50 protein-coding genes and 5 pseudogenes are annotated in these 52,249 nt (G+C 39.2%); 17 read left to right on the forward strand and 38 right to left on the reverse strand.

The features are described from left to right. The 10 genes from tnpA to NSQ44_RS18680 all read right to left on the reverse strand — a co-directional run. The coding region (gene tnpA / locus NSQ44_RS18635) for an IS200/IS605 family transposase (protein ID WP_340858407.1) at positions 1-291 on the reverse strand (291 nt) is incomplete at its 3' end. A gap of 256 nt (positions 292-547) precedes the next feature. Next, on the reverse strand, positions 548-1,462 hold the full coding sequence (locus tag NSQ44_RS18640; RefSeq protein WP_340858351.1) for a tetratricopeptide repeat protein: 915 nt from the start codon (positions 1,460-1,462) through the stop codon (positions 548-550). A gap of 151 nt (positions 1,463-1,613) precedes the next feature. Next, complete coding sequence (locus NSQ44_RS18645) at positions 1,614-2,342, reverse strand: glycerophosphodiester phosphodiesterase (RefSeq protein WP_340858352.1); 729 nt, start codon at positions 2,340-2,342, stop codon at positions 1,614-1,616. 19 nt (positions 2,343-2,361) lie between these two features. Then, complete coding sequence (locus tag NSQ44_RS18650; RefSeq protein WP_340858353.1) at positions 2,362-3,186, reverse strand: inositol monophosphatase family protein; 825 nt, start codon at positions 3,184-3,186, stop codon at positions 2,362-2,364. 24 nt (positions 3,187-3,210) lie between these two features. Continuing rightward, on the reverse strand, positions 3,211-4,320 hold the full coding sequence (locus NSQ44_RS18655) for an ABC transporter ATP-binding protein (RefSeq protein WP_340858354.1): 1,110 nt from the start codon (positions 4,318-4,320) through the stop codon (positions 3,211-3,213). Next, complete coding sequence (locus NSQ44_RS18660) at positions 4,317-5,213, reverse strand: carbohydrate ABC transporter permease (protein WP_340858356.1); 897 nt, start codon at positions 5,211-5,213, stop codon at positions 4,317-4,319. Before NSQ44_RS18660 ends, NSQ44_RS18655 begins: the two co-directional genes overlap by 4 nt. A 16-nt stretch (positions 5,214-5,229) precedes the next feature. Further along, positions 5,230-6,126, reverse strand: a complete 897-nt coding sequence (locus tag NSQ44_RS18665) for a carbohydrate ABC transporter permease (RefSeq protein ID WP_340858357.1) — start codon at positions 6,124-6,126, stop codon at positions 5,230-5,232. 60 nt (positions 6,127-6,186) lie between these two features. Then, the gene (locus tag NSQ44_RS18670; protein ID WP_340858358.1) at positions 6,187-7,578 is read right to left on the reverse strand and encodes a sugar ABC transporter substrate-binding protein; all 1,392 of its coding nucleotides are present in this window, start codon (positions 7,576-7,578) and stop codon (positions 6,187-6,189) included. Positions 7,579-8,020: 442 nt separating this feature from the next. Continuing rightward, positions 8,021-9,046 (reverse strand): LacI family DNA-binding transcriptional regulator, encoded by a 1,026-nt coding sequence (locus tag NSQ44_RS18675; RefSeq protein WP_340858359.1) that lies wholly within the window; start codon positions 9,044-9,046, stop codon positions 8,021-8,023. Between the two features lie 188 nt (positions 9,047-9,234). Further along, positions 9,235-9,369: a hypothetical protein gene (locus tag NSQ44_RS18680; RefSeq protein ID WP_264467635.1), complete on the reverse strand. Its 135-nt coding sequence runs from the start codon at positions 9,367-9,369 to the stop codon at positions 9,235-9,237. 86 nt (positions 9,370-9,455) lie between these two features. On the opposite strand from NSQ44_RS18680, the gene tnpB (NSQ44_RS18685) reads away from it, so the two are divergent. Beyond that, positions 9,456-10,574, forward strand: coding sequence for an IS200/IS605 family element RNA-guided endonuclease TnpB (gene tnpB, locus NSQ44_RS18685; RefSeq protein ID WP_340858360.1), 1,119 nt, complete (start codon positions 9,456-9,458; stop codon positions 10,572-10,574). Positions 10,575-10,889: 315 nt separating this feature from the next. On the opposite strand, the gene NSQ44_RS18690 is transcribed toward tnpB (NSQ44_RS18685), so the two are convergent. Beyond that, positions 10,890-11,408, reverse strand: a complete 519-nt coding sequence (locus NSQ44_RS18690) for a hypothetical protein (protein ID WP_340858361.1) — start codon at positions 11,406-11,408, stop codon at positions 10,890-10,892. A gap of 164 nt (positions 11,409-11,572) precedes the next feature. On the opposite strand from NSQ44_RS18690, the gene NSQ44_RS18695 reads away from it, so the two are divergent. The 9 genes and pseudogenes from NSQ44_RS18695 to NSQ44_RS18735 all read left to right on the forward strand — a co-directional run bounded on the left by NSQ44_RS18695 (position 11,573) and on the right by NSQ44_RS18735 (position 19,663). Continuing rightward, positions 11,573-11,767: a hypothetical protein gene (locus NSQ44_RS18695; protein ID WP_340858362.1), complete on the forward strand. Its 195-nt coding sequence runs from the start codon at positions 11,573-11,575 to the stop codon at positions 11,765-11,767. Between the two features lie 583 nt (positions 11,768-12,350). After that, on the forward strand, positions 12,351-13,319 hold the full coding sequence (locus NSQ44_RS18700; protein ID WP_340858363.1) for a hypothetical protein: 969 nt from the start codon (positions 12,351-12,353) through the stop codon (positions 13,317-13,319). Positions 13,320-13,449: 130 nt separating this feature from the next. Continuing rightward, positions 13,450-13,809 (forward strand): MerR family transcriptional regulator, encoded by a 360-nt coding sequence (locus NSQ44_RS19145; RefSeq protein ID WP_445659545.1) that lies wholly within the window; start codon positions 13,450-13,452, stop codon positions 13,807-13,809. Beyond that, positions 13,793-14,065, forward strand: a pseudogene (locus NSQ44_RS18710) (RNA-guided endonuclease InsQ/TnpB family protein); the annotation flags it as partial. The gene NSQ44_RS19145 and the pseudogene NSQ44_RS18710, both read left to right, overlap by 17 nt. A 1,044-nt stretch (positions 14,066-15,109) precedes the next feature. Then, entirely contained in the window at positions 15,110-16,234 is a 1,125-nt protein-coding gene (gene tnpB, locus NSQ44_RS18715) for an IS200/IS605 family element RNA-guided endonuclease TnpB (protein ID WP_340858364.1), read from the forward strand. A gap of 91 nt (positions 16,235-16,325) precedes the next feature. Further along, positions 16,326-16,580 (forward strand): annotated as a pseudogene (locus NSQ44_RS18720) (M23 family metallopeptidase); the annotation flags it as partial. Positions 16,581-17,088: 508 nt separating this feature from the next. After that, on the forward strand, positions 17,089-18,393 hold the full coding sequence (gene iscB / locus NSQ44_RS18725; protein ID WP_340858365.1) for an RNA-guided endonuclease IscB: 1,305 nt from the start codon (positions 17,089-17,091) through the stop codon (positions 18,391-18,393). A gap of 33 nt (positions 18,394-18,426) precedes the next feature. Continuing rightward, complete coding sequence (locus NSQ44_RS18730; RefSeq protein WP_340858366.1) at positions 18,427-18,969, forward strand: hypothetical protein; 543 nt, start codon at positions 18,427-18,429, stop codon at positions 18,967-18,969. 277 nt (positions 18,970-19,246) lie between these two features. Next, positions 19,247-19,663, forward strand: a complete 417-nt coding sequence (locus NSQ44_RS18735; protein WP_340858367.1) for a replication-relaxation family protein — start codon at positions 19,247-19,249, stop codon at positions 19,661-19,663. Here NSQ44_RS18735 and NSQ44_RS18740 read toward each other — a convergent pair. From NSQ44_RS18740 to NSQ44_RS18760, 5 genes are all read right to left on the reverse strand, one after another. Next, positions 19,658-20,947, reverse strand: a complete 1,290-nt coding sequence (locus NSQ44_RS18740) for an acetamidase/formamidase family protein (protein WP_340858368.1) — start codon at positions 20,945-20,947, stop codon at positions 19,658-19,660. The genes NSQ44_RS18735 and NSQ44_RS18740 overlap by 6 nt on opposite strands. Before the next feature lie 1,038 nt (positions 20,948-21,985). Continuing rightward, positions 21,986-22,786: an ExeA family protein gene (locus NSQ44_RS18745; RefSeq protein ID WP_340856983.1), complete on the reverse strand. Its 801-nt coding sequence runs from the start codon at positions 22,784-22,786 to the stop codon at positions 21,986-21,988. Beyond that, a complete protein-coding gene (locus NSQ44_RS18750; RefSeq protein ID WP_340858369.1) occupies positions 22,779-24,032 on the reverse strand; it encodes an IS481 family transposase in 1,254 nt (417 codons plus the stop codon). Before NSQ44_RS18750 ends, NSQ44_RS18745 begins: the two co-directional genes overlap by 8 nt. 140 nt (positions 24,033-24,172) lie before the next feature. Further along, positions 24,173-24,730 (reverse strand): DUF6431 domain-containing protein, encoded by a 558-nt coding sequence (locus NSQ44_RS18755; protein ID WP_042412494.1) that lies wholly within the window; start codon positions 24,728-24,730, stop codon positions 24,173-24,175. 73 nt (positions 24,731-24,803) lie between these two features. After that, the gene (locus tag NSQ44_RS18760; protein WP_340858370.1) at positions 24,804-25,568 is read right to left on the reverse strand and encodes a HAMP domain-containing protein; all 765 of its coding nucleotides are present in this window, start codon (positions 25,566-25,568) and stop codon (positions 24,804-24,806) included. 115 nt (positions 25,569-25,683) lie between these two features. Here NSQ44_RS18760 and NSQ44_RS18765 point away from each other — a divergent pair, with 115 nt between their 5' ends. Then, positions 25,684-26,886 carry a transposase gene (locus NSQ44_RS18765; protein WP_063210481.1) on the forward strand — a complete coding sequence of 401 codons (1,203 nt, stop codon included), beginning with the start codon at positions 25,684-25,686 and terminating at the stop codon, positions 26,884-26,886. 313 nt (positions 26,887-27,199) lie between these two features. Here NSQ44_RS18765 and NSQ44_RS18770 read toward each other — a convergent pair whose 3' ends face one another. Continuing rightward, entirely contained in the window at positions 27,200-28,426 is a 1,227-nt protein-coding gene (locus NSQ44_RS18770; RefSeq protein WP_340856590.1) for an IS110 family transposase, read from the reverse strand. A 729-nt stretch (positions 28,427-29,155) separates the two neighbouring features. Between NSQ44_RS18770 and NSQ44_RS18775 the strand changes: the two genes are divergently transcribed. The 3 genes from NSQ44_RS18775 (at position 29,156) to NSQ44_RS18785 (ending at position 33,354) form a co-directional block, all read left to right on the forward strand. Continuing rightward, positions 29,156-31,237, forward strand: a complete 2,082-nt coding sequence (locus NSQ44_RS18775; RefSeq protein WP_377701635.1) for a copper-translocating P-type ATPase — start codon at positions 29,156-29,158, stop codon at positions 31,235-31,237. A gap of 384 nt (positions 31,238-31,621) precedes the next feature. Next, on the forward strand, positions 31,622-32,437 hold the full coding sequence (locus NSQ44_RS18780) for a ZIP family metal transporter (protein WP_041844919.1): 816 nt from the start codon (positions 31,622-31,624) through the stop codon (positions 32,435-32,437). Positions 32,438-32,736: 299 nt separating this feature from the next. Continuing rightward, positions 32,737-33,354 carry a YdhK family protein gene (locus NSQ44_RS18785; protein WP_108898150.1) on the forward strand — a complete coding sequence of 206 codons (618 nt, stop codon included), beginning with the start codon at positions 32,737-32,739 and terminating at the stop codon, positions 33,352-33,354. Between the two features lie 87 nt (positions 33,355-33,441). On the opposite strand, the pseudogene NSQ44_RS18790 reads toward NSQ44_RS18785, so the two are convergent. From NSQ44_RS18790 to NSQ44_RS18825, 8 genes and pseudogenes are all read right to left on the reverse strand, one after another. Further along, positions 33,442-33,969 (reverse strand): annotated as a pseudogene (locus NSQ44_RS18790) (response regulator transcription factor); the annotation flags it as partial. A gap of 61 nt (positions 33,970-34,030) precedes the next feature. Further along, entirely contained in the window at positions 34,031-35,212 is a 1,182-nt protein-coding gene (locus tag NSQ44_RS18795; protein ID WP_340856192.1) for an IS701 family transposase, read from the reverse strand. A 243-nt stretch (positions 35,213-35,455) separates the two neighbouring features. Beyond that, a complete protein-coding gene (locus NSQ44_RS18800) occupies positions 35,456-35,800 on the reverse strand; it encodes a DMT family transporter (RefSeq protein ID WP_340858371.1) in 345 nt (114 codons plus the stop codon). A 25-nt stretch (positions 35,801-35,825) separates the two neighbouring features. After that, the gene (locus NSQ44_RS18805) at positions 35,826-36,092 is read right to left on the reverse strand and encodes a DMT family transporter (RefSeq protein WP_425439780.1); all 267 of its coding nucleotides are present in this window, start codon (positions 36,090-36,092) and stop codon (positions 35,826-35,828) included. A gap of 68 nt (positions 36,093-36,160) precedes the next feature. Then, on the reverse strand, positions 36,161-36,700 hold the full coding sequence (locus NSQ44_RS18810) for a TetR/AcrR family transcriptional regulator (RefSeq protein ID WP_340858373.1): 540 nt from the start codon (positions 36,698-36,700) through the stop codon (positions 36,161-36,163). Positions 36,701-36,861: 161 nt separating this feature from the next. Next, positions 36,862-37,083, reverse strand: a pseudogene (locus tag NSQ44_RS18815) (GNAT family N-acetyltransferase); the annotation flags it as partial. 81 nt (positions 37,084-37,164) lie between these two features. Next, a complete protein-coding gene (locus tag NSQ44_RS18820; protein WP_041846675.1) occupies positions 37,165-38,487 on the reverse strand; it encodes an ISL3 family transposase in 1,323 nt (440 codons plus the stop codon). Positions 38,488-38,764: 277 nt separating this feature from the next. Beyond that, positions 38,765-39,109, reverse strand: a complete 345-nt coding sequence (locus NSQ44_RS18825; protein WP_041846673.1) for an ArsR/SmtB family transcription factor — start codon at positions 39,107-39,109, stop codon at positions 38,765-38,767. A gap of 359 nt (positions 39,110-39,468) precedes the next feature. Here NSQ44_RS18825 and NSQ44_RS18830 point away from each other — a divergent pair, with 359 nt between their 5' ends. After that, entirely contained in the window at positions 39,469-40,179 is a 711-nt protein-coding gene (locus NSQ44_RS18830) for a hypothetical protein (RefSeq protein ID WP_340858376.1), read from the forward strand. 847 nt (positions 40,180-41,026) lie between these two features. Here NSQ44_RS18830 and NSQ44_RS19150 read toward each other — a convergent pair. The 12 genes and pseudogenes from NSQ44_RS19150 to NSQ44_RS18885 form a co-directional block, all read right to left on the reverse strand. Then, positions 41,027-41,359 carry a type I restriction enzyme subunit R domain-containing protein gene (locus NSQ44_RS19150; protein ID WP_445659546.1) on the reverse strand — a complete coding sequence of 111 codons (333 nt, stop codon included), beginning with the start codon at positions 41,357-41,359 and terminating at the stop codon, positions 41,027-41,029. Between the two features lie 289 nt (positions 41,360-41,648). Beyond that, positions 41,649-41,867, reverse strand: a complete 219-nt coding sequence (locus tag NSQ44_RS18835; protein ID WP_340858410.1) for a hypothetical protein — start codon at positions 41,865-41,867, stop codon at positions 41,649-41,651. 7 nt (positions 41,868-41,874) lie between these two features. Next, positions 41,875-42,243, reverse strand: a complete 369-nt coding sequence (locus NSQ44_RS18840) for a hypothetical protein (protein WP_052660098.1) — start codon at positions 42,241-42,243, stop codon at positions 41,875-41,877. Between the two features lie 120 nt (positions 42,244-42,363). Then, on the reverse strand, positions 42,364-42,891 hold the full coding sequence (locus tag NSQ44_RS18845; protein WP_340858379.1) for an EVE domain-containing protein: 528 nt from the start codon (positions 42,889-42,891) through the stop codon (positions 42,364-42,366). A 68-nt stretch (positions 42,892-42,959) separates the two neighbouring features. Beyond that, positions 42,960-43,193 (reverse strand): annotated as a pseudogene (locus tag NSQ44_RS18850) (tyrosine-type recombinase/integrase); the annotation flags it as partial. Positions 43,194-43,207: 14 nt separating this feature from the next. Beyond that, a complete protein-coding gene (locus tag NSQ44_RS18855) occupies positions 43,208-43,471 on the reverse strand; it encodes a hypothetical protein (RefSeq protein WP_340858383.1) in 264 nt (87 codons plus the stop codon). Positions 43,472-43,503: 32 nt separating this feature from the next. Continuing rightward, positions 43,504-44,418, reverse strand: coding sequence for a tyrosine-type recombinase/integrase (locus tag NSQ44_RS18860; protein WP_340858386.1), 915 nt, complete (start codon positions 44,416-44,418; stop codon positions 43,504-43,506). Between the two features lie 571 nt (positions 44,419-44,989). Continuing rightward, positions 44,990-45,748 (reverse strand): hypothetical protein, encoded by a 759-nt coding sequence (locus tag NSQ44_RS18865; protein ID WP_340858390.1) that lies wholly within the window; start codon positions 45,746-45,748, stop codon positions 44,990-44,992. Positions 45,749-47,553: 1,805 nt separating this feature from the next. Beyond that, positions 47,554-48,387, reverse strand: a complete 834-nt coding sequence (locus NSQ44_RS18870; protein ID WP_340858391.1) for a DUF3800 domain-containing protein — start codon at positions 48,385-48,387, stop codon at positions 47,554-47,556. A gap of 239 nt (positions 48,388-48,626) precedes the next feature. Continuing rightward, positions 48,627-48,911 (reverse strand): hypothetical protein, encoded by a 285-nt coding sequence (locus NSQ44_RS18875; RefSeq protein ID WP_340858392.1) that lies wholly within the window; start codon positions 48,909-48,911, stop codon positions 48,627-48,629. After that, positions 48,895-49,692 carry a ParA family protein gene (locus NSQ44_RS18880; RefSeq protein WP_340858396.1) on the reverse strand — a complete coding sequence of 266 codons (798 nt, stop codon included), beginning with the start codon at positions 49,690-49,692 and terminating at the stop codon, positions 48,895-48,897. Before NSQ44_RS18880 ends, NSQ44_RS18875 begins: the two co-directional genes overlap by 17 nt. Positions 49,693-49,824: 132 nt before the next feature. After that, the gene (locus tag NSQ44_RS18885; protein WP_052660337.1) at positions 49,825-50,232 is read right to left on the reverse strand and encodes a ribbon-helix-helix protein, CopG family; all 408 of its coding nucleotides are present in this window, start codon (positions 50,230-50,232) and stop codon (positions 49,825-49,827) included. Positions 50,233-50,596: 364 nt separating this feature from the next. On the opposite strand from NSQ44_RS18885, the gene NSQ44_RS18890 reads away from it, so the two are divergent. Next, complete coding sequence (locus tag NSQ44_RS18890) at positions 50,597-51,001, forward strand: hypothetical protein (RefSeq protein WP_044899714.1); 405 nt, start codon at positions 50,597-50,599, stop codon at positions 50,999-51,001. Between the two features lie 26 nt (positions 51,002-51,027). Next, complete coding sequence (locus tag NSQ44_RS18895; RefSeq protein ID WP_340858405.1) at positions 51,028-51,648, forward strand: hypothetical protein; 621 nt, start codon at positions 51,028-51,030, stop codon at positions 51,646-51,648. A gap of 53 nt (positions 51,649-51,701) precedes the next feature. Here the strand turns inward: NSQ44_RS18895 and NSQ44_RS18900 are convergent. Then, positions 51,702-52,249 (reverse strand): hypothetical protein (locus tag NSQ44_RS18900; protein WP_340858406.1); only part of this gene is annotated, 548 nt, incomplete at its 5' end.

The following is a 52,249-nucleotide window of genomic DNA, read 5'->3' on the forward strand; positions in this document are numbered from 1 at the left end:
CCAAAAATGTTGAGAAAGATATTCGTTATGCTTTTGCCATATTCGATAGGTTGTAAGTTGCTTCAATAATCTAACGATTTCAAGAATGCTCCATTTCGGAGAATAACGAATCAAAATATGAATATGGTCTTGGTCTATTTCTTGCTCGATAATTTGCCAACCATAACGATTAGATATAGATTCGATTTCGGTTTTAATATCATCACCAACTTTTAATAATAACTTTTTTCGATACTTACAAACAAATATCAAATGGCACAAAAGTAAATGCTTACTGTGATTTTCAGAAATGTATTCTTAAGCAGAAAATGCTATAACACACTAATGAAAATATCCTTTCATCAGTTAGCTCCTTTATGATTCTAAAATGATAGGTTTTCGCACATTTCTACGAAACGATATTTTTTGTATAACTGCCCGGCGCAGCTTCTTCCCTGCATCTTTCATCTCATCTATTTAGATCCCCCTGTTCCACAATCAAAAGACACAATGTCAGATGGCAAAAATCTTCTTTGAATATCGTTAACGGAAACATAAATGCGCCTTGTCACGCTATAGACTGAAAGAAACGGTCAGGCCATTCCATTTTAGGATGGAAATTATAGCGCAAGCATTCTGTAAATATTACGGCATTTACCCATCTGGTTTTATACATAAGCGGTTTTTTATTCAGCCATTCTAATGGATCTACCTCGACTGAAAAATCGGTATATTCCTCAAAAGTGCCTTCAAACCCTTTGGGCCAAAATCTCTTTAATGGGTGGGAAGGTACACGGCCTCCGTTTTTTACATGTTCATAAGTTTCTTTAAGCCAATGAGGCAATGTAACGCCTGTTAGTGGCTCTTTCATGTTTTCCCATCCACAAAAAAGCGAACCATGCTTTCCCCATTCAATTCTAATAATGGCTCTCTGCTGATTACTATGTGCTTCTTTCACAGCATCCTCCGACTTTAAAACACGGGAGTGGAACCAGCACATAACATTGGTCACGACTTCTGTTTTCTGATCATATTCAATCCAAATCTCTTCGTGATCGCACGGTTCATAATCATCAGGAAAATCATAGTCATCTTCCCAAAACAGATGATAGCCGATTATAGGCTTAGTCGGATGATGTACTGCAACAACGTCTTTTAGCGGAAAACATTCTTTTGGATTCATCAACAATATTGGACAAAATTTTTGAATCAGCCGTTCTTCCATTTCAGTAAGCGGGAGCAGCGGATCCATCTCTAATACTTTACGGTACTGTTCTCCTGCTTTGCGTACATGACCATCTAAATGTAAGAACTCTGCCAGCTGTGACACATAACTAACATTATTAGGATCTGCCTTGATTAAAAACTCCAGCTGAGAAATCGCCAATTGATAAAAATCAGCGCCAGAAATCCTTTCCCCCTTAACTAACTCTGTGATTTCCCCATTTCTTTTCTTCCATTCATACAAAAACGTATCTATCAAATGAATGCCCCCCTAAAATTCCTTAGATATAAATGCAACTTAATATTTCGTCTTTTGCACTTTTTATCAAAAGATTTTTCGACTGACGAAGGCAAGTCGATGATTTACCGACAGTCGAAAAAATGGATTACAAGAAGTAGAATTTTCAAATTTAACTTATATATTGCTGATCCCTTAACTCCACTAGTGCGCTTACTTCATTGCTCGTAATGGAATGGACGCCCATCCCTAAAAACCTTTCCATTGCATGAGAATCATCGATCGTCCATACTAAAACGGGAAGACAGCGAAACATAGCATAATCGATTAATTCTTCCCGACATAAGTGATAATTGATGTTTATTCCACAGCACGAGGCAGCAATAGCATCCTGGCAAGTTTCCTTGATAAACGACTCATAATCCCCCTTATAAGTTTCATACAGGCTCACACTTGCATTTAACAAAACTTGATACGGACGGTGACGTTTCTTCAAATGAAACGCTCTTTCCTTGTCGCAGCCGGTTATGATCGTATAATCCCTCATATTATGCTTTTCAACCATTTCAATCATTGGATCGATAACTTTATCTTCTTTTACGTCCAGATTAATTACCCGGTGATATTCTTTGACAATCGGCAAAACCTCCTCCAGCCGAATGATCTCGTTACATTTGGCTAGATGATTCAGTTCCTCAAATAATAAATCTTGAACCCGTCTCATTCCCCTTGGAGTCATGACTTCTTCATCGTGCAAAAGAACAACCACCCCATCCTTTGTAGACCGAACATCCACTTCAATGATATCTGCTCCCGCCTTTAATCCTTCCAATACAGAATGAATGGAATTGGGCGGTGTATTCATGCAGCCGGTATGAGCAGTAATTAACGGTTTTTTCAAAATTATCACACCCGTTTTTTCATAGCTTGATTGTTTTCATTAATTCATCGTGGATTTTTCCGTTGGAAGCGATAAGAGAATCATGAAAAAGTTGATAAGGATTCCCATCTTTATCCGTGACCTGTCCCCCGGCTTCTGCCAGAACTAAAATCCCTGCAGCTGTATCCCACGGATTGAGGCCTTCATGCCAGAATCCAGTAATCTTTCCCGATGCAACCAAACATAAATCCAAGCTTGCCGCACCGAACATGCGAATGTTGCGGCTCTTCCCTGCTAACTTATCGATTTGCTGAATGACCCGAGATCCTGATTGAAAATCACTGGCCTGAAACCCTGTTGCTACAACTGCTTCAGCCAATGTTGACTCTTCTCCAACTCGGATAGGGCGTCCGTTCAAATAAGCCCCAAATGACTTTCTTGCCGCATAAAGATCGCCAGTGATCGGATTGAATACAACACCAATTATAGGTTTTCCGTCCTTTACGACTCCGAGCGAAACGGAGAAATGAGGAATGTTGTGAATGAAATTGGTCGTGCCATCAATCGGATCGATGATCCAGCCATAACCCGAATCATGATTTTTCAGCACTTCATATGCATTGTCCTGACCACAATTCTCCTCCGATAAAATCCAATGGTCAGGATAATCTTCTTGAATTTTTCCACGCAGAAAATCCTCACTCAACTTATCAACCTCAGTCACAAGGTCGAAAGCATTCTTTTTTGGCTTAATTTTCCCTTTGTTTCCTAAGTGGCACTTGATCAATCGACCGGCTTGCAATGCATATTCAATCGCTGCGTCATACAAAGCTTGTTCCGAATCCTGTTTCATTTTTATTGCCATTTTTCTTTCATCCTTCACTCCTGACTATGAAACGAATTCCTTGACTTGTTCTTGATTCGCATGTTCATTTTTCAAACTTCTTCCTGTCGCCGCATCAAACAAATGAATGGCTGAAATATCGGCTGATATTTCGATTTCACGGCCATATTCCATTCTAGTGTTTGGTTCAACAAAAAAGCGAACCTGTTCATTGCCGATTTTTACATTGACGATTTGTGAATGGCCGATCGGCTCAACCATATTTACTGTACCTTTAAAACGGATATCCCCGCTGTTTCCCAATTTTAAATCGTGCGGACGAATTCCAACATTTACGTCTGTTTCTCCACCATGAAAATGGAGGAACTCGCGATCTAATTCAATGGTCATGTTTTGTAAATGAAGCCGTCTGTTCGATAGTTTTCCTTTCAGAAAGTTCATCGGAGGCGTTCCGATAAACTGAGCGACAAAATAATCTTTCGGATGCTTATATAATTCCATCGGCGTACTGTACTGAATGATTTTCCCCTCTTTCATGACCGCTATACGGTCAGCCATCGTCATCGCTTCTTCCTGGTCATGGGTAACCAAAATGGTGGTGATGCCCAATTGTTTTTGGATGCGGGAAATTTCCTCTCTCATTTCAATTTTTAATCTGGCATCAAGATTGGACATCGGCTCATCCAACAACAGCACCTTTGGTTTTTTCACGATGGCCCGCGCCAAAGCAACACGCTGCTGCTGACCTCCAGATAATTCGCTTGGCTTTCGATCTAATAAATGCCCAAGCTGCACCATTTCAGCCGCCTGTTTCGCCCGCTTGATCCGTTCTTCTTTTGGAACTTTCTGTTGTTTCAATGGAAATGCGATATTATCTAAAACCGTCATATGCGGATATAAGGCATAACTTTGGAATACCATGCCGATATTTCGATCCTTTGGCTCTAAATCATTGACAAGCTGGCCGTCAAAATAAATTTCACCGCTGTCTGGTTTATAAATTCCAGCAATCATAAGCATCGTTGTAGACTTTCCGCAGCCGCTCGGTCCAAGGAGAGCAACAAACTCCCCGTCTTCAATCGTCAAACTCAAATTATCAATCGTATTCGTTTTTTTATTGAATGATTTACAAATATTTTTTAACTCGATTTTCATACTCTCTTCCCTCCTCCAACACTTACCTGCATCAATGATTTTTGCGTAAAAATGAAAAACAGTAAGACCGGCAACATATAAAATAGCGATACAGCACTTAATAGCCCGTAATTAACCAAATTTGGATCACTGATTAATCTTTGGAGATAAGAGGACAAAGTGACATTTTCATCACTTAAAATAAACGTGTATAATAGCAAAAATTCAGACCAACCAGATAAAAACGAAAAGATGCTAACCGCGGCAATTCCAGGCTTAATCAACGGAAGCACAATGGTAAACCAAACCTTCAAACGGCTGCACCCATCAATCAGTCCAGCCCACTCTACATCCCATGGCACATCATCAAAAAATCCTTTTACAATCCACGCTGTCATAGGAATTTGCAGGGCTGTTTTCACTAATACAACTCCAAAAAGGGAATCAAACAACCCCATAAAATTCAAAATATAATACACCGCAATAAGCAAAGCGATACTCGGAAAAGCATGCAACAGCAACGTAGTCTTCATTAATGCCTGACGTCCCGGGAATTCGATGCGAGCTAAAGCATATCCGGCCATGACGCCGATGATGACTTCCAAGATAGTAAGGGTGCCTGAAAAAACGAAGGAATTCCAAGTTGCCGTCCAGATACTTGGGAGCGGGCTTCCTCCATGCTCCACGCTCGACCATAAAAACCGCCAGTTTTCTAATGTGAAATGAACAGGGATAAAACCGTATTTCATTTGTTCAAAAAAAGACCTTAACAAAAGCCACAAATACATTAAAATGACTGGCAGTGTAGTCAACCCTAAAACGCCATAAGCAATGATGTAAGGAATGCGCTTCTTCCATTTGGAAACAGGTGTAAGCACACGTTCTGTTTCCGTACGGTAACTGGTTGCTTCCATTTCAACAACCCCCTTCTTATTCGATTCTTGAAGAGCCCATCATTTTTTTCATGCCGAACAATTTCCACATGACAAATGAAAAGATCAATGCAACCAAAACAAGAACGAGCGAAATAGCAGAACCATAGCCAAATTCGAAATTCCGAAAAGCTTTATGATACGAATACAAAGCTAGTACTTCGCTCTCAAATAAAGGCCCACCGTTTGTAAGCAAGAGAATATATTCATAGGATGTAAGCAAAGACAAAAACTGCCATAGTGTCACAGACATTAGCGGCCAACGCACAGCCGGGATAATAATATCTTTAATGATCGACCATTGAGAAGCTCCATCTACGTTTGCGGCGTAGAACAAATCTTTTGGTATGGACTTAATGGCAGAGGAAAAAATAATCATCCCAAACGAAGCTCCAATTAATCCATTGGCTAAAATAACAGCAACCATCGGGTGAGTTGTCAGCCACTCCTTAGGCGGCATATGAAAGAGAGCTCGCAAACTATTTAACACTCCATATTCACTTGGATCAAAAAACCATAACCAAAGAAGCACATACACGACTGGCGGGGAAATTCGCGGCAGCATCCAAATCGTCCGAAAAAACAGACCAACGGATTCTTTTTGAATAAAGTAGGTTGTCAAAATGCCTAAAACCAGACCAAAAAACACATTAATCAATAATGTGAAACCGACGTAAATGACAGTGTTTTTTACAATCAACAAGATATTCGGATCGGTCACAAGCTTTTGAAAGTTCGCCAATCCGTTAAAATCCCACCTCATGGCAGAATCCATACTGGTAAATGCCAATATGGCTATTAATACAACAGGGAGAAAAAAGAAAAGGAAGATCAGAACGATAAATGGACCAAGCATAATGGCGGGCAACTTCCACTTTTTTAAAACAGATCCCACTTTTCTAACCTCCTTTAAAGATGATACCTGGCAAGCATACGCCAGGTACCACCCACCTTTTTATTCAACAATCTTTAACTGATCGCCAAGGTCGTTTTTCAACTGTACTTCTAAATCTTTTAACGCTTCTTTCGGCGTTTTCTTTCCAAGCTCTACTGCTTGAATGGCATCAAATACTGCTTTGGAATACTTAGGGAATCCTTCATGGTTCGGAAGGAATGTCGTATATTCAAGCATGTATGTTACATTTCCCAATGTTTCATTTGCTTTAAAGTCCGGGTGTTCTGCAGCGCTTTTTGTGACAGGAAGATGGAACGTCTTTACATCATGCTCCGCTTGAAGTGCAGAATCAGCCACAAGTTCCAACAAACGTTTCACTAATTCAGGATGTTCTGTTTGCGATGAAACGGTATATACGAATGGGTGAGAAAGAGTAATTGGTTTTCCGCCTTTTTCTGCTGCAGGAATAAGCATCATGCCAAAGTGCTCATTGACCCATTTTTCATCCACTTTGCCCAATTTTTCGTGGAAATTGTCTTGACCCCAGTTAAATACGTTCCAAATGCCGCCGTAGTAGAACAACGCCTTCCCGTTTACTACCGTCTTGTGAATATTGCTCCATTCCATTTGAGTAAGATTGTCAGGTATTAATTTTTTCTGCGCAATTTCATAGTAATAATTCAACTGTTTTTCAACGGCTTTTTTATCTAATACAACTTTATTTTCTTCAGGGTCATATAATTTTCCGCCAAAATTGTAAACCATCACATGAAAATCAGGACCATCTACTGGACGGTGGATAATGCCAAATTGCACCAATCCTTTTGCTTTCGCTTCTTCAGCCAATTTTGTCGTATCATCCAGTGTAAATTCGCCGTTCTTTACTTTTTCCGGAAGATTATTAATTTGTTCTTCGCTCCAGCCAAGCTTTCTCAAAACATCCTTATTGTAGAAAACAGGACGTGCTTCCGTATCTTGCAAAGCCCCCCAAATATGACCTTTATATGTTACAGAATCCCATAGAGTTGGAAATACATCAGAATATTCTTTAGATTTTTTTAGTTCATCTAAAGGAAGTATATAATTTCCATCCGCTAACCAACCGATGTTTTCATGCACTGTCGCATAAATATCAGGCTCTTTTTTGGCCTTGAAAGCTAACATAAATTGTTTGGCATATTCTTCCCAACTTCCTTCAAATAAGTTTGTTTTGACTTTTACTCGAATATCTTTTCCTTGTTGTTTTAATTCTTCATTTAATTTTTCAGCCGCTTTTTCCAGATTTTCAACTCGAGTTATTTCTGGCGCAGCTGTTTGAGCTTCGATCGTTACTACTTTAGGCTTATCCGCATTTGACTCACTTCCAGCGGACTGATCAGTCTTTTCACAGCCAGAAAGAATTCCCATTGCAAGAATGAGCGTAGATAAGACACTTGCTGTAATTTTTTTCATCTTTTTCTCACCTCACACATGTTATTAATTAGGAAAATTCCTATTTAAAGCAGGGGAGTTGAGTATAAACCTATTACCTTATGGGAACGTTCCCACATAATAATCATTAATTTTCACTCTGGAATATAAGTTAAGTTAGTCTGGGAACGTTCCCACATAACATTTATTCCTTTCCATTAAACTAGCTTGTACCCCTTTACACTTTGATTATAAAGTGAAAATATTAAGCCTCTTTTATCAAAATGTTAAAATACTGCAAAAATATTTTAAGATGAATTAACAATTTACTATATCAACGTAAAAAATTCCCCTTACCGAACTTTATGGTTATAATCGATCCAAAACCAAAAAGTTCATGTCGGGGAATAACAATAACTAAGCTTGGAAAAGCGATATGTTACCTAGTAACTATCCTTATCCTTTTTCCAATTTCAGTCTTGATTTACTTGTGGGAAGATCCATTGGTCGATTCCCTTATAACGAGTTTCGGCTCATATTCGATCTTTAGCGGCTGTACATCCTTCTCTTTTTTTATTAATTGATCCAATAAAACAACCGCATCTTCACCCATTTTAACCTTATCAATATGAACCGTGGTCAATGATGGATGGAACATGTTCGAATAATCGATATTATCAAAACCTGCAACAGCTATATCATTAGGTATTTTCAGCCCTTTTTCCAATAGAAACTTCATGGCACCCATAGCCAGCATATCGTTTGTGGCAAAAAGAGCGGTTGGCTTTCTAGCTAGGAAGCGATCCCAAATATCAGACAGCCCTTTATAACCGTCATCGAATGTTGATGTCGGTGAAAAATAAATATCACTCATCGTAATTTCTCCGCCAAGCTCCCTAATACGCTGGCTAAAACCTTTAAAACGCAAGCTATGACTGCGATGATCCTGTGGTCCAGCAATCACGAAGATCCTCCGATGGCCTAATTGATACAAATGGTCGGCAACAAGACTTCCGCCTTTTCTATCATGATTGACAATCTGAATCACATCATCCTTTTCCATTGTTCCATTTACAATCACGTAAGGAACGTTAAACTTGTCGATATAACCAACTACTTCTTGATTAAGCCTGCTGATTAGAATAAGCCCGTCCACTCGTTTTTCCAGCATAAAATCTGCTGATTTTAAAGACACTTCCTTATCCGTTGTGACAAACACGGAATAGTGAAGATTTTTCGCTTTCATAAGAATGGCATCGAGGATTTTTCCATAGAAAGGGTGGGAAGCAATCGGATAGTGCTGCCGGTAGATGATGACCCCAATATTGTTAGTCCGTTGAGAAACCATTGCTCTTGCTACTGCGTTTGGTTTGTACTGCAGCTCCTCAATAGCTTTTAATACCTTCTCTCGTGCTTCCTGGCTTGCAAATCCTTTCCCCGAGATTACCCGCGAAACCGTTGACTTGGAAACTCCAGCCCGTGAAGCAATGTCTAAAATAGTGTAACTCAACGAAACAGCCCTCCATCTGTATATTATATTTTATTTGCGATGGCGTTACAAATTTAATGCATCACTCACCGTGTTACATGTAAGTGTACAGAGTTGGCATGCAATATCTTGTCTACCTTAGATTGTTTGGCACTGTAAAATTTTCAAGACGGACTCGATTTTTTATGTTCATTGATGCATGTATTCCATTATTTTTCTAAACCTTTACGAATTAATTCGTAAACTGCAACTGAAAAATTTTTAATATTGTTCTTTTTTTTGTACTCTTCGATTCTTGTTACTAAATCGACAGGAAATTTAATTAATTTTGGTATACGTTCCATTTTACAATCCTCCTCGGTATATACTATTGACATATATTTTAATTAAGTATATACTTTTAGTATATATTAAAGGAGGTGAAAAATCAATGGTTGTAAATAAAGCATATAAGTTTCGGCTCTATCCGAACAAAGAACAAGAAATATTAATTAATAAAACCTTTGGGTGCTGTCGATTTGTATTTAATCATTTTTTAGCAAAATGGGATAATACTTATAAAGAGGCAGGAAAAGGTTTGACTTATAATTCTTGTTCTGCTCAGTTAACACAATTAAAAAAAGAATTAACTTGGCTAAAAGAAGTGGATAGTATTGCACTTCAATCGTCATTAAAAAATCTTGCTGACGCTTATTCCCGTTTCTTCAAGAAACAAAACGATAAACCACGTTTTAAGTCCAAGAAAAATCCTATTCAGTCTTACACGACAAAGTATACAAATGGCAATATTGCTATTAATGGTAATAAAATCAAATTACCTAAACTTGGATGGATTCGTTTTGCAAAGAGTCGTGAAGTAGAAGGTCGCATTCTCAATGCAACAATTAGACGTAATCCAAGTGGAAAATATTTTGTATCCATTCTTGTAGAAACAGAAGTTCAGGAATTACCTAAAACTGACTCTGCTGTTGGCATAGATGTCGGCTTGAAAGAATTTGCTATTCTTTCAGATGGAACGATTTACTCTAATCCTAAGTTTTTTCGAAGATTAGAAGAAAAATTAGCAAAAGCACAACGGATTCTATCAAGACGTAAAAAAGGTGGCTCTAATTGGAATAAACAACGAATTAAAGTTGCTCGTATTCATGAAAAAATCACAAACGCTAGAAACGATTACTTGCATAAAATCTCCACCTATATTGTCAAAAACCACGACATTATCGGGATGGAAGATTTGTCTGTAAGTAATATGTTAAAAAATAACAATCTTGCTAAAGCAATTAGCGAAGTATCATGGTCACAATTTAGAACGATGTTAGAATACAAAGCGAAATGGTACGGAAAGCAAGTTGTTACCGTATCGAAAAATTTTCCATCCAGCCAGCTTTGTTCGTGCTGTGGCTACAAAAACAAAGACGTTAAAAATCTTGCATTGCGTGAATGGGTGTGTCCTAATTGTCATACCCATCATAACCGAGATATTAACGCAAGTTTAAATATTCGCAAGGAAGCCTTGCGATTAACCGTAGGAACTACGGGGATAGCCTAATCAATTAGAGTTCGGTAGAACTCTGTACTTAGGAATCCACTACGGCTTTAGCCTAGTGGTAGTTCAATTATTGAGTACAAAGCCGTGAAAAAAAGAAAAAGAGAAAAAGCCGGGGATTCGAACGAAAACCCGTTTCCTGAAAATCAGGATACGGAAACAACGAATACGGAAAATAAGGATAATAATAATACTAAAACTAATAATCCTAAGAAGAAAGTAAATAATAATATATATAAAGATTATATTGATGATGATAAGCGAACTTCTTCTAACGAAGGAATTTCGCCTATTTCTCATAACGATGATATGATTAATTTAAATTCCGTCAAACCATATATTGTATGTGTCAACAAACGGTTCAATTGCTTTTCCAGATTCAACACGGACTAACCATTTGGAATGGTCATATTCTTTTGTAGCCATCTGTACTAAAGAGATTTCTTTATGCGAAGGTAAGTAATCACAAGCGTTTAAAAGTATAACACCTAATGATGCCAGATACTCTTGAACGGAATCAATTTCTTTTCCGACAGGGACGGAAAAAGAGATTTCTCCATTGGAAAATTCAATAAGACCTTCTTTAACCTGAACATGAAAGGTTTTATCCATAAAAGAAGTGATCCATTTCATCATGTTAGGTGTTATTTCTAATTTTTCATTACAAAATGGACATGTATAGTGATCTATGAATAATTGACCGAGATCTTCTTTTGCATATGATGTACGGACAGGAAACATTAAATGGTAGTCACCGTTAACTCCAAGAAAATAACCACTTTTTTTCTTCAATTCATTTTCACACGAATTACAACCAATTAGCAATTTTGATTTCAAAAAATCACCACTCCATTTTAATTTTATTTTTTAGATCGACTGGTTGCAAATGGATTTTTAGCCATCCTATCCATAAACTTGACATTTCCAACATTTTTTCCCTAGCAACCTTTCGGGAAAAATGCCTTTATTCAGTTTTCATCTGAGAGGTTCTACAATCGACCTTGAATGAAATTGTGCAGGGTAGATCAAAAAATCCAACCATAGAGACATTGAATAAAATTGCAAATGGATTTGGTATGACATTAGCCGAATTCTTTAAAGATGATGTTTTTCAAAAGGTTATTGAAGAAGAAACTACACCACTTAAACAGACTAGAAAATATGAATTTAAGAACTATATACCCCGAATTATTTGAAGAAAAATATCGAAATTAATAAAAATAACGAAAATTAAATAGATAAAAACACCCAATACACGTGTATTGGGTTCTATTAAAAAGTTTAGGATGATTTATCCATGAAAATTATACCAATTTAATTTTTTTATTTCAAGAACATATGTTCTTTTTTTAATTTTAAAAAATGTTTTATAATATTATCTAGGTACATACAGATCCCGAAAACAAAAAAAGAAGCTCCTTGAAAGGAGCTAATATTGCAAAAAAGTTTTTAAATTTTTGATTGTACATTTCATTTAATAGAGTTAAAATAAAAAATAACTTAATAATGTTCGGGAAAAGAAAAAGAGCCTTAAAGCGTGTATAAAGATGCTGCCAACATCTTTATACCGTTCGTCGTGTCACCCCCACGACAAACACTTGCCTCAAGACTCTTTTGAAATTACTTTCATTCTATTCTTTAATTTTAATACATAGATGAAAGTATTTCAAGAGGTTGAATATTGTCATTTTATGTATTTTGAGCGCTTGTTTGTCGTACCCAAAACACGACAGGCAGGCGCTTTTTCCTTTCCTAAAAAATCAGGGAGGATGATACATAATGACAAAAGTTAGAAAGCTGAAGCGTGTGATCATTAAAGAAGAACTGGTAGCATTAACTGGCAAAGTGGAACATGCTATTGTTTTAAACCAATTCATTTATTGGTCGGAAAGAATCAAAGATGTCGATAATTATCTTAAAGAAGAGATGGAACGGGTTAGAAAATTTAGTGATGGAAGTATTGAAAATACTGAGGAAATAAAAGAAACCCTTTCTAATGGTTGGATATATAAAACAGCTGAAGAAATGAAAGATGAATGTATGTTTGAAAAATCAGTAACCACCATGGAAAGAATCATTAAAGATTTAGTCGACAAGGGATGGATCGACAGAAGAAGAAACCCAAAATATAAATGGGATAAAACATATCAATATAGAGTAAACATAGTCAAAATCCAACATGATTTGCTCCAATTGGGCTATTCGTTAGAGGGTTATAGTTTAGGAGATTTCCTAGAGGATACACATGACGATTCGAAACTTCAAAATGAAGGTTCGAACCTGCAAAATGATGATTCGAAACTTCAAAATGACGATTCGAAACTTCAAAATGAAGCATCAAAGCTTCAAAATGAAGGAGCAATACCAGAGATTACTACAGAGACTACTTCAGATAATATTGTTTCAATTGTTAACAAGGAAACTATGAAATATGTCTTTGAAAATATTTGCCATAAATTCTATCCAGAGTTTGCTCCTGGTCGATGGACTAAAAAACAGTGGATGAAATTGGTTGATAAATTCACAGACGAGCTAATACAAAATAAAGTTTACGAGATAGTTCCAAAAGAAAGATGGGAAAATTACATATTAGGAGCATTGAGAAAGATGGCTCATCACGTTGATTTTAGAAATCCTGAATATAGAGCCAATCTTTTCAATAACATGCCTACAACAAATCATGTTCCTCTTTATAACTGGCTTGATGAAAGAGATATGATCGAAGATGAAGACGATGAACCGTATTGATCTAGACAAATCTTTTTTGTTCTGATTTGTCGTTATTTGTATAAAGGATATCCAGTAATCAATGCTGAATAAGTAATTAATAGCAGTGAATAACTAACCTGTAGTATGTGATGAAATGAGGTGGTGAGTGGTGAAGAAATATTTAACTATAGCAGAGTTGGCGGAACAGGTAGATATTCCAAATAGTACCTGTAGAAGGTATTTAGCTAACTTTGAAACGTTTTTTGTAGCAAAAGGCGGAAACAGAGTAAAAAAATACGAAGAAACAGCTGTCCATATACTAAAACGGATTAAAGCTCTGTATGATGAAGGGCTGGAAACAAACGAAGTTCACAACGTACTTGTGAACGAATTTCCATTGGTGATAAGCACTGATGAATACCAGGGAAACCAACAAATTCCTAAAACTCCCAAGTTAGTAACCAGTGAAGATATAGCCGAAATTATGAACGTTCTTATACAACAAAAACAATTTAAATGTAACCATTAGACGAAATCCAAGTGGTAAATACTTTGTATCTATTTTAGTTGAAACAGAAGTTCAAGAATTATCTAAAACTAATTCTGCTATTGGAATTGATGTAGGATTAAAGGATTTCGCTATTTTGTCTAATGGAACGACTTATGCAAATCCTAAATTCTTCCGTAAATTAGAAGAAAAATTAGCAAAAGCACAACGTATTCTTTCTAGACGTACAAAAGGTAGTTCTAATTGGAATAAACAACGAATTAAAGTTGCTCGTATTCAAATATCTAATAGCTTATTAAATGACAATAAAGTTACCCTCGAAGCAAAAGCACTTTTAACCATCTTTCTGTCGAATAAAGAAAATTGGAAGATACAAATGAAAGAGATCATTAAGCGTTCAAAAAATGGGCGTGACGCTCATTATCGTGCATTAGATGAACTGATAGAACATGGTTATGTTGCCAGAGTAGAGATTAGAAATAAAAGTGGAGTAATTGAAAAAAGAGAATATATATTCTCTGACGATAAAGATGAAGTAAAACAAGAACTTAAAGAAATAAAACATTGGGCTGAAGAAAATGAAAAACAACTGATCGTTACATACTGTGTAAAAAAGGAAAAGAAAAAAAGAACTCGAAAAAAAGATAATGATCCAATTCCTGAAAATCAGGATATGGGGGTTCAACCATTTCCTGAAAATCCGAATCAGGTAAAACAGGATTCGGAAAATCCGAATACGGAAAATTCTAATCTGGGAAATCAGTACATTAAAAATAAAGAATTAAACAATACTAATTTAGATAATACTAATTTAGATAATACTATTTTTAATAATTCTTCTTCTTCTTTTGATAGAAAAAATAATATAGAAGAAACAGAAGAAGAAGAAAAAGAATTAATAATATCCTTGTGTAAAGAAAACATTGCTTATCAAGTTTTATTTGATCACTTACATAGAAAAGGGTTAGAAAAAGATACAATCGCCAATATTATATTAAATTGCCATAAAAACGGTTTAGATATATTCCATATATCTGACGTTGAAGCACAATATGAGTCTATGATGGAAAAAATACTACTAGGGGAAACTATATATGATTTTGCTGTGTACTTTGTAAATGGGCTAAAAAAACGTACTGAACAAGCTAATATTAGTAGAAAATATCAAATGAAAAAATTAGAAGAATATAAGATTGCTATTGATAAAAACATGCGAAGAGAGCCAATTTTTTATAATTGGTTAGAAGAATAATATAGATAAAAACCCCCTTTTTTAATTAAGTATATACTTTTAGTATATATTAAAGGAGGTGAAAAATCAATGATTGTAAATAAAGCATATAAGTTTCGGCTCTATCCGAACAAAGAACAAGAAATATTAATTAATAAAACCTTTGGGTGCTGTCGATTTGTATTTAATCATTTTTTAGCAAAATGGGATAATACTTATAAAGAGGCAGGAAAAGGTTTGACTTATAATTCTTGTTCTGCTCAGTTAACACAATTAAAAAAAGAATTAACTTGGCTAAAAGAAGTGGATAGTATTGCACTTCAATCGTCATTAAAAAATCTTGCTGACGCTTATTCCCGTTTCTTCAAGAAACAAAACGATAAACCACGTTTTAAGTCCAAGAAAAATCCTGTTCAGTCTTACACGACAAAGTATACAAATGACAATATTGCTATTGATGATAATAAAATCAAGCTGCCTAAACTTGGATGGATTCGTTTTGCAAAGAGTCATGAAGTAGAAGGTCGCATTCTCAATGCAACAATTAGACGTAATCTAAGTGGAAAATATTTTGTATCCATTCTTGTAGAAACAGAAGTTCAGGAATTACCTAAAACTGACTCTGCTGTTGGCATAGATGTCGGCTTGAAAGAATTTGCTATTCTTTCAGATGGAACGATTTACTCTAATCCTAAGTTTTTTCGAAGATTAGAAGAAAAATTAGCAAAAGCACAACGGATTCTATCAAGACGTAAAAAAGGTGGTTCTAATTGGAACAAACAACGAATTAAAGTTGCTCGTATTCATGAAAAAATCACAAACGCTAGAAACGATTACTTGCATAAAATCTCCACCTATATTGTCAAAAACCACGACATTATCGGGATGGAAGATTTGTCTGTAAGTAATATGTTAAAAAATAACAATCTTGCTAAAGCAATTAGCGAAGTATCATGGTCACAATTTAGAACGATGTTAGAATACAAAGCGAAATGGTACGGAAAGCAAGTTGTCACAGTAGCAAAAAACTTTCCATCCAGTCAGCTTTGTTCATGTTGTGGCTATAAAAATAAAGACGTTAAAAATCTTGGATTGCGTGAATGGGAGTGTCCTAATTGTCATACCCGTCATGACCGAGATATTAACGCAAGTATCAATATCAAAAATGAAGCCATAAGGCTTCTAACCGTAGGGACTACGGGGTTAGCCTACTAAATATCTGTTCGATAGAACGGAGTTCGTAGGAATCCCCCACTTCAAACAACCCGTAAGGGTGTTAAGTGGTGGGTAGTTCAAGGATGGAAAGGTTATATATTCCCAATACAACAACGGGGGATATGGTTATTTGGTGATTATTCAACATGAGAACAATATGAAAACTTATTACGCTCATTTACAAAAACAAGGAATTAGCAAAGGAACAAAGGTTAGAGCTGGACAAGTTATTGGATACATGGGATCAACAGGACGATCAACAGGGGTTCACCTTCATTTTGAGATTAGAATAAACGATCAACCAGTGAATCCGAGACCATATTTAAAAGAATGGATAGGAGAATAAGATTTGTAAACAAAAAATAAGTGGATCAAATCCTTGTCACATAAGCATTTATAAAGCTTGAAATACAGTTCGTGTAAACAGTTTTGTAAACACTTAAAAGCGTTGAAATATAAGCGTTTTTAAGTGTTTTTTCTAACTTTTTGTATACATTCTATCATTTGCAAGCTGTTTTCCTAGTTTAATTGTAAACATTTTATTTTAGTTTGATCTAAAAGATATTGAAATAATAACAATTTTACATGCTTACAAAACAATAGAAAGGACTGGGTCAACAACCCAACGACTAAAGTCGTGGGCTTGTAAGCCCCGTGTTGACCAGACCAAGGCTTGAAACAGAGTCTACGTTATAGATGTCATGACACGGTGGGGTGCTTCTCCAGCCCTATCCTCTGTCGTGCAAGGTTAAACAAGTGCGGTGGGTAGCACTAGTGCCTTGCACATGACAAGCATCTATAACTTGGTCGAGGAGAATATTACCTGCTTTATGCAGAGGAAAGGGGAAAACCCTATGGTTTTTGTATTAGACACAAACAAACGCCCGCTTGCTCCTTGTCACGAAGCGGTTGCAAGAAAGCTGTTGAAACAAGGGAAAGCGGCGATTTACAAACGGTTTCCATTCACCATCATTTTGAAAAAATCGGTGGATGTGTCAGAAATCAAAACAACATATCGATTGAAAATCGACTACGGAAGTAGACATACAGGATTAGCGATTGTACGAGGGCAGGAAGTAGTATGGTTAGGACAGCTTGACCATCGTACAGACATTAAGGAAAAAATGGATAAAAGACGTGCTTTTCGTCGAGCGAGACGAAATCGAAAAACGAGATATAGGGAGCCACGTTTTCTTAACCGCAGAAGAAAAGATGGGTGGTTTCCACCATCGTTAGAGAGTCGTGTGCAAAATATTCAAACATGGGTAGAGCGTTTAAGAAAGATATGTCCGATTGGATATATCTCGTACGAGAACGTAAAGTTTGATACGCAACTCATGCGAAATCCTGAAATCAGCGGCATTGAGTACCAGCAAGGAACGCTTCAAGGATACGAAGTAAGGGAATACTTGCTTGAAAAGTTTGGGAGAAAATGCTGTTATTGCGGAAAAGAAGGCATTCCGCTTGAAGTCGAGCATATCAATCCAAAATCAAGAGGCGGAACAGACCGAGTAGATAACCTTTGTCTTGCGTGTCGGGATTGCAATGAAAGAAAAGGAAAACAAACCGCAGAAGAGTTTGGATATCCACATATTCAAGAAATGGTTAAAGAAACGTTAAAAGACGCAAGCGCAGTAAATGCCACTCGATGGAAAGTATATGAAGTGTTAAAACAGAGTGGATGCGAAGTAGAGTGTGGAACAGGCGCAAGAACAAAAATGAACCGAATACGATTAGGGCTGCCGAAAACTCACTATTTTGATGCTTGTTGCGTAGGCAAGAGCACACCACTCCAATTGTATTTCAAAACAAAAGAAGTATTGTTTATCAAAGCAAAAGGACGTGGCAGTCGTTCTCGCACAAACCTAGACAAATATGGTTTCCCAAGGGGGTATCTCGCAAGACAAAAATTTTTCTTTGGTTTTCAAACAGGAGACATGGTTAAGGCGGTTGTTTCAAAAGGGAAATACAAAGGAGTGTGGTTTGGCGAAGTGGCATGTAGAAAAAGTGGAAGTTTTGATATCAAAGGCAAAGATGGGAAGCGCATCGCACAAGGAATCAGTTATAAACATATTCAAATTATTCAGCGATTTGATGGATATACTTATAGAAAGGAGGGAACGCAACTTGCGCAAGGTGCAATTCCTCTCCATGCCTAAAGGCAGGAGCTTCCTTGCAAAAGTTTCGTGAAGGTGAAAAAAGAATACTATGTAGCACATACCGTGGAACATAACGGAATCAAGATTCCATACTATCATTTCGTTTATTCTGGGGATTTTCATAGAATTCTTCTGAAACGAAACAGAAAGCATTGTCTCCGTGACGGAACAGATATAAGGGAATTTTTCAATAAGATTTCCTATCATCAATATGATTTCAGTGGAAACTATACCGTTTTTGAAAAAGCAGTTTTGATTACTATTCATAACTTTGAAAACAATATCGAAAGAGATCTCGATAATTTGAATTACAAACCATTAATCGACGGAATTAGAAAGACAGGAATCATAAAAGATGATAGCTGGCAACACTTATCCCTTATGCATTTTGGAAATTTGATTCCAGATGAAGATGAAGATGAACGAATTGAAGTGTACGTTATCCCTCAAAGTTTTTTAGTGGATTTTCTTTTAACAGGAAAAATTACAATTAATCTTTCTGAAAAACATTTTTTCGAAATAACAAATAGGGAAGAAGTAGATTTGATGAAAAAAGAGAGTTTGGGCTTTTGGTAAACACACTTAGAATGGTCTAAATAGTAGAAAAAAATATGGTCAAAATAAGGGTAAAAAAACCTAAAGATCGTTTTCTGAATTTTGACCTTAAAATCAGACAACAATTTTAACCTAAAATGAAGCGTAAAATCGTTGATTTATCAATGTTTTCAACAGTTTTATGTCTTTAAAAAAAGATCAATTTTTGAATGCAGTTTAGTGTAAGGATTCCGAAAAATGAGGAATCTGAAACACTAAACAGACCCACGGAGAGAAGGCATCAAAGAGGAGGAAAAAAATGAGTGAATACAAGTACTATGAGCAATTGAATGACCGAAAAATTAATATACTAGAAGATTTATATAATTATCGAGCCATGACAACGGATCAGATAAAGAGGATATACTTTCCGAATTCAAAGTTCTATGTCAATAAGGTTCTATACCAATTGAGAAAGAGCAAATACATTGCAAGTAACACGCTGAAAGGGAGTAGGAAGAACAAAAAGGGGATCACCTATCACCGATTGACCGAAACGGGAATGGAATGTCTGTTAAGACATGGAGTGAGCGTTGAAGGTCAAGTCCAAAACATGTACGTGAAACCGTCACAACTGCATTATTTATTCTATCATAGAAAATTACGTATTTTCGTTCTTTTATCAAAAAAGCCAGCACCTTTTGACAAGGTACTGGCTTTTGTTGGCGATTTATGAATACTGCTCCTTCACGATTTCCAGTATTCCTTTTTTCATTAAGTATTTTTCTGGCGCCAGGAAGGTGACGGTGACGACACCAGGATGACGGCCGATTTCGATTGATCCAGTAATTGTCGCTCTATTCATCACTTCCGGAACGGAGATATCAAAAAATTTTGCCGCCCGTTCCATTCCGTTCGTTGTCGCTTCATTCAGATTCGCACCGGTTCCGATGAAGGAAATCGGGAGTGATTCCTCAATTTCTGCAACGCCCCACTGCTTTGCAAGTTTCTTTGCTTTCTCTTTTTCTTCACGACTAAATGGTTTGGCTAGATAAGGCAGGTCTTCTTCAACGGGAAGTAATATTGGTCCTTCAATTTGGAGATTTTTAATGACATCCACCTTCAATGTGACGATCCCGGCAACATCGGTCGTATGTCCCGCAATTTCACCATCCCCCTGCATGGCGTGCATGTCGCCCAGGTATACACCGCCACCGGGGACTTTTACTGGACAGATAACGACCGCTCCTTCCCGCACCCGATTAATGTCCATATGACCATCGGTTCGGTCTGCTAATTGTTCTTTTGTGATACCGAATTCATGAGGAGCCTCGATTAGCGCCTGTCCAAAATCACCTGCATTGTGCGAGTCGGGCATCGGTCTTACCGGCATTGTTCCGAGCTGACCGAGAAATGGTCGAATTCTGGCGATCGTGCCAACCATATCGTGGGGCGCAAAGGTGACGATTGGGTTTTGAATAGAGTTTTCCGGTGTGCACATATATGTTCGTCCATCCTGAGCTACCTTTTCCGCAGCTTCCTTGTGTAATGTCACCCCGAGCGTTTTTTCATCATTAAAGACCATTGTGTACGCATGGGTAAACGTGAACGGTGTGATTTCAGCATCGCAGTTTTTACAGTGGATCGCCTTTTCGCCAATGCCTTTAATGACTGTCTCCGGGTTAACGGTTTCGCAATTCGGACATTGGGCCGCGACAAACGGATCGCCTAGAAATCTTCCTTCCACGGGTTTGTCGTTTCCCGATGCAGTGACGATCGATGTGAAGCGAATCGTCTCAATTTTTATGGCAATCGCATCACCCACTTCCGCACCTTCTACATAGACAGGCTTTGTTACCTCATGTCCTCCCTTTAAAGCCGGAGTAATCATCGGTCCCCAGCAACCGGGCGTTGTATTGGCGACAATATACCCACCGTCTTTGACGGCATATTCCATTTTTTCATTCGGGTCTAAAACGCCGTCCGTAAATGTATTGACATATACCGTTTGTTTGACCATGAAATCACTCCCCCTTTTTTTAAGAAATATTTTAATAATAATCCACCCTTGATTGTCGGCTTATGGGTGGATTATGAATTATTCACCTATTCAGTTTGCCGATCCCCTTTGAAGGGATTCGTTCTATTACTTAATACCCTCGAAAGTGTTGCCCGCACTTTCGGGGGTTTGTTATTTCCTATCTATATTATACACATTTATTTATTTTTTATTTTTTTATTCAACTAAATCGAGTAGGAGGGAGCGATTAACTCCCGACCTCTCACACCACCGTACGCACCGTTCGGTATACGGCGGTTCAATTAAGATGATTGACGCAAGTCTTTATAACTTCCGTGAATAGCTGTTCTCTTTATGCCAGTGGTCACTCCACCCTCCAAGAGATCTCCCACGGGATTCACCGCTTCCTCCCTCAAGTGAGGTACTACGTTTTCTGTGTTCATCATGACTCACTGAATGCCAAGGGCTATTCTCTCTTAATTGTTCGGTCCTTCTTAGTAGTTCTAAACCAACTAATACTATGACCTCTGCTGACTTCTGACGGTTCAGCTACTTATCACTAAGTAGGTTATGAAGCGTATTTCACCTATCCGCCAGACCTCCCCGGGTAAGTACATGCACTTTCACACCATCTATCCGCCTCATTTACTCGATATGACCTTCGACAGAAAGAGCTTTGTTTTGTTTGGCAAACTCACTCAATCATACCTAGCCTTATATGAGGTTCGTGTTCCTCGGACCGGTGTTTTGCCTCCAGCTTCCTTCAGATTCCGCGTCACCACGGACACCCTTTCGTTGAGCTAACCTCTACTTCTGTCTTCGGGGTTCGGGTGTAAACTAGCACATTATTTCAGAATCCCTTTTTCAAATTATTTCAGGCGGATTCGGAAATAATGTGCAAAATTTTTGCGGATTGTTCCGGATTTTGCACATTCTTTCGGAACGTTTGCACGCTCTTTCAGATGAAGATTTCCAGCGCGCCTGATGGACCGATGGAAAAGAGAAAGCACAAAAGAGGCCGATTCGGCCCCTTTCGTGCTAATACCCCATTTCCTCTGCGGCCATGCGCACCACTTCTTCGTCAATGGCGTCCTTTTTCAGCTGATACCCGTATAACAGGCACGTCGTGGCCAACGTGTTGATCACCCGAGGCCATCCCCGCGACTGCAGGGCAATCGCCTCTAACGCCGATGGGGTGAAGATCGGGTGCTTCGCCCCGGCCTGTTTCATCCGATGCTTGATGTAGCCCGCCACCTCTTCCTTCTCCAGCGGCCCCATCCGGTATCGCATGATGATCCGCTGGTCGAGAGGGCGGTGCTGATTGAGCCGCAGCTTCCCCTGTAAATGGGGCAGCCCGGCCAAAATCAAGACAAATGGGTTGGTCGAATCCATCTCAAAGTTGAACAAGATCGCGATGTCCTGTAAAAATGCATCCTTCGCTAAATGCATCTCGTCCAAAATGAACACCGGCGTGATCCGCCGTTCATGATACAATCGCTCGATCGCCTGCTGGATTTGGCGGAAGAGGTCTACCTTGCGGTACTTCGGTTCCTCTCCTAATCCCAAGGCCAAACCACGGTAAAAATCCATCACGCCTCCGGTGGATAACGGAAAGTAGACGACATAATACAATGATGGATTCAATGATTCTTTCAGCGCCCGAAGGGCGAACGTCTTGCCCGCCCCCGGCTCTCCGATCAACAGCCCGATCCCCCGGGTTCGTTTCACGTACTCCATCGCCCGCAACGCTTCCTGAAACGGCGCCCCTTGATACGCCTCGGACGGGTCTGTTTCTTTCGCAAACGGCTCCCGCGAAAGGGAGTAAAACGATTTATACACCGTGTTCTCCCTCCTTCGCCGGAATCGCCGCAAACGGGGACCGATGGCGTTTTACATAGGCGTTGTCCTCCAAACGAACCCGAACGGCCTCCGCCACCTTCCTTCCATCTTCGTACACATAGACGCCCCGTTCGTCATAGCGGAGTTCAATCGATTGCCCAATGAACCGGGGCGGCACTTCATACAGCTGCTTGTTCAAGGTGATCGTTCCATCGGCTTTGACCTTGCGGTGCTCCCGCTTCAGAAAAATCGCATCCAGCCAATCGCTATCTTCGATGAACGACACGAGATGCACTTGCGATTGAAACACCTCATGCGGCGTTTTTCCGTCCAGCGAGGCGTGCGGTTTTCGATGATACTCCTCTTCAAGCCACCTCCAAAAGCGCTCGTTCAGCTCTTCGAGCGACTTCGGGGGATCCAACTCCAGCAGCGGATAAAACCGCGTCTGTACGGTGCGGAAGAACCGTTCGATTTTCCCTTTGCTTTGCGGGTCATACGGCTGGGTGTGGATGAGCGTAATTCCCATCTCGGCGCACGCATACTGCAGCACCTCGAATCGATAAATTTTCCCGTTGTCCGAGTAAATGCGCTTCGGCTTCCCGCAACGAAGCACCGCTTCCTTCGTGACGATCCGCAGCCCGTCAAACTTCTCCGAAGGGAAAAACTGCGCGTACGGCACAAACCGCGAGCAGTCATCGATATAGGCGATCAAAAACGTTTTCTGGGCTTTCCCATTGACTCGAATCGTTGGTCCATGGGATAAGTCCCCTTGCCAAAGCTCATTGATCTGGTCATACGCAAAGCGCTTTCGCTCCGGCATGGGCAAGATTTCTTTCCCGACAAGGTTGTGTTTTTTCAACAATCGGTATATAGTAAAATAAGAGATATGGTTTTCTGGGATTTCCCCCTGCTCGATCAGGTGTTCGTAGAACACCGTCACGGGCATGGTGGGATGTTCTTTTCTTAGGGCTAAAATATGATCCTCATCATCGGGCGACAGACGCCTTGAGTGGCCGCGGTCCGAACGGCGCTTCGGCTTTAAGGCGTCAAAGCCCCCTTTTTTGTATCGGGTGCACCAATCGAGGATCGTCTTGGCTGCGATTCGTTTGTCGCCCTGGTGGGGAACATGGTGCACTCGCTCGCTCACCTCTTTCAGATACGTCTTCGGTTCCACCTGCCCATTCACCAACGGAGCGATTAGCCCGTACCGAAACAGGGCAATGTCGTGTCTCATCGACTCATCCATTCGAATCTCCTCCTTGTCTCACTTGGAATCAGGACCGTTCCGGTCCGTCTGCCCTTATCGTACCGGATCGCTTTTTCTCCGTCGATAGGAAAGGTTTGTGGGAACCTCAACTATTTCCAATTTAGGATATGTATGTAAAATCAGGATCCCATTTGATTCGCAAAAGGGTGTCGGAATCCGTCCTCCCACATGTCTCTGATGACCGAATAGAGACCGTGTTTCTCCAACGTCCGGATCCACCAGGAAGCTCGTTCCTTTTCTTTTTTCACGATAGGGCCTATGATCCTCCACCGCCTCGCAAAAAAGCTGTGAAGGCTTGATAGGTTTCGGCAGAACCGTCGGACATAAAAGATGATGCCGTCCTTTGTCGGGAGAAACGGAGCCCGGTTCGTCCCCTCGGTCAATCCCAACTGCTCTTTCACGACTTGCCATATGGCGGACAACGTATACTGAAAATACGGGAGGAGAAAGGAAGGCAGCACACTCACCGTCTTCAAGCATTCCCGACAGCGATACCGGACAATCCAAATGCGATAATCACCATGTGGGGTCAATGCGTTTCGCTCATAGTAACCGTGGCGGTGCAACGGGCGCTTGGCCCGGCAATGCGGACACTTTTTCAGAAGAGGGAAGTCGTTTTCTTTTCCACGCTCTGCATACGTTTGGACGTCAATGCCAAAGTCATGAAATTGAATCACGTCCTCCTCCCCCTCCTATGAACCGATGGATTTTCTCTTCCGAAATAATTCACAAAAAATTTAGCACATTCTTTCAGAAAAGGGGAGAGGGCTTTCTGAAGGAATGTGCAAAAAAATGGCTCTTTTGTTCCGAAATAAAGTGATAATTTACAATTCTTGCTAAAAATTCATTTCGTTCTTTTTTTAAGTAGTTTAAATCTATTGCTAACTTTTGAATGGAATGAGCTAATTCTCCGAGTTCGTCATTAGAGTTTACTGGCAGTGTAACAGTAAAATCCCCTTTACTAATTTGGTGAGTAGCTTCTTTCATTTTAATTAATGGTTTCGTAATTCCTCTTGACAAGAATATGATAATAATAATTGTTAAGATTACAGAAATCCATCCAGTAAGTATAAAATGTTCATTTAATTTTTGAATGAGTAAATGAATAGATGTGGTGTTTTGAAACATATAAACAAATCCTGAAATTTCATCTGTATTACTGATAGGGCTGATTGTAACAATATATGGTTCTTTTTCCCAATTATCTTCTATGACTTTTCCTTCTTTTGGGATATTAGAATTAGAATGTTCACTTAAATATTTTTCAAATAATTGGAGTTGATCAGAAGAACCAAGTACATTTCCTTGTTTATTGGTAACGACAATGTCAGTTTTTGATTCAGATTCCATTAATACTACATGAGAAAGAGTTTCGTTATCAAAGCTTTTGGCTAACACGGAACTATGAGAATTCCCTCTTGCTAAGAGTGAACTTAGTTCTTCGTTTACTCTAGATTCGACTATTCCTTCATGTAGAAAGAAAAACATAAGTGTACTTAATCGAGCATTTTGCATATTTTTTGACCCAAGAGCCATAAGGATTTCAAAGACATAAAAAAGGACTTCACCCCTAAAATGTAGAATTTTTGAAGTGACGAAACAACAAAAAATTCAAAAGGAGGAAGTCACTTTGTATATTCTACAAGAAAGCCTATTTTCCTTTGAAGAACTGCAAAAATTAGAGTCAAAAGAGAAATTACCTATCTTTTTTAGCTCGCTTGATTTACGCCCTTATGCTAAACAGTTGAGAAGTTCTTCACCCCGAGGGGCTGACGGTCATTCCAGAGAAGGGATTCTAAGGGCTCTCATCGCTGCCCCACTCGAAGGCATCGACACCTTTACCGCCCTTCATCATCGATTGGATAAAGACCTTCGTTTCCGTTATCAATGCGGTTTATCGATTGATCGCCCCGCACCGTCTATCTCCACTCTCAGCCGGGTTTTTGCAGCACTTACCAAAAAAAAGCTGGCTGAAAAGATCTTCCTTGACTTGGTACAGTTAGCTCAGGAGGAAGGAATAATTGACGGCAGCCACCAGGCCATCGACAGTGCCGCCATTGATGCCTATGAAAAGAAACAGCCCAAAAAGCGTAGTGAACAAACGGGTAATGCCAATTGGGGCGCAAAATATGATTCCTTCGGCAATAAAATTACCTGGTTTGGCTATAAGATGCATCTTTCAGTCGATACCGCAAGCGAACTGCCAATGGCCATAAAAGTAACCCCTGCCCATGTGAACGATGGAGAAGTCGCACCAGAATTAATCGAGCAAGTGGCAGAGCGTACCAAATCCAAAATTGAATTTCTGATCATGGATGGCGGATATGACCAACTAAAAAACTATGAATCAGCCAAAAACATTGGAGCGCAAGCCATTATCCCGCTCAATTTGCGCAACGAAAAAGAGCCTCCTGAAGGGATTTCTTCCAATGGAACTCCGCGTTGTTCCATGGGTTATGAAATGACTTATTGGGGAGCTGATAAGGACCAGCTCAAGTTCAGATGTCCTCACGCAACCGGCAAAGTGGATTGCCCATTAGGAATGGCAGCCTGTTCATCTTCCAACTATGGAATGGTGGTAAAAGTCGACATCAAAAAGGATGTGCGCCGATATTCCAATCCGCACCGTGATACAAAACGTTGGAAAGAGCTTTACAACGAGAGGACAAGTGTAGAACGCTGTAATTCAAGAATGAAAAGCTACCTTACGGCGAACTCCCTACATGTATGGGGAATTGAAAAAGTAAAGACCCATATTTACCTGAACGCTATTGTATTACTTGTTTCAGCGCTAGCGATGGCAAAGGAAAATAAAGGGAAGAAAGCCGCTTAAAAAAATTCAATGTGAAAAATTCTGCAGGTATGCCCAAAAACAAGATTATTGTAATATTTTGTAAAACAACATGCTGGTAGCTATTTGTCGAGTGCTTTATTTTTTATACTTTTATCCAAAAAATCTAATTTTGCAAAATGCTCAAATATAAAAAAGAGGAAATGCTAGGACATTTCCTCTTTTTATACTTTCTATCCCGAAAATTTAAGTCCATGAAAAAAGCACAAAAAATCCAGGGGGTGTTAACACCAGCAGATTGGTATTTGCTGGAATAAGTCATGTTTATGCACCTGATGGTTACTGTTTCGGTTAACTACGCTGTTTGATTTGACGGCTCTACCATGACCTTAAACCCTAGTGTTTCCAACTTCCGAATCGCTTGTCTGGCGACTTGATGGCGCTTGCGTTCTTCGTAGTAATGTGGACCAAGTTCGATGTAAGTCTGCTTCTTTTTGAGGAGATGGTAGACAATAGTCAGGATGCTATGAGCGACCGCAACCGCTGCACGATTGGCCCCCCGGCGTGCAGCAATACGGTGGTACTGGCTGGATAGATAGGTGTGTTTGGACCTAGCAGCGGCACGGGCGGCTTCCACCAGGGTGCTACGAAGCTTCTGGTTTCCCTTGCGGGTTTTCCCTGACTTTCGTTTTCCGGCACTTTCGTTATTCCCTGGGGCGACTCCTGCCCATGAACACAAGTGAGCTGCCGAAGGAAACTGTGTCATGTCAGGGCCAATCTCAGCCAAAATATGCTCCGCTGTGCGCCGACCAACGCCGGGGATCGTATCTAACCGCTCCAGGTCATCTTCAAAAGGGCGCATCCGCTCCTTGATTTCAGCATCCAGTTCTTCAATCAAGGCATCTAAGTGATCAATATGCTCAAGCTGGGTTTTAAGCATCAGGCGTTGATGAGGGCCGATGAGGCCCTTCAGGGCCTTTTTCAACTCCTCTTTCTTCCGTTTGAGACGGTGCTGAGCCAGTTCGGATAGCACATCGGGGTCAGTTTCACCATTAATTAAAGCCTCGATCATGGCTCGACCCGATTTGCCCAGCACATTGGTCGCCACCGAGGAGAGTTTGATGTTAGCCCCTTCCAGTACCTTCTGGATGCGGTTGATTTCGCGAGCCCGCTCTTCAATCAGGCTGCGACGATAACGGATGAGTTCCCTCAACTCCCGTTGCTGGCGGTCAGGGATGTAACTACCTTGTAGCAATCCATGGCGTAAGAGTCCAGCGATCCACTCGGCATCCTTTACATCTGTTTTGCGACCAGGCACATTTTTGATATGTTTGGCATTGACCACTAAAATCTTGATGTCTTCCATCTCCAACAGGTTATAAATTGGCTTCCAGTAGGAACCTGTACTTTCCATGGCCACGTGAGTGACGCCATGCGCCTTGATCCAGTCTACAAGCATAAGCAAGTCTTCAGTCATGGTAGAAAACGTGCGGATCTCTTGATGATCCGGAGTAATAATACAAGCGACGACGTTCTTCTTATGAACGTCTAATCCACAAACATGAGTATGGATAATGTCCATGTTCGTTCCCCCATGCCTAACATGTAATAAACACAGGCTGGCGGTGCAACGACCATACACGTCATTCTATCCCGCGTGCTTCCCCAGGGAGCAACAGTCTGTGGTGCACCAGGTCGTCGGGGTCTGTCTAATTAACGGGCTCATGGCACCAAGGTAAGACGACCTCGCTGGCCAGCCTAAGATTAAGTATACATGGACGAACTATTTTCATCATCTGCTGGTGCCGCTTTTGCGGCATGGGAGTCTAATAGTAAATAATATTATTATACAGCTGATGTATGAAAATAAAATTTATTACTTTTGTGAATCAATTAAGGTAAGTATATCTTTAGTAATGTTATGTATGATTTTATTAGGAATACTAGATATATTAACCTTTTGGTAATGTTAGAATACGAGAACTTCTGATCATATGGAAATTATAATATTGAATGAAGATCAACAAATTTTTATTTTAGAACACCTAAAGATCATTAAGGAGTAAAGACAAACCATATGTAAATAATACTATTTGAATAAATTGTGTCATTTATGAAAGGAGAAAAATTAATGACAAAAGACGATGATTTAAAAGAGAACAGTAAACATCAAAAGGAAAATCATAATAATGAACATATAGGGCAAGAAAGCCATCAACATCACCATGGACATATGGAACATGAAGGTCAACAGCATCACGATCATGGACATATGGAACATAAGGGGCATCAGCAACACGACCATGAACATATGAAACACAAAGGTCATCAGCATCATGACCATGAACATATGGAACATAAGGGGCATCAGCAACATGACCATGAACATATGGAACATGGAGGCCATCAACAACACGACCATGGTCATTCAGGACATGGAGGTCATGCAGGCCACCATGCTCATATGGTAGAAGACTTTAAGAAAAGGTTTTGGATTGCGCTTGTTTTAGCAATCCCGATTGTATTTTTATCTGAGATGACCCAAATGCTATTTGGTTATCACCTAGATTTTAGCGGACAAGGTACTCTATTATTTATTTTATCCACCATCCTCTTCGTCTATGGAGGTAAACCTTTCTTAGAAGGTGCTTGGGATGAGTTGAAAAATCGCGCGCCTGGTATGATGATGTTAATTTCACTAGCAATTGTTACAGCATATGTCTATAGTTCATTAACTGTATTCTTTATCGATGGCAGTGATTTCTTTATGGAGTTAGCCACATTAATTGTGATTATGCTCCTTGGACACTGGATTGAAATGAAATCAATCATGGGGGCTTCCAAAGCCTTAGAGGAACTAATCAAGCTGATGCCAAAAGAAGCACATAAAATCGATTCCAAGGGTAATATCGTTAATGTCTCAGTAGAGGATTTGCATCCCGGTGATAAAATACTAGTAAAATCAGGTGAAAAGATTCCAATTGACGGTTCTATTTTCGAAGGAGAATCAACGGTCGATGAATCCATGTTAACTGGGGAATCTGTTCCTGTGGAAAAGAAACCGGGTATGGAGGCCATTGGAGGTTCAATCAATGGGTCAGGTGTTTTAAAAATAAACGTTAGCAGAACAGGGAATGATACTTATCTTTCTCAGGTTATTCAATTAGTAAGTGATGCAGAAAGTACGAAGTCAAAAGCACAAGGTTATGCAGATATTGCTGCTAAATGGTTGTTTTATGTAGCTGTGGTCGTTGGTATCATTACGCTTGCTTATTGGGCTACCACTGGTGATTTTGAGTTTGCCTTAGAGAGAATGGTAACTGTTTTGATTATTGCCTGTCCACACGCTTTAGGTTTGGCAGGTCCATTAGTTACTTCCAGATCTACTTCAATTGCAGCGAAAAAGGGATTGTTAATTCGTAACCGAGTAGCTTTTGAGGGGGCCTATAAGGTAAATCGTGTTGTTTTTGATAAAACAGGAACCCTAACAGAAGGCAACTTCGGTATAACAGACATCTATCCGTCCAAAGGCGTAAGTGAAGATGAACTTTTGAAATTGGCTTATTCGGTTGAAACCCAATCAGACCACCCAATTGCTAAAGGAATTGTTAGGGAAGGGAAAGAGCGAAAACTTGAATTGTATGAAGTAAAAGATTTTAAAAACTTAACGGGAAAAGGGTTAACCGCGAATGTGAATGGTGCCGAAGTTTCTGTTATAAGTCCGGGTGCTATGAGAGCTAATCATATATCGTTTGATGAAAAGGTTTATGAAAAATTAGCTGGACAAGGAAAAACCGTCGTATTTGTTGTAAAAGATGATGTTTTACAAGGAATGATTGCTTTAGCAGATATCATCAGAAAATCATCCTTTGAAGTAATTAAGGAACTGCATGATCGCGGTATTGAAACTGTTATGATGACTGGCGATAATAGTCGTGTCGCAAATTATGTCGGTGAACAATTAGGCATTTCTAAAGTAATCGCAGAAGTCCTTCCCCACGAAAAATCGAAATACGTTAGGGAGTTAAAACAAGGCGGTAAAAAGGTTGCAATGACCGGTGATGGAATTAATGACGCTCCTGCCCTAGCTGAAGCAGATGTCGGAATCGCAATTGGTGCAGGAACCGATGTCGCCATTGAAACGGCTGATGTTATTTTAGTTAACAGTAACCCAAGTGACATTCTAAATATTCTTAGACTGTCGAAAGCGACTACTAGAAAGATGTTTCAAAACTTAGTATGGGCAGCAGGCTATAATATCATTGCAATACCATTAGCAGCTGGTATTTTATACAATGTTGGTATTGTCATAACGCCAGCTATCGGTGCAGTTATCATGTCGTTAAGTACTATTATTTGTGCAATAAATGCTCAATTGTTAAAAATTGAATAAAACTTTCATGGGATCCAGAACAATTATGTTGTGGATCCTTTTAAGGAATTTAAGTATTTTGTATATTTTTTAAAATTTCGCAGACTGAAATTGTCAAATAAGCCCTGATATAATTAGAAAAGTCGCTCATCGATTTGAAGAAAACCGGAGGAGAAAACTCTTTTAGAAAATGAAATAATGTTCTGAACTGACGAATGCTTAGTTTAACAAGGCTTGGATATAATACGGTTAATAATAAGAGTTGTATATTTAAGAGCTTTATAATTATTAAAATAAGGAATAAAATTTTTGACTATCATTTAACTTAGACTTAAAATGTTTCCTGTGGCAAATTTTTTGAACCTAATCAAATTTAGGTTAATTTTTTAAAAAGGAGTCCTTTTCATGGTTGACTTTTTTCAAAATTTTAATCCAATAACTCAGGCATTTATGGCTACTTTATTTACATGGGGAATGACTGCATTTGGGGCAGCACTTGTTTTTACAACAAAAACAATAAATCAACGATTTTTAGATGGTATGTTAGGATTTGCTGGAGGTGTCATGATTGCGGCGAGTTTCTGGTCTTTATTGGGTCCAGCCATCGAAATGTCAGATAACAATGCCATAGGACCATGGTTTCCAGCAGCATTTGGATTTTTATTAGGTGGAACTTTTTTATGGGGAATCGATAAGATCTTACCTCATCTTCATCCCAATGCCCCTATTAGCGATGCGGAAGGAATTTATCCAAAAGAAAGAAAAAGAAGTACCCTGTTAGTTCTTGCCATTACCCTTCATAATATTCCAGAGGGTTTAGCTGTCGGAATTGCTTTCGGCGCACTAGCAAATGGAGGTACTGAAGCAACTTTAGCTAGTGCTTTAACTTTGGCACTGGGTATAGGTATTCAAAACTTTCCAGAAGGCGTTGCTGTTTCCATGCCACTAAGAGGGGAAGGAATGTCTCGAAGAAAGAGCTTTTTCTATGGCCAATTTTCAGGTATGGTTGAACCGATAGCTGCGGTCATTGGTGCATTTGCAGTTGCATTTATTGAACCATTATTACCTTATGCATTGAGCTTTGCTGCTGGAGCAATGATATTTGTTGTTATAGAAGAAGTAATTCCAAGCTCACAAGAAAAAGGCAATAAAGATCTCGCTTCTATGAGTTTAATGGTTGGTTTTGTATTGATGATGATTCTCGATGTGGCATTAGGTTAAATTGGTTACTGCATATATCATTTTATAGCTCTTTTCAAAAAATGATTGAATGCTTAATTACTCAAACTTCACAGACTGATATCGCCAAATAAGCCCTGATATAATTAGGAAAGCCATAATTCAATTGTTTAATTTGATTTTTGTATTTTGGTGCGAAGTTTGAGATGTTGATATAAATTTAAATTGATTCCAGCAAATTCTAAAATTAGGAAAAAGGTACTATAATATTTGCACAAATTCTGCACAAACTATTGATAATTTTGACTTTGACTATAAGTATGTTGGAAAGGGTGATAATAATGAAAAAGCAAAAAGTTGTATTAGGGATATCTTCAATGCTATTGATATTCTTATTATCTGCTTGTGCAAACGGCGGTGAACCATCTCAAAACGAAAATGCTGATAATGAAACAGAAACTCAAGAAAACGTAAATAATAGTGAAGAAGAATCAGATTCTACGGGAGAAATGGATCATTCAGAGATGAATCACTCAGGTGGAGAAGTTCCCCAAGGTTTAACAGAGGCAGAAAATCCAACATATCCTGTTGGTAGTAAAGTGATTCTTCATGCTGATCATATGGCTGGAATGAATGGTGCAGAAGCAACAGTTTCGGGTGCTTTTGATACCACAGTCTATTCGGTTACATATACCCCAACAACCGGTGGTGAACCAGTAGAAGATCATAAATGGGTAGTTCACGAAGAAATTGAGAATCCGAGTGAAGAATCATATAAACCGGGCGATCAAGTGGTTTTAAATGCTGAACATATGAAAGGAATGGATGGAGCAACTGCAACAATAGATACAGCTGAACAAACTACGGTTTATATGGTGGATTACACAGATGAAGAAACAGGGGAACAAATAACAAATCATATGTGGGTAACAGAAGACGAACTTTCACCTGTAGAATAAATAAAATTTCGAGTTATTTATAAAGGGGATTGACAAAAGGTCAATCCCCTTTATATATGTGTTTTTCTTATAATACCTATAACTTATTTATTCATGACTATTCCACTTATACCCAACACCCCAAACCGTTTGTAAATATTTTTCTGCTGGAAAACCTGCTTTTCTCAATTTTTCACGTAGATTTCTAATGTGAGAATCAATCGTTCGATCTTCAGTCGATACTTCATACCCCCAAATAGAAGTGATTAAATGCTCTCTTGTAAATACTATATTTTGATTCGTAAGAAATAGAGTAATTAGTCCAAACTCCTTTGGAGTTAAGTTAATATTTATCCCTTTAAATTGTAGCTGGAAAGCATCTTGGTCTAAACTAAGGCCATTAAACTGTATTACTCCATGATTATTTTTCTGTCTGCGTAAAACGGCTTCAATTCTTGCAACAAGCTCTTCTTCATCAAATGGTTTTGAAATATAATCATCTGCACCGCCTTTCAATCCCTTTACTATATCCTCTTTTGAATCTCTGGCAGTAAGCATTATGATAGGTGTATCCCAATGATTTCTAATTTCTTTACAGGTTTCCCAACCGTCCATTTCAGGCATCATAATATCTAACTGTAGTTGAGCAATTTTAATTACAATAATTACCATGTAAAAGAGACAAACAGGGTACCCCTTATGCCACGTGGAGCTGTTTTTTCACGGTATCAATGGGAATATTTTGTTTCGCTGCACGGTAAATGAACTCCACGAGGCTATGTCCTTTTCTCTTGCGCAGAAGATCGAGCCCATCAGAAAAATCGCTGTTCGACTCGAACATGCTGTACACGTAAGCAAGCTGCACCAAGATCCAGTAGCGTTTCACCGCCCGACGTTGACGAACGCGGTACCCATCGAGCTTCAGCTGGTCTTTCGCTTGTCGAAAAAAGCATTCGATCGACCAACGCTGGGCATAGTAGCGCAAGATCTCTTCATCGCTTAGCTCCCGGTCGGTGCTCAAGACGCAGTGAAGATGTTCAGGTGTCATCGGCTGATCGGCTTTCCAAGCCAACAACACAACGGCATCATCGAGACCTTTCAGCGATCCCTCGTAGCGATACACGCGATAACGCTCTTCTCCCACCGTGACGAGATGAGTGTCGTTCGGTTCGATATAGCGGGCAAACTGTTTGGCTTGGATGGCGATGCCTTTTGGATAAAGAACCCGATTCGTCTTGAGCATTGCGATTACGTGGAATCCCTTTTTCAGACAAGCTTCCACGAGCTTTTGCGATGGATACCAAGAGTCCATCAGCACATAAACAGGACGGTGTACATCCAAAGAAGAAAGCATCTCGATCGCGAGTTCCCCCTTGCTTTTCCCAGCCGCCTTGTCGTAGAGGCGGAACGCAAAGGGAAAAGCCTGGGTCATCGTATGAACCATGAGCCAAACGAGAGAATGTCCCCAGATCGACTTTTTCTCTGTGTGAGAATAGTGCCAATCACACCCTTGAATGGCGTGCGTTGCCTGTGACGAAGGCTTGGTTTTTTGGCAAATCGTATCATCGATCGAAACAAAAAGGGGTTGATTCTCCTGTTTGGCGATGCGTTCGACACGACGAAGCATCCACTGTTGAAGTTTGCGAAGCAGCGTCTCTTCATCCCAAGGGCTTTTCGTGAAAAAATGGCTGAGTGTCGTTCGATGATTGGGGTGAAAGCTCCAATGATGAAGATCGGTCAACGTTCCAGAAAAGCCTTTCGTGATCATCGCATCCACGATATGAACGAGATGCTTCATGACAGGTTTTGAAAAATAAAGTGCCAACCCCAACATCGTGAAAAACTTGTGGATTCCTTGATGATGTGCTAATCTATTCATGAGACATGAACCTCCTTGTGAATAATTTTGGTGACACATCTATTCTAATCAAGGAATCGGGTTCATGTCTCTTTTTTTGTTTGGTTGTAAATTTATGTTAGCGAATTTGCTCATCTACAGATGATAATTTACAGTTAGGATTTACAAGAAATTCTTAACTTCATGGAGATAACTGATTGGGAGCCTGCTGTTCCATAATCTTCCTGACTTTCCGATGCGTCTACAAGTTGATTTTAAACATAATCAGGATGGTTTCCTTACATTTTCTGGACTTTTAGAAGCATTTAATAAGACTACCCCTCCAATTATTAATGCTAAGCCAACTAATGTAATGATACTAAATGGGTCTCGCCATAACAGTACACCAATTAACGCTGTTAAAGCTGTGCCCATCCCTGACCAAATAGCATAAGCTAAGCTTAACGGAACTGTCTTAAGACATAATGATAAGCAATAAAATGATAATCCAAAACCAACAATCACTCCAATGGATGGGAATAAATTTGTAAATCCTTCCGACAATTTAAGCATTGTCGTACCAAATATTTCGCTGAAAATGGACATTCCTAAAGTTATATAACCTTTCATACGATTACCTCCGACTCTCTAAGAGTTAATGAGAACTACTGAGTTTCAAAACAATAACTCCACAAATGATTAGAACTAAACCTAAACATTTTTTAAGATTAATACTTTCTTTATAAACGATAACACCAACTAATGCGGTTAAAGCCGTACCTACACCTGACCATATAGCATACGCCGTACCCAGCGGTATTGCTTTAAGAGATAAAGATAGGAGGTAAAAAGCTGCACCATATCCAATTACTACTCCGATGGAAGGGAACAACTTTTTAAATCCGTTTGATACTTTTAGCATCGAGCTCCCAAACACTTCACTTATGATGGCTACTGCCAAAATTACATATGCATTCAAGATGAATCCTCCTATTTTGTCATATTTATTAATTGCTGGAATACTTTTTCACGTAATTTGTCATCCAAGGGAGCTATATTAAAAAGTTCTGAGTAATAAAGACCATCTATTGCTAACCGAATAATAGTTGCTGTTACAGGGTTTATACCATCCTGATCCATTTTGTTTTGCATAAACTGATAAATTTGGGACATATTTTTTAATAAATCTGGACTTAACATAGAAGCAGCAATTATTCCCACATATAACTCGGAGTTATGTTCCAAATCTTTTTTTGTTACCTCAATTAAAGCACGGCACCATTTACCTTTTTCTAATGGGTCTTTCTTAGCCTGATCCTCAATTAGCGTAGTGAATTCTTCGAAAATATATTGTGCTAGTCCTATCAATAATGCTTCTTTATTTGGGAAGTGATATAATAAACCGCCTTTACTGATTCCCGCCTGTGTTGCCACAGAATCCAAAGTTAATTCATTAAAACCATTTTTGAGAATGAATTCTTTTGCAGATTTTAAGATATGCTGACGCTTTATTGTAGCTTTTGATTCCACATGCCTCACTCCTTAAAATAACCGTCTGGACGGTTTTATTATACCGTCTGGACGTTTTTTTTTCAAGACGGTTTTTTTTCAAAACGAAGAAAAGCCAAGCAAGGATCAGGCATGAAGCCTGACTGTAAATTAGCACATTATTTCAGAATCCCTTTTTCAAATTATTTCAGGCGTATTCGGAAATAATGTGCAAAATTAAACTCATTCCATTCCTCACGAAGAATACCCATTCGGATGGAATCATAGTATTCACCATTATAGTAGCGGCATTTTCTCATTCTACCTTCTAATCGCATTCCCAATTTTTCCGCACATCTGATCATTCGTGGATTTCCAGACCAAGTCGTCAGACCCACTCTCTCGATGGTTAGATTTTCAAAGAGATACTGTAGATGAGCAATTTTCATAACAATAATTACCATGTAAAAAGAAACGGGTATTCGGATTTTATGGTGGAAAAGGGCTTATATTCCACCCTTCTCCAATTTCTTAATTAGTGTGGAAAAATCAACACCATAGTTGTCTGTTATGTTGTGGTCTGTCACTTCATACCAATTGAGAGTTTCGTATAATATAGCTTTGCTGAACGCACTCGAATTAAAACGTGGCTTACGTCTCTTATGTAGTTTTTCATTAAAAAGTATTTTGGCTCGTAAGGCTTCAAAGGAGTAACCTCTACCCATTCGTTCTACTTGCCTAATAATACTATTAATGGACTCTGTATAAGCGTTAGTGAGCCTTTTATCGAAGTAGTTGAAGATTTCATCCTGCCAGTTGTCTACAGCTCTAACAAGGTCTTTATATGCGTCTTTAGAGTTACTGGATAAACAACGTTGTCTCCAATATCTATAACGATCCATCCCCTCGTCAGAATCATCTGTATCCCATATCATGTAGAACTCTTCTTTAATTTCATAGGCTTCTTTTAGGTCAGAGCTATTACTTAACCAAGTATCTAAAAGAAATGAGTCTCTTTCATTCAAGTCATGCTTTCGTTTAAGAAGGATATACCTTTCACGCATAAGGGTACGCCTTTCTTTGGCTGTCATATTGGCTCTGAGAGACTTCCTAACATTATCTAATGCTTGATTAGCCATTCGGACTACATGAAACTTATCTACAACTACTTTAGCGTGTGGCAAAACAGTATTTACTGCATCTTTGTAAGGCTTCCACATATCCATTGTGACGTATTCAATGTAATGCCTATCACCAATCTCTGAAAGCCTTTGTATAACAGTATTCTTATTACGATTAGGCTTAATATCAAAGATGGTTTTACGTTCAACATTAGTCAATACAAGACGAGGTTTACGGATAATATGTATTTCATCTATTCCAAGCCATTTAGGAGTCTCAAATTGGTATTCTTGTTCTTTAAATGCTACATAGTCCTTAAAGACGTTTCTTACGGTCTTTTCGTCTACACCGACGCTTTCAGCGACATCCACAAAGGTCTTGGACATAGACTGCTCTTCAATGGACTTTAACAACCTTTTAGTCATGCTACGTTTTTCGTCAATAGAAATAAGACGTTCCCAAAAGGTAGAACCACATTCACGACATTTATAACGTCTACGCTTTAGTTGTAAGCCCACTCGCTTCAAACGAATGGGCAAGTCCATAATTAGTTGCTTTCGTGAGTCATGCCTATACAACTTATCAAAACCACATTCAGGACAACGTTCAGGCGGTTCGATTGCTTCCACTTTAAACATCATATCGCTTTCATTTTCTTGTGGTGGTTCTGTTGTTTTAAGATCTGGTAGTAATAATAAGTCTGACATACTGTTCATCCTTTACTACTCGTAGTGTTACGATATTAATTATCTTTCATTGAATATCCTACGTAAAAAAGGTTATCCCATTGATGCAGGGATAACCTTTTCATTATTCATTTATGCAGTAGCACAGCTACAATCTTTGCACTCACAGACTTCATCAGTACAGTTATCTACACATTCTTGACTGCAATAAACTTTTCCTTCTACTTCTACTTTGTTTTCACCAAGAAGACAATTACAGCTTGGTCTCGCACATTTTTCCATACCAAACTCCTCCTTATTATTTTGGTAAATCCTCGGTTAAACACCAACCTTGGTCTAAAAGACTAACGACACAATTATCAACAATTCGGTACCGAATAAAATTGCCTTCACGATTATTGCGAACGATGCCTTTATCGACCAATCGTTGAAGTTGGTTGGAAATGGCTTGAGGTTTCATTTCAAGCTGTTCTGCTACCTCACTAACAGATAAATTTGGTGTTCGAATTAAAGTGTGCAATATTCTGAGTCGAGTCCCATTAGAAAGTATTTTAAAGGTCTCACTTAAACCCTCAGCGTTATCTGTATCTAACAAGGGGCGTTCCGTTAGTTTTGGTTTTGGTGTACACCAGTTTTCAGCCATTATTTCCTCCTCCATTTCACAATTACATTATATAGTGTAATAGTTTTTGTGTCAAGACGTTTATACAGTGAAATTCATAATATAAGCATCTTTTTTATCAGTACGTTATGACACCTTTACAATATAGTAATTTATTTCCCTTGCACTGACTATTTAAATTTTTTTCAACCTATAATCACCTGTGTTTGTGTTTGATTGGAACTATTATTTTCCTTAGTATTCCACTAAATAATCCGATTTAACACTAACTGTTTTTAAATTATTAAAATAGTAATTCCACTATATATTCCGAAGACCCAAAAAATAAAAAAGAAGTCGTTGTCGAATATAGACATGATTATCGATATGTACTTAGAGATTTGCAATATGAGTATTTGCCGGAGCTGGCTTCGAATCGGCCGCCTAAGCGGGGGCGGAAGCCGAAAATCGTTCATTTACATAACGTCCGTACGCTGCATTACGCTAGATTGCTAGACTTGGTGAAGCTGGCGGAGTTGCGGGATTACGACTTAAAAGGATATCGGGAGCTGTTTTGCTTTCTGTACCGGTACTGGAGTTGCTGCTTTACGGACGATCCAGAGCAGGCTTTGCAACAAGTACTCGAATTCAACAGCGAGTTTAAGGAGCCGCTGTCCGAACGAGAGGTCATCCGGGCGACGAGAAGCGCCGAAAAAGCCTGGAGAGCCAAAAGCGATGCAAAAGAAAATGAAGAGGCGATCAAAAAAGGCTATCCTGGAGCCGGCTATAACTTAAAAAATTCCACTATTATCAGATGGTTTGACATTACACCGGAAGAACAGCGGCATTTGCAGACGATTATCGACGGAAACGAAAAGCGGCGGCGCAAGCGGGAAAGAGATAAGAAAAGAATGGATGAAGTACGGCGCGAGAAAGGGGCGAAAACACGCGAGGAATATCTTGAGGAACAAAAAGAAAAGACGGAAGACAGGGTATGGCAAATGCAGAAAGCGATGGAGCGGCATCCAAACGCGACAAATAAGCAACTGGCTGAAATGCTTCAGCTATCTGTTCGACGCATTCAGCAACTAAAGAAGATGATTACGAACTGACGTTCCCGTGAAATGGTTCGTCGCCCTTATATTATGGGGCGTTAGCCTGCTTGCTGCCGCTTGTCGATAATTGGAGTACTGGATTATATCAACCAGTGCCTTTTTTATTGGGAGGGGGGAGGATCTGTCGGTTGGGGAACTCTTGTTCAAAAACTACCCAAATTGTTTTCGAATCTAATAAAACAGCCGTATTGGACGGAGCTTGTATGATTATTTAAGTTATTGGGATTCTGTTTTTTCGTTTTGTTAAAGGAGAATTTAGGTGTTTTATTGATTGAAATTGGTGTAAAGGTTGCTTTTTTTAATTGTTTTCATGATGAGATTGATATAGAGATGGTTGCTTAGAATCTTATATGGTTATGGGTAGGAGAGAACTCCCTTATTGATTATTGATTTTTAAGTCATTGATTAATTAGAACATAGTGTTAAATGCTAAATCTTTAATTTGATAAATTAATTAAGAAGAAGCTTTATATGTGGATAATAGGGAATATATATGGTGAAAAAGTGAATAACTTGCTTATACGATAAAGGCATCATTTGATGATTAAGGGGATGTATGCGAGGCCTATCTATAAGTTTAGGAACTTTTCCCGCAGCCGGAGATGCCCTACTTTTCGTCCCAGAGGCAGCATGACTATGGCCATTCTTTCGGAGAAGCGTTTAAACACCCGATCAAAGGCGTGCCTCACGTTTTGGAGTTCTGGGATTTTCATGTACGCCTTGATTTCGTCGCGGTTGACTCCGCCAAAGAAGCGCATGGTAATGCGGTGTCGCGACTGCAGTCGCGGTATCTCTGACTGGATGGACGTCAGTGCCCCTTAGATGTCCTTCGGGTTAGAAATGGTCAATGTCTGCTTGAGGTACTCGGACACGCCGTAATAGTTGATGGTAAGTCATATGTCTTCTCGTTGTATATCCGGCTCGTTCTTGCGATCACCTGGAGTATGTAATGTTCCTTTAGCGGTTTACCGAGGTACATGACTTGTTCTCTCAGCGCGTCAAACCCTGTCCGTAGCATGTCGCACACGATGATGAGTGCCAGTTTGTCCTCGTGTAGCGGCTGTTTGAAGCGCTCGATGTAGTGCTTTTGTTTCTCTTTGGTCAGGTGGTATTTTTTCAAAGGCTCGTTGTTGTTAGCGGAAATGATGCGGTGCGACTCGTCAATGAGGACAAAGATGTCGCCCGCGTCGTTTAACGGATTTCCGAAAGAAGTCTCCCATCCTCAAGGAATGTGCAGGGCGTAGCCCAATGAGTAGGTGGGAGATGAATTTCGGTTGGCGTTAGCCAACGAATAGGATAGAATATGGGTAGAACGGACACCTTCGGAACGAAGGGAAGCGTAAAGGGTTCTTGTGTGTGGCTTACCGTTCAGCGAACACACACAAGTCGCTTGAAGCCCCAACCTCTAAGCGAAGCGTAGGTGGTGGGTAGTTCACGAGCGGGACACTCCCGTCATCGTCGTGATCCTAGAACTTTTGGATGGTCGTCATGATGGTCGCGCCTGTCGCCGTCCGCAGCAAGTCACGCAGATCCCGGACAATTTCGGCACGCTGCGGGTTCGGGAGTCCGCAGCGACGGAACGTATTCGTGATTTGTTCGTCCAAATCGGTACGATCCGTCACAATAACGATGGACGGGTTGCGCAGTTTCTTGAGGTACCGCAGTTTGACGGACAGGTAGAGCATCGTCAATCTATCTCCGGCCCCTTGCGTCGCCCAGACGACACTGCCCTCGTTCCTTCGGTATCTTGCCAATTAAAATGCGTTCCACTGCCTTATTGGCGACGGGGAACTGCTGGTAGCGGCAGAATTTCTTGATCGTGCGACCGCCTTCGTACTCATATACGACAAAGTCCTGGATCATGTCCAGCAGACTCTTTTTCGGGAACATGCCCACGACCAAGATGTCCTGCCTCGTCGTGTTGGCGCCGATGTCGCTTGTCTTGAGTGGATGCGGGTCTTTCCATTCCCCGAAGTGCCGCAGTTTCGCGCCGATCGATCCAAATTTCGCTTGTTCGTTGCATGTCGCAACAAGGACATGGCTGTAGTGGAAGAGACGCACCTTCTCCTGTTGGCAGCGAGACAGCTGATGGACCGTCTCGCTGATCGGATACGGCTTTGCCGGGCTTTTACATTCGTTGGCGACAAGTGGAAGGGATGGAGTTTACATGATAATATATCTTTATTTGCCGTATGTTCTTTGGTTGAATTCCAATTCGAGTTCATCGATTCCGCCTATCTTACTGACTATAGCCTGAAACGCAAGTGGATTCAAAGGCATTGTTGATGCTTGCAGTCCTTCGATTAAGTATTTATCATATTTAGCATTGTTCAGATTCAATTCCTCTAAAAGAATAGGAGTTCTGATCAGATTTTTTACGTATTTAATAGGGACTCTGTATCTGATTTTCTCACTGTCTTCGATGTTTTCCCAATAATCGTTTTTTGTGCTTTTCATTAATTGAGGTTTATCTAAAATCTCTACAATTGCATAAATACCCGGATTCAGCCGCGGCTTGCCTGCAAGCTGTTTTTTTGATCTTCTGTCGCGCCCAACCCTTATGACGCCAAGCTGACCTTTTTCAAAGTAATCTTTGTGATGGTTCGCAATGGAAAATGTGTCGTAAATTTCTCCTGATAATAGAAAATCATCTATTCTCCACTTCTGAGGATTGCAGAAAAAAGTCCAATAGCCTGTAGGTTCGATCACGATAAATACCCCCATTTAATTTAAAATTATAGACATATTTTATCCCTCCCAGAATCGATTCATTCGGTTTAGAACTTCGGCAACGCCTCCACGGCATCCGCTAAATCACTATAGCTGTCTTTTAAGTATCTGGACGTCGTGGCGATATTGCTGTGGCCGGCGAGGCGTCGAACTTTCTCTATATCGTTGTTTGTCGCTTTTAACATCCACTTACAAAACGTATGCCGGAACATATGGGGCGTCAGTTTTTTATTCGGCAGGCTGTAGCTTTCAATCATTCGCTGAATGCCGCGAATCGAAAAGTTTTACGTTTTGTTTATTCCTTTTCGGCTTCCAACCAATCCGTTATCATGAACAGTTCCTTCTTCAGCTGCCGATTCAGTTCCACAGGGACATGAAGCACGGTATTAGATCCTAACGTGAAAGAAAATGGTTCGTTCTCATCGATTAATTGTGCCAAGGAACGCAAACCGGAGGTCTTGAATCGACCTTCTAACGGAAATCCGGCGATGCTGCTTATATAAAACGCATTATCGGCAAAATACCCATCAATCACTTTTAATTGATCCATTATAGACATGTTTTATCCCTCCCAGAATCAATTCATTCGGTTTAGAACTTCGGCAACGCCTCCACGGCATCCGCCAAATCACTATAGCTGTCTTTTAAGTATCTGGACGTCGTGGCGATATTGCTGTGGCCGGCAAGCCGCCGCACTTTCTCGATATCGTTGTTCGTCGCCTTTAGCATCCACTTGCAAAACGTATGTCGGAACATATGTGGAGTTAATTTTTTATTCGGCAGGCTGTAGCTTTCGATCATTCGCTGAATGCCTCGGACCGAAAACTTCGGCGAGCGTTGGCTGTAAAAGACGTATGGCGATGCGGCCACATGTGGTTTCTTTTTCGCCATTTCCGCACGAAACTTCAGCCAATCCTCAAGTTCCGCCAGTAGGATGTTTGAGATCGGTACGGTCCGGACCTTCATTCCCTTCCCCACGATCCGAATTCGTTTCATCTCTAAATCTAAGTCCGTCAATTTTAAGTTTGATAACTCCTCTACTCGCAATCCTGCATAGGTAAGCAGGTACACCACTGCACGGTCCCGGCGATATTTCTCTTCAGGATCGACTCCCCGGCTTTGCACCGGTTTTTTCCGCATTCGATGCAACAAGTCCTCAAATTCTTCTTCCGTGAGCCACATAATCTTTTCGTTCTCTTCATCAGCTGATTTTAAATCCTGGATGTCTCTCATTGGGTTCTGTTCAATCTTATGATGTTTGACCGCCCACGCATAAAAGCTTCGCAGGGAATTAAGCCGGCGATTGATCGTGGAGATAGCCAACGGTTTCCCTTCTACCGGATTCAACATTTGCTGGATCCATTTGCGAATGTCGGCCGGCGTGACGTAATCACCCGGACGGATATGTAAATCGTTGAAAAAGATATTCAAGTCATTGGTATAAGAGATGATCGTGTTTGGGGAAGCTCCTTTTTCTTGAAGGTAATTGACATACTCGTTGAGCACCTTTTTCACCCTTTCACTTATACGACGAGTTTAAAAGGATTCGAAGAGCAAAAAATCGATTGAAAAAATAACATTATGTGACGAGTATATCATAAAAAAGACGATATTGCTAGACATATAATGTATATTATACGTCTAGTTATAATATAAAAAATTAACCCATATTTGTCCCATGTTTCTGTCATCCCCCTCTTATATATTTTAAACAAAAATCTCTTAGAGTTTAGAATATAGCCCTTTCATAAGGGGATCAAGATCTTCCAACAGGTTATAAACGGTATCTAATTTTTCTCAAAATAATAATGTTTAGGAAGGTCTCAACGGTTAATTCAGATAGAATTATGGAAAATTTTTCAAACTAAAAGGAGGAGTTTATGTCTAGACACATAAATACTCCTCCTCATCAATAAATATCGAAACCGACTACTCGATCTTTATATACCCGATATAAATAAAAAAGTATTCATATTTCGTAAAATAAAAAACTCGCCAAGACTATGCTCGCGAGGTTCGTTAAGACGGGAATATTCCCTCTTAACTACCCTCAATTATACAACATTTTTTTTTAAATTCAAGTATTTTCTTCAAAATATACATCATCAATTTTTTGGCTGTGTAAAATTTTCGAACGAATTGTAGGCAAAGGATCAATAACTTTGGAATCAGGGAATTTAAGGAGAATTTTTTCTGTTTCAACTTGCCACAAATCTCTTGCGCAAATTGTAGTAACAAAATCCACTATTTCACACCCAGCATGAGTAATTGTGGCATTCTGTGCTACTTCATTTTTTCCAATAAATCGAATTTCATCAAATAGTTCAGTGACTGTTTGCGGTCGAAAATGTTTCGTACCCAGCGTAATGGAATGATGGTACGCTTCTTTAATATCATCTCTTTCTCCAAGACCGATGTCACCATCATATCGTAACTTTGTAATTTTCTTTCTTCTCTTCTTTTCTATATGATGCAAATCCAATAAATAATAACTCATCAAATTTAAATGTTCTCGAAAAGCAATATATGGATGATAATAAATATGTTGTTTCCTGTAGTTTTTTGAAACTGATCGAATATGATGGGATGGATTCCATCGATAGCCTGTTACTTGAATAATAAAAGGCAAATCATGAATTAAGGATAATAAATCTTGATAAAAATGATATAGCTTTTCATAATCTAATTCTTCATTCGAATTAGAGAAAATGTTCTCCCATGTTTCATTATGGGCGGATTTTGGATCGAGCAAGTGTTTAATATCCGCAAAATGCATCGCCTGTCCAAGAGGAATGCCATAATCTTCTCTAAATTCCATCCATCTTTTTTCGATCACATTGATATAATCTTCCGTTTCCGCTGTTATGCTTGCAATGGTGTAATACCGATAAGGATGGTCAGGGATGTTTTCGATTTTTGACTCGTCAAGATATGTGATGCAGTTAATTTTTGCCTCTGAAATCGTAGATCTTCCCTTCGATATTATCGTATATTATGTATATTTCGGATGGTATTGGATATACATATTATATAGTAATTAGGCATAGTCCTGAATTACAAAAGCCCCTTTCAGGCATAGTCCCGGAAAGGGGTTTTTATTTATTATACTATATAAATTTGCCCCATGTATTAGTAATTCATATACCAAAATTCCTCCCGAAATATTTAATTATGTAACGAGTAATATAATACTTATTTGCACCATCGATAAACTGCTCTTTCCCGGCCAGAAATTTGTCTTTCAGCATTCCAAAAACTCCTCTTCGATCGATTAGCCCATATTTGTAAAAACCGATTTTCCATTCACTGATACAATTTGATCACTTACACATGAAAAACGACTTAATCCCCAGCAGCCCCCTTGGAACTTGCTCAACTAAGTCAAGTCAACATGATCATCCATAACCATCTTTATTTGGGCCACCAGCCGACCATCGCCCCGGGGACCCGGACCAAAAGGAAACGGAAGCGGCGGCGTGATATGTAATGTGTTAAAGACAATTAAGATTTTCTTTTGATCTGTCTATTATATTTTTTGTCAGACCAAAAATATCTTAATATACATATCCTTTTTATGACAAAATCATCTACTTTTTTAAAAGCGACCTCTCAAATTGACCTACAATGCGTTTTAAATAATGATGTATTTTCTATTCAAAATGAGGAAAACGCCTCTATGGGGCGTTTTTTCGTATTTAAAACGATTTTGTGTTTTTCCTCCCGCAGCGATGCAGTGAGTGGCTACCTGAATGTACTTCGCATGGCTGCATGATGAGTTCGCTTGCACAGGGGCTTCTTCGAATGGACCGAGCGCCGGGCTTCGGAGGCTCCAGCCGGATTGCCATAAGCAAGGAGACGATTAGCGACGAAGACCGGCGCGGGATTTATTTATGTGATGAATCACCTGATTGGTAAAGGAGGGGTGTGAACCTTGTTAGGAAGAAAAGAAGAAATAAACGTTGGTTCTTTTATTCATTGTTTATTTTATTCAAAGATTCGAATATTTGCTGATTAGTTGAATGCTTGATTTGTTGCTTGAAAACTGCCCGCAGCGATGCGCTGAGCGGCTTCCGAAAGTTGCTTCGCATGGCTGCGGAATGAGTTCGCTTGCAAAACACTTCTTTGAATGGGCCGAGCGCCGGGCTTCGCAGGCTCCAGCCGAACTGCCACAGGCAGGGAGGCGGTCAGCCGAGAAGACCGGCGCGGAGCTTTGTTGCTTGATAGCTTCTTTGACCAGTGGGAGGGGAATTTTTTGAAATAAACCTTGTTAGGAAGAAAAGAAGAAATAAACGTTGATTCTTTTATTCGTTTGTTTGTTGCTTAATTTATTTAATGCCACAAACGTTTATTGTTTGATTGGATACTTTATTCTTGCTTGAAAGCTCCTCGCGGCGATGTGGTGAGCTGCTTTCCGGCTTCGCTACGTATAGCTATGGACGTTATCATATGTGTTCATGTAATGTAGTTTTAAGCTTTTGTTCTCTGCTTTTAAATCGTAAATCTCGGTTTTGGTTTAGGTATTTTCTCCGTTTTTAAACGTCTTCTTCACAACTTCACCAAACAAATATAAATATAAGTCCAAACCAAGTGTAACATAGTGGGGAATTGTGGAATGAAAAATACCACCAGCTTTGGTGGTACTCAGTTTAGTGTTTCGTTAAAATGTTTAGCCATGAATAGCTGCAAGTAACTCGTTAAACTTACTTCTGGTAATTCCTTTGATTGATCCCATTCAAAATATCTTATATTTTGTATTAAAGAACAAAAATCGGGATTTCGTAATAAATGCATAGTTAATTTATTTTTGGCAGTAGGTTTTAAAGTAGTTGATGGCTTGTTTTCTATAATTGTTCTAACAATTCCCAACAGCATGTCAGTCATTTCTACTCCGATTTCTTCGCCCTTAGGAACTAGTCTGCAATTATTAATCACGTAATTTTCCCCTCTATAAAGCGCTTGAATATTTAATAAATCCTTTACTAAACCATCTAAATTCAATTTAACGTCATGTTCATGTTTATCTCTAAGTTGGAAAAGATTAAGATTTTCGTACTCGTTAGCTTTTTCGATTAACACTTCCGCTTCTATGTCGATGTTCTTACCATATCCTCTCAGTAAACCATAAAGAATTCTTTCAGGAAACTTTGTGTAAATCATGTCTTCAACTACATCTTTTCCTAATTCAGTAGCACCAACAAGAGCAGAGTAATTATAATTAATCACAATCATTTTGATGAACTCAGAATACTTTGCTAAAGTTTCTCCAACACGAATAAAATTATCCCTTTCATTCGCATCGCCATAATAACCCTTAAAATGTAACTTAATCAATCCATCCCGTAATTTTTGAGTTAATAATTGGAAATCATCTTGATAGTATATTTCATGCGGAATAGATAAGCCACCCATCAAATTAGGTTTGACACTTCCTTTTCCGCTTTCATCAAAAAATATCATTATCTTTTCCTTACCCACTAATTAACACCCTTCCTTACAACTGGAAGTTGACTTTTGCTTACGCCTTATTATAATATAAGGGTACATCAATATCTCTCGGGGTTCCGCGAGATATTGAATATAGACGGTGAGTAACTCGGGATTCCGCGTGAAAAACCGTCGAAGTACTGTTAACTACCGTTTTAGGTAGTTTTTATTTTTTATTAGTAAAATTAAGAATTTTCTCATATACCCAGCACTTTGCTGGGTATATTACTTTATTTTTTAAGCTCATTTAAATATTTTTCTAAAGCTTCTTCAATAAGCAAATAAATATTCTTCTCCTGCAGGATCGATTGCATTTTCAGCTCTTTGTGCAAATCCGTCCGCAAGTCGAAGGATACGCGTTTTCTTTCCACTTTCTTTTCTTCCTTTCTTTCTTGGTTGTTTTCTTCATTCGAAGAAACGTTGGTTTCATCTCCAACAGGTTCTACTAAAACTTGCGTAGGCGTAATGACTTTTTGCTGACGCTTTAGATTTTTGATGTCATCTACCTTTGACACGTTCCATCAGCTCCTTATAAAAGTTTTTGTATTGCTCCAAAGCCTGCTCCAGTTCGTTGTTTTGATCAAAGCCGTATAGCGACAAGCGGCCGATCGGGGCTTTGCGTGTGATGATCGTTTTAAACACTTCATTTGGGTAGTCTTCCTCGATCATTTCGTTAAAAGCTTTGGCGTCGTTGCGTCTTACATCGTTCATGGTCCGCAAAATGCCAAGCAGCCGCGTGTTGTGTCTTCCATGCCGTCTGGCGCCGTCTACAGAATCCATGAAGTTTGGAATCGCGGAATAGCACCAGTTGGAGCATTCAAACAATACGACGACATATTGGCTGGCGCATAAAGCATTGGTTGTCTGTTCACTTAAGGACGGAGGGGTATCGATCACGATAAAGTCATATTCATTGCGCACTTCCTCCAAAGTTTCATCGAGCACCAAGCTCGGATTTCCATGATATTTGATTTTATCCCCCGTATATGTAATGCCTGTATAAATCCAGCGCGGAAAAGTCGCTAGAAAGTTATTGGCCGGTAATAGGTCCAGGTTTTCATCTATTTGCACGATGTATTTTTTCGGATCGCGGTACTGCATGGCTTCGAGCACAGACTTTTCCACGAATTCGTTTGCAGGTTTCTTGGAAAGCAGCTCGGTCAAATTCCCTTGTGAATCCATGTCGATCGCAAGCACCCTATATCCATCTCGGCTTAATAAATACGCTAAAACCCCTGTGGTAGTTGATTTTCCGCATCCTCCTTTTTGGATGCCCATGGTGATAGTGATCGACAACCTTCGTATCCTCCTTTCTTCCAACGTTTATTTCTTCTTTTCTTTATAGATCTATTCTATGAAAGTTTGAAAATCCCTTCAACTAAAATGATAGATTTCCCAAAAGAAAAGGAGTATAAAAGCGGCAAGATTCTAATAGTGCCTCCACTTCAACTCCTCAATCAGCCTGCGGATCGCTTCTGATTCGGATATATTTTTTGTCCGACAATATTTTTGTAGAATCTGATACAATTCATCATCAAGCCGGACGGTGATGCGGTGGGACTTCGACGTGTCCTCTTTCGGCCGCCCGCGCTTTAGTTTTTTTCGCTCGACCCGCAAATCATCATGGACAATCACGTCCAAATATCCAAAGCGATCGTAAATGTTTTTATGCTTTTGCACAAATTCCTCCCACATTTGCGGTATCTTATCGATTAAGCGCAGATATTCCCGCTGGAGCTCCCATTCTTCTTTCTCCGTAGACTCCCTGCGTTTGGAAAACTCGGACAGCACCAGCACTTGAAAATCGTGCTGTTCATAACATCGTCCTTCTCTCATATTAACCACCTTTTTTGTCAGACATTAATTATATACAAATTATACATCAACAGATCAATTTTATGAATATTTTTTGTCAGACATAAAATAAAATTGATTTTTCGTTAAAGGCAATATCGCCTATTACGTCTAAAACGCATCAATAATGCAGCGAAATAGACGATAAAATTCCATTTTTATGCCGAAAAATTCATTTTTCAAATTTTGATTTTTTTACCAAAAAAATATATATTGAACTCAATAAATCAGTTTCACTGGCGTTTTTTACGTATTGATCATTTCTTTTCCTGCTAAGCGTGTATATTCCACATCACAGATTCGATTTCTCGCTTTCTTTGTAATTGAGAGATAAGGGGATGGGGTAATGGATTGGAAGGAAGTTAAGCATTTCGTTTCGCTTGGACAAGCTTTTGTGCCGATTAATCTTGAAAACAGAGGGGATTCGGTGAAGTTGTTTTTTAGAGATGGAACGACGGCATGCCTGGATATGCAAGCCAATTTATTTTTGAAGCGTCTTCTTACCTTTTTCGGGACCAGCGCGGCAATCAACCGCCACCGCTACGGTGAATTGGTCGGCAAAAAGCAGCTTGTTCCGATTGCGTTGTCATACGGATTCACGCTCATTCCGTTCAATGTAAGGGAACCAATCGGCCGCCAAAGCCGCATTGGGTGGTTTGTATCAAGGGAAATTGAACGGTTTCAGAAAAAATCTCCTCATGTCACCATTGTCCAGCTCTCCAGCCATAACATTCCTGTGTTTCATAACTAAATCCATTTAGAGAAGAAGCGCAAAATATGGCAAAAGAAAAGATTGAGAAAAGAAAAAGAAAAGAGCGAAAAAAAAACCGACTAAAAGAAGCAAAAAAACAAGAAAAGCACCCAGAACGTGATAATCACGATCTGGATTCCCCTGATCTGGATAATCACGGTTATAATAATAATAATATTAATAATAATAAAGATATATATATAGATACATATAAAGATACGGTCAAAGCAGAAACACCCATGAAGCAAAATGAATTTCTTAAGCAAAGTTTAAAAGATACGGTTCCTCCATTAATCTATGAAACACTATATGTTTTTAGTGAAGACTTCGATCAAATGTATAATTACATTGGTATTATTTTTAGAGCAAAAGCAAAAGTACAAAATAAATATAATATTGTAATTCATTTAGAAGAACACGATAAAGATATTAATAAAATCCTTTTAGCTTGTTTTAGGAAATTTAAAACAGATAGAAGAATCAAAAACAAAGACAATTATTTATATAAATCAATCTGCAAAGTATTAGAGGAAATTGCAGAAAAAATTACCGGTATTGAGGAAGAAATTCTTAGACAAAGGGAAAAGAATATTAATTCTTCAAATAATGAATTACTGGATTACTTAAAAAGAACGATTAATTTATAAACAGAAAAAAAAGGCTGGACAAAACCCCAAGCAAGAGGGCTAAGTCCAGCCTCTTATATTCCGTCAAACCATATATTGTATGTGTCAACAAACGGTTCAATTGCTTTTCCAGATTCAACACGGACTAACCATTTGGAATGGTCATATTCTTTTGTAGCCATCTGTACTAAAGAGATTTCTTTATGCGAAGGTAAGTAATCACAAGCGTTTAAAAGTATAACACCTAATGATGCCAGATACTCTTGAACGGAATCAATTTCTTTTCCGACAGGGACGGAAAAAGAGATTTCTCCATTGGAAAATTCAATAAGACCTTCTTTAACCTGAACATGAAAGGTTTTATCCATAAAAGAAGTGATCCATTTCATCATGTTAGGTGTTATTTCTAATTTTCCATTACAAAATGGACATGTATAGTGATCTATGAATAATTGACCGAGATCTTCTTTTGCATATGATGTACGGACAGGAAACATTAAATGGTAGTCACCGTTAACTCCAAGAAAATAACCACTTTTTTTCTTCAATTCATTTTCACACGAATTACAACCAATTAGCAATTTTGATTTCAAAAAATCACCACTCCATTTTAATTTTATTT

Origin of the sequence: Aeribacillus sp. FSL M8-0254 (genome assembly GCF_038008845.1) — a bacterium.
In the GTDB taxonomy this organism is placed as follows: Bacteria; Bacillota; Bacilli; order Bacillales; family Aeribacillaceae; genus Aeribacillus; species Aeribacillus composti.

Coding starts and splice junctions, on each gene's coding strand:
- NSQ44_RS18650 (WP_340858353.1), bottom strand. CDS start 3,186: ATGGCAATAAAAATGAAACAGGATTCGGAACAAGCTTTGTATGACGCA.
- NSQ44_RS18655 (WP_340858354.1), bottom strand. CDS start 4,320: ATGAAAATCGAGTTAAAAAATATTTGTAAATCATTCAATAAAAAAACG.
- NSQ44_RS18660 (WP_340858356.1), bottom strand. CDS start 5,213: ATGGAAGCAACCAGTTACCGTACGGAAACAGAACGTGTGCTTACACCT.
- NSQ44_RS18670 (WP_340858358.1), bottom strand. CDS start 7,578: ATGAAAAAAATTACAGCAAGTGTCTTATCTACGCTCATTCTTGCAATG.
- NSQ44_RS18680 (WP_264467635.1), bottom strand. CDS start 9,369: ATGGAACGTATACCAAAATTAATTAAATTTCCTGTCGATTTAGTAACA.
- tnpB (WP_340858360.1), top strand. CDS start 9,456: ATGGTTGTAAATAAAGCATATAAGTTTCGGCTCTATCCGAACAAAGAA.
- NSQ44_RS18700 (WP_340858363.1), top strand. CDS start 12,351: ATGACAAAAGTTAGAAAGCTGAAGCGTGTGATCATTAAAGAAGAACTG.
- tnpB (WP_340858364.1), top strand. CDS start 15,110: ATGATTGTAAATAAAGCATATAAGTTTCGGCTCTATCCGAACAAAGAA.
- iscB (WP_340858365.1), top strand. CDS start 17,089: ATGGTTTTTGTATTAGACACAAACAAACGCCCGCTTGCTCCTTGTCAC.
- NSQ44_RS18735 (WP_340858367.1), top strand. CDS start 19,247: ATGAGTGAATACAAGTACTATGAGCAATTGAATGACCGAAAAATTAAT.
- NSQ44_RS18740 (WP_340858368.1), bottom strand. CDS start 20,947: ATGGTCAAACAAACGGTATATGTCAATACATTTACGGACGGCGTTTTA.
- NSQ44_RS18750 (WP_340858369.1), bottom strand. CDS start 24,032: ATGGATGAGTCGATGAGACACGACATTGCCCTGTTTCGGTACGGGCTA.
- NSQ44_RS18760 (WP_340858370.1), bottom strand. CDS start 25,568: ATGCAAAATGCTCGATTAAGTACACTTATGTTTTTCTTTCTACATGAA.
- NSQ44_RS18770 (WP_340856590.1), bottom strand. CDS start 28,426: ATGGACATTATCCATACTCATGTTTGTGGATTAGACGTTCATAAGAAG.
- NSQ44_RS18775 (WP_377701635.1), top strand. CDS start 29,156: ATGAAACACAAAGGTCATCAGCATCATGACCATGAACATATGGAACAT.
- NSQ44_RS18780 (WP_041844919.1), top strand. CDS start 31,622: ATGGTTGACTTTTTTCAAAATTTTAATCCAATAACTCAGGCATTTATG.
- NSQ44_RS18785 (WP_108898150.1), top strand. CDS start 32,737: ATGAAAAAGCAAAAAGTTGTATTAGGGATATCTTCAATGCTATTGATA.
- NSQ44_RS18795 (WP_340856192.1), bottom strand. CDS start 35,212: ATGAATAGATTAGCACATCATCAAGGAATCCACAAGTTTTTCACGATG.
- NSQ44_RS18800 (WP_340858371.1), bottom strand. CDS start 35,800: ATGAAAGGTTATATAACTTTAGGAATGTCCATTTTCAGCGAAATATTT.
- NSQ44_RS18805 (WP_425439780.1), bottom strand. CDS start 36,092: ATGCTAAAAGTATCAAACGGATTTAAAAAGTTGTTCCCTTCCATCGGA.
- NSQ44_RS18820 (WP_041846675.1), bottom strand. CDS start 38,487: ATGTCAGACTTATTATTACTACCAGATCTTAAAACAACAGAACCACCA.
- NSQ44_RS18825 (WP_041846673.1), bottom strand. CDS start 39,109: ATGGCTGAAAACTGGTGTACACCAAAACCAAAACTAACGGAACGCCCC.
- NSQ44_RS18835 (WP_340858410.1), bottom strand. CDS start 41,867: ATGCTCTACCTGTCCGTCAAACTGCGGTACCTCAAGAAACTGCGCAAC.
- NSQ44_RS18855 (WP_340858383.1), bottom strand. CDS start 43,471: ATGTCTATAATGGATCAATTAAAAGTGATTGATGGGTATTTTGCCGAT.
- NSQ44_RS18885 (WP_052660337.1), bottom strand. CDS start 50,232: ATGAGAGAAGGACGATGTTATGAACAGCACGATTTTCAAGTGCTGGTG.
- NSQ44_RS18890 (WP_044899714.1), top strand. CDS start 50,597: ATGGATTGGAAGGAAGTTAAGCATTTCGTTTCGCTTGGACAAGCTTTT.
- NSQ44_RS18895 (WP_340858405.1), top strand. CDS start 51,028: ATGGCAAAAGAAAAGATTGAGAAAAGAAAAAGAAAAGAGCGAAAAAAA.